Annotated in this window: 40 protein-coding genes; 21 read left to right on the top strand and 19 right to left on the bottom strand. The window is 57.6% G+C overall.

Translation table 11 applies throughout. The features are described from left to right. Positions 1-46: 46 nt before the first annotated feature. From EPN93_11660 to EPN93_11650, 3 genes are all read right to left on the bottom strand, one after another. Positions 47-523 (bottom strand): hypothetical protein, encoded by a 477-nt coding sequence (locus EPN93_11660; GenBank protein TAL34782.1) that lies wholly within the window; start codon positions 521-523, stop codon positions 47-49. A 157-nt stretch (positions 524-680) separates the two neighbouring features. Next, complete coding sequence (locus EPN93_11655; protein TAL34781.1) at positions 681-1,826, bottom strand: hypothetical protein; 1,146 nt, start codon at positions 1,824-1,826, stop codon at positions 681-683. Between the two features lie 417 nt (positions 1,827-2,243). Continuing rightward, positions 2,244-2,612 carry a hypothetical protein gene (locus tag EPN93_11650; protein ID TAL34780.1) on the bottom strand — a complete coding sequence of 123 codons (369 nt, stop codon included), beginning with the start codon at positions 2,610-2,612 and terminating at the stop codon, positions 2,244-2,246. Positions 2,613-3,044: 432 nt separating this feature from the next. Here EPN93_11650 and EPN93_11645 point away from each other — a divergent pair, with 432 nt between their 5' ends. Then, complete coding sequence (locus EPN93_11645) at positions 3,045-3,335, top strand: hypothetical protein (protein ID TAL34779.1); 291 nt, start codon at positions 3,045-3,047, stop codon at positions 3,333-3,335. On the opposite strand, the gene EPN93_11640 is transcribed toward EPN93_11645, so the two are convergent. Beyond that, the gene (locus tag EPN93_11640; protein TAL34778.1) at positions 3,316-3,780 is read right to left on the bottom strand and encodes a hypothetical protein; all 465 of its coding nucleotides are present in this window, start codon (positions 3,778-3,780) and stop codon (positions 3,316-3,318) included. The two genes, EPN93_11645 and EPN93_11640, sit on opposite strands and share 20 nt — an antisense overlap. Before the next feature lie 68 nt (positions 3,781-3,848). Then, complete coding sequence (locus EPN93_11635) at positions 3,849-4,100, bottom strand: hypothetical protein (protein TAL34777.1); 252 nt, start codon at positions 4,098-4,100, stop codon at positions 3,849-3,851. 1,139 nt (positions 4,101-5,239) lie between these two features. Between EPN93_11635 and EPN93_11630 the strand changes: the two genes are divergently transcribed. Then, positions 5,240-6,466, top strand: coding sequence for an MBL fold metallo-hydrolase (locus tag EPN93_11630; GenBank protein ID TAL34776.1), 1,227 nt, complete (start codon positions 5,240-5,242; stop codon positions 6,464-6,466). 47 nt (positions 6,467-6,513) lie between these two features. Here EPN93_11630 and EPN93_11625 read toward each other — a convergent pair whose 3' ends face one another. After that, positions 6,514-7,980, bottom strand: a complete 1,467-nt coding sequence (locus EPN93_11625; GenBank protein ID TAL34775.1) for a hypothetical protein — start codon at positions 7,978-7,980, stop codon at positions 6,514-6,516. A 232-nt stretch (positions 7,981-8,212) separates the two neighbouring features. On the opposite strand from EPN93_11625, the gene EPN93_11620 reads away from it, so the two are divergent. Further along, a complete protein-coding gene (locus EPN93_11620; GenBank protein ID TAL34774.1) occupies positions 8,213-10,189 on the top strand; it encodes a bifunctional metallophosphatase/5'-nucleotidase in 1,977 nt (658 codons plus the stop codon). A gap of 76 nt (positions 10,190-10,265) precedes the next feature. Here the strand turns inward: EPN93_11620 and EPN93_11615 are convergent, their stop codons facing one another. Continuing rightward, positions 10,266-10,514 (bottom strand): hypothetical protein, encoded by a 249-nt coding sequence (locus tag EPN93_11615; protein TAL34773.1) that lies wholly within the window; start codon positions 10,512-10,514, stop codon positions 10,266-10,268. Between the two features lie 161 nt (positions 10,515-10,675). Between EPN93_11615 and EPN93_11610 the strand changes: the two genes are divergently transcribed. The 6 genes from EPN93_11610 to EPN93_11585 all read left to right on the top strand — a co-directional run bounded on the left by EPN93_11610 (position 10,676) and on the right by EPN93_11585 (position 19,859). Beyond that, entirely contained in the window at positions 10,676-11,386 is a 711-nt protein-coding gene (locus EPN93_11610) for a hypothetical protein (GenBank protein ID TAL34772.1), read from the top strand. Positions 11,387-11,792: 406 nt separating this feature from the next. After that, a complete protein-coding gene (locus EPN93_11605) occupies positions 11,793-12,920 on the top strand; it encodes an exonuclease SbcCD subunit D (GenBank protein TAL34771.1) in 1,128 nt (375 codons plus the stop codon). A gap of 22 nt (positions 12,921-12,942) precedes the next feature. Beyond that, on the top strand, positions 12,943-15,354 hold the full coding sequence (locus tag EPN93_11600) for an SMC family ATPase (GenBank protein TAL34770.1): 2,412 nt from the start codon (positions 12,943-12,945) through the stop codon (positions 15,352-15,354). A 240-nt stretch (positions 15,355-15,594) separates the two neighbouring features. Next, positions 15,595-16,878: a TolC family protein gene (locus EPN93_11595; protein ID TAL34769.1), complete on the top strand. Its 1,284-nt coding sequence runs from the start codon at positions 15,595-15,597 to the stop codon at positions 16,876-16,878. After that, complete coding sequence (locus EPN93_11590; GenBank protein TAL34768.1) at positions 16,868-17,830, top strand: HlyD family efflux transporter periplasmic adaptor subunit; 963 nt, start codon at positions 16,868-16,870, stop codon at positions 17,828-17,830. The genes EPN93_11595 and EPN93_11590 overlap by 11 nt, the downstream gene beginning before the upstream one ends. Before the next feature lie 73 nt (positions 17,831-17,903). Continuing rightward, positions 17,904-19,859, top strand: coding sequence for an ATP-binding cassette domain-containing protein (locus EPN93_11585; protein TAL34767.1), 1,956 nt, complete (start codon positions 17,904-17,906; stop codon positions 19,857-19,859). 32 nt (positions 19,860-19,891) lie between these two features. Here the strand turns inward: EPN93_11585 and EPN93_11580 are convergent, their stop codons facing one another. Beyond that, positions 19,892-20,794: a hypothetical protein gene (locus EPN93_11580; protein TAL34766.1), complete on the bottom strand. Its 903-nt coding sequence runs from the start codon at positions 20,792-20,794 to the stop codon at positions 19,892-19,894. 724 nt (positions 20,795-21,518) lie between these two features. On the opposite strand from EPN93_11580, the gene EPN93_11575 reads away from it, so the two are divergent. The 3 genes from EPN93_11575 to EPN93_11565 all read left to right on the top strand — a co-directional run bounded on the left by EPN93_11575 (position 21,519) and on the right by EPN93_11565 (position 25,641). Continuing rightward, positions 21,519-22,736 carry an aromatic hydrocarbon degradation protein gene (locus EPN93_11575; GenBank protein TAL34765.1) on the top strand — a complete coding sequence of 406 codons (1,218 nt, stop codon included), beginning with the start codon at positions 21,519-21,521 and terminating at the stop codon, positions 22,734-22,736. 189 nt (positions 22,737-22,925) lie between these two features. Further along, positions 22,926-24,497, top strand: coding sequence for a sulfatase (locus EPN93_11570; GenBank protein TAL34764.1), 1,572 nt, complete (start codon positions 22,926-22,928; stop codon positions 24,495-24,497). A gap of 1 nt (position 24,498) precedes the next feature. Beyond that, entirely contained in the window at positions 24,499-25,641 is a 1,143-nt protein-coding gene (locus tag EPN93_11565; protein ID TAL34763.1) for an anaerobic sulfatase maturase, read from the top strand. Positions 25,642-25,685: 44 nt separating this feature from the next. Here the strand turns inward: EPN93_11565 and EPN93_11560 are convergent, their stop codons facing one another. From EPN93_11560 to EPN93_11545, 4 genes are all read right to left on the bottom strand, one after another. Beyond that, positions 25,686-26,849, bottom strand: coding sequence for a peptidase M19 (locus EPN93_11560; GenBank protein ID TAL34762.1), 1,164 nt, complete (start codon positions 26,847-26,849; stop codon positions 25,686-25,688). Between the two features lie 240 nt (positions 26,850-27,089). Continuing rightward, positions 27,090-27,983, bottom strand: a complete 894-nt coding sequence (locus EPN93_11555) for a carboxymuconolactone decarboxylase family protein (GenBank protein ID TAL34761.1) — start codon at positions 27,981-27,983, stop codon at positions 27,090-27,092. Positions 27,984-28,101: 118 nt separating this feature from the next. After that, on the bottom strand, positions 28,102-29,199 hold the full coding sequence (locus EPN93_11550) for a hypothetical protein (GenBank protein TAL34760.1): 1,098 nt from the start codon (positions 29,197-29,199) through the stop codon (positions 28,102-28,104). Positions 29,200-29,379: 180 nt separating this feature from the next. Next, entirely contained in the window at positions 29,380-30,654 is a 1,275-nt protein-coding gene (locus EPN93_11545) for a hypothetical protein (GenBank protein ID TAL34759.1), read from the bottom strand. A 191-nt stretch (positions 30,655-30,845) separates the two neighbouring features. Here EPN93_11545 and EPN93_11540 point away from each other — a divergent pair, with 191 nt between their 5' ends. The 3 genes from EPN93_11540 (at position 30,846) to EPN93_11530 (ending at position 36,355) form a co-directional block, all read left to right on the top strand. Then, the gene (locus EPN93_11540) at positions 30,846-34,793 is read left to right on the top strand and encodes a hypothetical protein (GenBank protein TAL34758.1); all 3,948 of its coding nucleotides are present in this window, start codon (positions 30,846-30,848) and stop codon (positions 34,791-34,793) included. A 92-nt stretch (positions 34,794-34,885) separates the two neighbouring features. Continuing rightward, the gene (locus tag EPN93_11535) at positions 34,886-35,701 is read left to right on the top strand and encodes a hypothetical protein (GenBank protein TAL34757.1); all 816 of its coding nucleotides are present in this window, start codon (positions 34,886-34,888) and stop codon (positions 35,699-35,701) included. Positions 35,702-35,896: 195 nt separating this feature from the next. Beyond that, positions 35,897-36,355 (top strand): cyclic nucleotide-binding domain-containing protein, encoded by a 459-nt coding sequence (locus tag EPN93_11530; protein TAL34756.1) that lies wholly within the window; start codon positions 35,897-35,899, stop codon positions 36,353-36,355. 132 nt (positions 36,356-36,487) lie between these two features. Here EPN93_11530 and EPN93_11525 read toward each other — a convergent pair whose 3' ends face one another. Further along, positions 36,488-36,937 (bottom strand): SRPBCC domain-containing protein, encoded by a 450-nt coding sequence (locus tag EPN93_11525; GenBank protein ID TAL34755.1) that lies wholly within the window; start codon positions 36,935-36,937, stop codon positions 36,488-36,490. 175 nt (positions 36,938-37,112) lie between these two features. Here EPN93_11525 and EPN93_11520 point away from each other — a divergent pair, with 175 nt between their 5' ends. Further along, on the top strand, positions 37,113-37,637 hold the full coding sequence (locus EPN93_11520; GenBank protein ID TAL34784.1) for a type 1 glutamine amidotransferase: 525 nt from the start codon (positions 37,113-37,115) through the stop codon (positions 37,635-37,637). A 139-nt stretch (positions 37,638-37,776) separates the two neighbouring features. Further along, positions 37,777-38,271, top strand: coding sequence for a DEAD/DEAH box helicase (locus tag EPN93_11515; protein ID TAL34754.1), 495 nt, complete (start codon positions 37,777-37,779; stop codon positions 38,269-38,271). 175 nt (positions 38,272-38,446) lie between these two features. On the opposite strand, the gene EPN93_11510 is transcribed toward EPN93_11515, so the two are convergent. The 3 genes from EPN93_11510 to EPN93_11500 are packed head-to-tail and all read right to left on the bottom strand — an operon-like array spanning position 38,447 to position 41,549. After that, positions 38,447-39,562: a DNA methylase gene (locus EPN93_11510; GenBank protein TAL34753.1), complete on the bottom strand. Its 1,116-nt coding sequence runs from the start codon at positions 39,560-39,562 to the stop codon at positions 38,447-38,449. After that, complete coding sequence (locus EPN93_11505; GenBank protein TAL34752.1) at positions 39,559-40,434, bottom strand: hypothetical protein; 876 nt, start codon at positions 40,432-40,434, stop codon at positions 39,559-39,561. The genes EPN93_11510 and EPN93_11505 overlap by 4 nt, the downstream gene beginning before the upstream one ends. A 2-nt stretch (positions 40,435-40,436) precedes the next feature. Continuing rightward, the gene (locus EPN93_11500) at positions 40,437-41,549 is read right to left on the bottom strand and encodes a hypothetical protein (GenBank protein TAL34751.1); all 1,113 of its coding nucleotides are present in this window, start codon (positions 41,547-41,549) and stop codon (positions 40,437-40,439) included. A 539-nt stretch (positions 41,550-42,088) separates the two neighbouring features. Here EPN93_11500 and EPN93_11495 point away from each other — a divergent pair. Beyond that, positions 42,089-42,637: a redoxin domain-containing protein gene (locus tag EPN93_11495; GenBank protein TAL34783.1), complete on the top strand. Its 549-nt coding sequence runs from the start codon at positions 42,089-42,091 to the stop codon at positions 42,635-42,637. Between the two features lie 4 nt (positions 42,638-42,641). Here the strand turns inward: EPN93_11495 and EPN93_11490 are convergent, their stop codons facing one another. Then, positions 42,642-43,817: a hypothetical protein gene (locus tag EPN93_11490; GenBank protein TAL34750.1), complete on the bottom strand. Its 1,176-nt coding sequence runs from the start codon at positions 43,815-43,817 to the stop codon at positions 42,642-42,644. 152 nt (positions 43,818-43,969) lie between these two features. On the opposite strand from EPN93_11490, the gene EPN93_11485 reads away from it, so the two are divergent. Together EPN93_11485 and EPN93_11480 are read left to right on the top strand one after the other, a co-directional pair. Next, a complete protein-coding gene (locus EPN93_11485; protein ID TAL34749.1) occupies positions 43,970-45,616 on the top strand; it encodes a radical SAM protein in 1,647 nt (548 codons plus the stop codon). Beyond that, on the top strand, positions 45,609-45,815 hold the full coding sequence (locus EPN93_11480; protein ID TAL34748.1) for a hypothetical protein: 207 nt from the start codon (positions 45,609-45,611) through the stop codon (positions 45,813-45,815). Before EPN93_11485 ends, EPN93_11480 begins: the two co-directional genes overlap by 8 nt. Here the strand turns inward: EPN93_11480 and EPN93_11475 are convergent. Both EPN93_11475 and rsmG read right to left on the bottom strand, forming a co-directional pair. Further along, entirely contained in the window at positions 45,812-48,202 is a 2,391-nt protein-coding gene (locus EPN93_11475) for a hypothetical protein (protein ID TAL34747.1), read from the bottom strand. The two genes, EPN93_11480 and EPN93_11475, sit on opposite strands and share 4 nt — an antisense overlap. A 93-nt stretch (positions 48,203-48,295) precedes the next feature. Then, the gene (rsmG, locus tag EPN93_11470) at positions 48,296-49,777 is read right to left on the bottom strand and encodes a 16S rRNA (guanine(527)-N(7))-methyltransferase RsmG (protein TAL34746.1); all 1,482 of its coding nucleotides are present in this window, start codon (positions 49,775-49,777) and stop codon (positions 48,296-48,298) included. Positions 49,778-49,991: 214 nt separating this feature from the next. On the opposite strand from rsmG, the gene EPN93_11465 reads away from it, so the two are divergent. Further along, positions 49,992-50,366, top strand: a 375-nt coding sequence (locus EPN93_11465) for a hypothetical protein (protein ID TAL34745.1), incomplete at its 3' end; no start/stop codon positions are given.

The raw sequence follows: 50,366 nt of genomic DNA, 5'->3' as shown, positions 1-50,366 counted from the left end.
CAGAAAATTAAAAGTAAAGCCTGTGGTTTTCGCAATAGAAATAGATTTAAAACCGCAATTCTGTTTCATTTAGGTGGATTAGACCTGTTTCCGGATTCCACACGATAGTCTGAAGCCCCATATTTAATAACATATATCCATTGTCAGATCGATTATACCAAATGATCGGATTATTATTATATTCAAATATTAGTGGCGTATTAAAATAAATATTACTCCCTATCATGGTAAAAATATCTCTACGTAACCATTCAAATTTACTTTTGATATTAGTATTATTGTTTATGGCCGATCTTTTAAATTCATGTAATTGATCAATTGTATAAATACCAGAATCAGCTTTATCATGATGATCACGACAAAGAGCAATCATACCAGATGGATCATGCTGTTGTTTGATATGCCATGGCGGATCAAAATGATGCCAAGTGAGATAAGGATTTCCACAATTTGGAATAGGACATCCAAAATTGACTTCATCACGTAATTGTCTTAATACTTCAGTCGGCGGTTTTCTATTCATATGATTTCCGTAAACCCACAAGGGCGCCAATTTCATATAACGTCAAAGCATACCCGACGCCGCGTTCCACGCTTCAATCGCGGTGTGCCGAAGGCCGAGGAGCGCAGCGAAGAAGCGGGTATGCTATGTCGTACGCAGTTTTCGCAGTTTTTATCAATCACTTTGTTTTACTGGCAGATATTTTCCTTGATCCATCAATTATATAAATCTGAGATAATGGATACTTTTTACTATTGTATTCATTTTTAATTCTTAATAATTCGTCCTCCTTTTTACCTGAGTTTCCTAAATCAATAATTAAATAGACAGCATGCGCTGTTTCTTCGGATTCTTTGTATAATTCTAATTGATTTATGTAGCCTGTCACTAAATTTGTATTGTTGGATAGTTTTATTTCAATCAAAACCTTTTTGTTTCCTTGCGAAACCTTAAAATCAACTGGACCACGACCAGAATCAGCTTCTGGTGATAAATCTAAATCATATGCTTTACAAAAGGAGTCCGCAACTGCAAAAAATAACCTTTGAGCACTTTTTTCCGGTCTATTTTTATCTCCTGCCCAAAACTCTTTCCACAATCCCTTCTTCTCTACAAGCAATTTAAATTGTAATAGGATTTCATCTACCAATGAGATAATATCTTCGATAGATAATTTTTTATTTGTCCATTTCTGAAAAGCTCCTGGACGGATGTCCATAATTTCGCGAATATATTTCTGCCATGTTATGAAACCCTCTGGGTCGTTTTCATAATCGTAAGGCGCTTTTCTGACTTCATGCATAGCTGCTAAAATTAAATTAAAAGCATTTTTATTAGATCGAATCTGATCACGAATAAAGCTTTTGACTTTTCTTGATTTAGTTGACCAAATATCACCTATTGCTTTATTTATTTTATCGCGAATATCCTGGTTTTGAGCGGCAGCACTTGATACTCCGTCCCAATCCGTTGCAATTGGTAAATCACGTAATATTTCTTTCGGAAGTAATATAATTGGTAATTTTGGATTTACAGGATTAGTGGGGAATTTTAGCAGTTTACCATTACAGCTAAATTCGTCAGTATTTATTTTTAAAAAAGAACATATTTTTTCACTAAATACTGATAAATCTTCAATTATTATATTGGCGGTCATATCACTAATTCTATCAGGACCAATTCCTTCTTCAAACAAGGCCAAGACCAAAAATAAATCTGGATCATTTACGCCTAAATCTATTATTTCTTTAGCATTATTGATCAAATTGTCGGACAAATAAGGTCCAAAACCACTTCCTTGTATTGAAGCAGCTCCATACCCCAAACAAATACCACTTACTTCTTTAAATCGTAATAATCGTTTTGCATTTCGCCAAGCAACATCATCATGTTTATGTGATTTAGATAATAACTTGATTATAGTTTCAAAAAATTTATTAAAAGTCTTCCGACGAAGATGAAATTTCAGGGTGTTTGCAAGTTTCTAGCAATAATGGATCTATAAATAATTTTGTATCAACATTCAGTGTCGGATTGAATATTCCAAGTTTGTCTAATCCGACTTTTGATATTTTAAACTGCTTCGAGAATGTGATCGGATCTTTTATAATTGCCATATAGTGATCCTTTGTATTTATTTTAAAGAATAAGACCGCGAAAATTGCGTACAACCCCTCTTTCCCGCAACCCTACACCTAAACCATTGAAAGAAATGTTTATCCGCAACGTTTCGCGTAAGCAATTATACCTTCACGTCATCATCAAACCCGTCGAACGGATTCATGCTATTCCCAAAAGAAACCGTACTCACATGCGTATACACCATTGTCGTCGACGGGCTTTTGTGTCCCAAAAACTCCTGGCTATACCGGCTAACGGTCCCCCGTTCCACCAGGTGTGTCGCGAACGAATGCACCTGGCTATCTTCTGGAATTGGCAAATAATTACCCCCACCATGCAGTGAAGCAAACAAGCAGCAATCTGATATCACACAATCCGCCAAAACGTATATCTCGATCAGCCGGGGAGGCGCGTGGTGCGCCGTACAGGGTGGGGCGGGCATGAAACGGGTTCCCGGGCCGGGATTTGTTTCCAAGTGCATGGTGGGCATCCTTGGAAGCGTGATACCGGGGGAAATGCAATAAGTCAACCGATATTATGCTTTTAGCGCCGGCCCCGCGCTTCTTTGCGAGCGTGTTGGGGCGCGGCTTCACTGGTGTGCCCGTCTTTGTCCGGGCGTCGTCCAGTCATCTGCCTGATAATCTCCGTTTCGGCTCCATATCGGGGTCGTTACTGGTTCGTCGGGGGCTTTGTACCAGTAAAAGGGAGAAGCGCCGGGGAGGGAGGGGCTGATATCGGTCCCCCGATTAATATCTACCCATTACCCACAAGTCAAAAACGCCCCCCATACCCCTGGTGGGGGGCAACGACATCTGTCATTATTAGAAAATGCACATTCTGCCGATTGTTGAAGTCCCCCTTCGGGGGATTTAGGGGGCATGTCTTCAACATGAGATCAACATGAGGCTAACATGAGGCCAGCATGTCTACACCATGCGTGGACCGATATTCCGGTCCCGCCGGGCCGGGTCCGATACACGAAACGCCCCCGCGCGGCCGCAGGGCCATTGGCTGCTTTCCGCTGTATCCCCCGCTCGAGCTCCTGCATTCGATGGGACTGCTGCCGGTGGTGCTCTGGGACTTTCAGGACGGGGCGCGTTCCGTCGACGCGAGCGACCGGCACCTGCATGCCGTACGCGTGCTCCGTAGCGCGCCCAGAATTTTTCCGTGTGCCCGCGCGTGCGAAGGACGAATCATGCCCTTAGGCTGTTGATGATTACCGCAATCATGAAATATGAAAACAATGCGGCAGCCGTTGATAATACGGTTAACCCGATCTTCTTTATTGTTGAATAGTTATTCCTGCATACGTGGATATTGATAAAAAATGACACCAAACCGAATAATGCGCCGACCGCTCCCCCGATCAATAAGATCATCGGTGCAAAACAAAGTACGAGTTCCCACCAGGCAAGTTTCCGATCGATTGTAACTTCTTTGCCATCGATAGTGATTTTAGGTTCATATAAAAAACTATAGATGTTTTTGATAAGAATGGATTTTTGTGAGCCGTCATTCAGGGTAACCTTCCACGGCTTCCCCTTTTCTTTCGTTCTTTCCTGTTTAATGCCGTTAACGAACAGGTTTGCGGCTCCCGATAACAAACCTGTTTTAAATACTAAATCAGGCCCGTTTTCAATCTTGTACCTTACTTCCATTGTTCCTCCGTGTCATGATATAGATAAGCGCGCTTCGCCGCGGATACGCCTGCCAATGGTCATCCAGGTCAACGATGCCGGCAACCCGCCCAGCAACATGGTCGGCGTTCTCCGGCAAGAAGTTCATTGCATAACCGCTCAATATGCTGTTTTCTCGTCTCAGGTTTCTTTACGGAAATAACCCAGCAAATCCATTCATTGCGCGCAAGCGGCGTAAGTTCATTCCAGAGTTTTACCACAGCGGGGGCCGCTTTAAGGGCCTTTCTTAAATCCAAAGGAACCTCATGAACGACCCCGGTTGCAATTTGATTTTGTGCCATAACGCATCACCCCATCTTTGAATTATTCACCATAATCATACTATTTCAAACAGTTTTAATAAATATTACCATATGACGCGTTTATTCGCGGTTAATTTATCGCGTGTTACGGAAAGAGCGTACATTCAGCGCCACGTCATCCCGGCTCATTCTTGTTTCTGTCCGGCCACCCTTCGACGGACTCAGGGGAGGGGGCGACGACTTGGCAGATTGCGCTGCACACATATACTCTTCTTTCAAAAATCAGTGTTCATCCACGGTTCCCCAAAAGCAAAGCCTTGTTAGCAACACGTCCCCGGAAGCGTGGAAGAGCCCCTGAAAGCAGTACTCGTGGCATCCGGAACGGGAACTAAGACCTAGATCGCCGCGCCAGCGGCAAACCACTTCAGCCCACTGCGATGGACAGGATGTCCAAGTGCCGGGCGCGCGACACGAGGTCGCGTCTGCGCCCGGCTGTGAGCCGAGTCCGGCGCCAGCCGGCGAGGCGAGTTCGGGCGTCAGCCGCTCCGGCGATTGAGGAGCGGGGAGAGTGGGAGCCACGAGGGAGAGAGGCCACGCAGGCCTTTCTCCCTCGTGAAGGCATTCCCCGCCTGGGGGGCACTCCCCGCAAGGGACAATCGCGTCCCGCGCGCGTCTCGCAGCCCCGCCCCTGCCAGGGGCACCCGCCCCAGGGCCCATTATTTTCTGCTTGAATACCCGCCCCCTTTTTATGAAATTGGAACAAGAGGAACCCATGCCCGATAACATAAAGCCCCCGCGGAAGGCACCCATGCGGGTGAAGCGCGCCAACGGCAGCGTCGTCGACCTGAAGGAATTCAAGAAGAGCAAGCCCGAGCTCTCGGCGGCGTACCGCGCGCTGCTGCGCGAGACGGGCGAAGAGCTCGAGGAGCTGGCCGTGACGCTCTTCGAGCGCGCCGTGCGTCTCGCCATGGCCGGGAAGTGGAAGCGCTGGTCCGATTCCATGCCCGAGGGGACCGAGGCCTATATCGACGAATCGATGCTGCGCGAGAGCGGGGACGCGGCGGTCACGCTGCTCCTGGACGCCCAGGCGAAAATGCTCGAGATCGCGGCGGCCTTCGTGAAGAAAAAGGGCGCTGGGAAGGAGCCGCGAGGACGCGCGAAGCGGTCGAAGCCGTCGGATGCGCGGACCGAATCGCCCGGCGACCATGTGGCGTACGACGACCCCCGGGGGGACAACCTGGACCTGGTCGCGTCCGGTATCAAGACCGTGCGCTCCGACCATACGTCGCGGCCCATGGCGCGCGCCCGGCGGGCGATCGATCTCAGGCTTTCCTTCACGCCCGCGGACTACAGCCGCATGTGCCACGGCTTCCAGCCCTCCGCCATGGAGGACCGCTGGTTCATCTACGAGGAGGGAGGCGTCTTTTACTTCCACCGGAGCTGGTCGGGCCGCTGCATCTTCACGGTGCGCTTCGAAAAGCGGGGTGTGCGCTACGTCTCCGCCGAGACGTGGGCGAGCGCCGAGGACGGGCCCCAGGACGACGACACGGCGAAGAAGACGATCCGGGAGGTCATCGACCGCGCCCTCCTGGGAAAGGAATCATGGACATAAACAGCTCCCGCGGCCCATGCGCGTAATACCCCTCCAGTCCGGGAGCGCCGGAAATTGCATCTACATCGAGTCCTCTGGCGTGAGCCTGCTCATCGACGCGGGTATAAGCGGGAAGCGCGCGAAAGAGCGCCTGGCGGCTTGCGGGCGCGACATCGCGCGCGTCGACGCGCTCATCGTCTCCCACGATCACGCCGATCACGTCTCGTGCGCCGGTATCTTCCATCGTAAATTCGGCATGCCCCTCTATATCTCGGAGAAGACGCTGCGCGCGGCGCGGGCGTCGCGCGACCAGGGTACGCTCCGCGAGGTGCGCCACTTCCGCCCGGGGGACGCGTTCCGGATCGGTGCGCTCACCGTGGAGACCATTCCCACGCCCCACGACGGCGCGGACGGGTCCGCGTTCGTGATCGACGACGGCGCGGTCCGCCTGGGCATATTCACCGACCTGGGACACGTGTTCGGTGCGCTCGAGCGCGCCCTCTCGTCTGTGGACGCCGCCCTGCTTGAAAGCAACTACGACCCGGCCATGCTCGAGGACGGATCGTACCCGGCCGCGCTTAAAAAGCGTATCCGCGGGAAGGGCGGGCACCTCTCAAACCTCGAGGCGGCGGAGCTCGCCGCCGCGCACGGGGGCCGCCTCGCGTGGCTGTGCCTGGCGCACCTCTCGGGGGAGAACAACACCCCGGCGCTCGCCCTGCGGGCGCACCGGGAGGTACTGGGCGCGGGCTTTTCCCTTCACGTGGCGGACCGTTACGCGGCAGGCCCCGTGCTGGAGCTTCCGGCCCCGTCATGAGCGCGGCGCGGCGGGGCGAAAGACCGGTGTATCGGACCCCCCGCCGTTTACTCGAAGTTGTGGAACCGCGCGAAAATCTCCATGTGGGAATGAACGCCCGTCTTGCGGTAGATGTTGTAGACGTGGTTGTTCACCGTGCGGTGGGATATCCCGAGCCGCGCGGCAAGATCGGGGCCGGAGAGGCCTTCCATCATGAGGCCGAGCAGTTCGCGCTCCCTGCCGGTGAGATTGAAGGCGTTCATGAAACGCTCCTTGCGCGCCATGAAATAAAGCCTTTCGTTCGCCTCCCTGAGCTCCTCCGAGCGCTCCCGCACCCTCTTTTCGAGGTCCACGTTGAGCGACCGGGCCTCCGCTCTTAATTTCGCATAACGGTTAACCAGCAGCACCACCATCGACAGGAAGATGAGGGCGGTGACGGAGTGTATGAGAAGCGGCCCCCCGACGACGCGCGCGTCCACCAGGATGTCCCACGCGGAGCTGGCGGCGAAAAGGGCCGTGCAGGCGAGGAGCACCATCGCGTCGCGGTCGCCGCCGCGCGACCTTCCAACCAGGATGTAAAGAAGGTAGGGGAAGCCGGCGAAGAGCGCGGGATACCAGAACTTGTACCGGTCGAAGATCGTGTACTCGAAGCCCTTGAAGACGTCAAGGCCGGCCAGCGCGAGGCAGTACGCGGCCAGCACGAGCGCGAAGGCGGTGTGCCGCCCGCGGAAGCGGTGCGTGACGAACAGCGCGAAGGCCGCGATCGTCGTCTTCAGGGTCACGTGGTCGATCCTCATGCGCAGGAGCACGCCGTCGCCGAACATGAACTCCTTGCACGGGAGATTGGTCGTCACGAAAAGGGCGTAGCTCACCGAGAAGAGCCCGAAATAGAGATTGTAAAGCTCCGCGGGGTTGCGCATCCACAGGAGCAGGAAGAGCAGTCCCACCGTGAGGATCACCGCCGCCAGGACGAGCCCCGGGTATTGTTCCTCCTGCGCGCGCGCGAGCGCCGCCGCAACGGTCGTGACGCGCGGGGTTTCGTAGAGCCCGTGCTCCACGCGGTCACCGCCACGCACCCGGAACACCATGTGGATAAAATTTTCTTCTTTGAGGTTCATGTCACGGCAGGGCAGGGGGCCGATAAACTCGCGTCCCATCGCGGGCCGGAACGGTTCCAGCGAGCCCACCGCGCCAAAGAGGCGGCCGTTGAAATAGAATTCCACCCGGTGGGCGGTAAGGATCCCGCTCTCGAACGCCAGCCCCTGCCCGGACGCGAGCGCGCGCGCCGATTCGCGGGAAAGGCGGGCGCGCAGCGTGAACGATGCGCCCTTGTCGGAAGGGCCGCCCGAGGGCAGGAATGTGCGCGGCACGGGCGTCGCCTCCCATCCCGCGCCGTCGCGGCCGGAAAGCCAGGATTCGTGGAATCCCTCCCGGTATTCCCACGTGCCATGGAGCCCCGTGTCCGGCGTGGCCGCAGGCGCGTCCGAGTACAGGAAACAGAATAGCAATAGTAGTCCGGTCGCGATCCTTTTCATAGGCACACAGGCCCCCCAGGGCCAAGCATCATCATGCGGCGCCGGATACCATTAACTCAAGTCAAATTGGAAAAAAATTCCGGAAATTGAGCATATCTGCTCAGGGAAATCCGCGAAAAACGGGCGCCGTGAGTAATCCTCTCTATTTACAGCACCCCGTCCCCCCGGGTCACACTCGTAGCCGACGATCGGCACGGGTCGATCGTGACAGATATATTCCAGGGGGTCTACCATGCGGTTTTGCAAGGCTTCGAGGTTATTACTTATAGTATCGGCGGCGCTCGCGCTTGCGGGGGCGTCCGTCATGGCGGGATGCGGGGGAGCGGGGGACTCGTCCTCCGGGGCCGGGGAATCGATCACGGTGCTCTCCACCAATGACCGTCATTCGCAGTACCTGGACACACCCTATAATCCCGCGAATCCCGCGGAGCTAAGCGCGGGCTCGCGCGGCGGACTCGCGCGGGTCGCGACGATATTCAGCGACGCGCGCGCGGCGAACGGCGACGTGCTTGTCGTGGACGCGGGCGATTTCAGCGACGGGACCGCGTTTATCGCGGCGGAGGACGGGGCCGCGGACCTGAATATTCTCACCGCGCTCGGCTACGACGCGGCCTGTATCGGCAACCACGAGATGTCGCTGGGACCCGCGGGGCTGGCGCAGATGATCAACAACGCGGAGAAGGACGCCCAGGGTAAAATGGTGCCGCTCCTGTGCGCGAACATCCATTTCAGCGCGACGGACGCGACCGACGACACGCTCGAGGCCCTTTACGGGAACGAGGGCGACCCCGGGAAATACGTGTTTCCCTGGATCGTGCGTACGCTTCCCTCCGGGAAGAAGGTGGGACTGTTCGGTCTCATGGGCGGGAATGTCTTCATGCCCGACGCGATGCCCTGCACCTTCCCGGTCGTCTACACGGACGTTCAGGCGATCGTCGATACGCTGCGTACGACGCAGGGCGTGGACGCGGTGATCTGCGTCGCCCACGCGGGTTTTAGCGCGCCCGGCGGGGTCGCGAGCGGCGAGCTCGCCACGCTCGCGAAGAACGTCTCGGGCATCGACCTGATCGCCGCGGGGCATTCTCACAGCCAGGCGACGGCAATGGTTGCCTGTGAGGTTTCGGGAGCGAACTGGAAGACCGCCATCATGGAGGCGGATGACGGCGCGAAGTACGTGGGCGAGGCGAAGCTTCGCCCGGAAAAGGACGGCACGGATTCATCCAGGGCAGACCTGGACATACTGGCGGTGGACGACACGGTCGCCGGGGACGCGGGAATCGCGGCGCGCATCGCCGGTCTTATCACGGACGTTGAAACGGATTACCTCACGGAGTTTTCCACACTCGCGAGCGGGGGGCTTTTTGACGTTCTCGCGCACGCTTCCTTCACCTACGGCCAGCTTAACGGAATGTACATGGTGAGCGACGCGATGCGATCAGTGTCGGGCGCGGGCGTCGCCCTGGTCACGCCGGGCGCGGATACCGCCTGGGCGAGGCCGGACGCGAACGGCGACATCACGGTGTACGGCGCCTACGCGTCCATGTCGCACAGTATGGGACGGGACGGGCTCCACGGAGGGGCGCTCTATAAGGTAAATTTCCTCGCCGCGGAGATTCAGGGAATACTTGAGCTGGGAACCTGCAACATGGGGCAGGCGAGCCCCGATCTCTTCGTCGTCCCCTCCGGGATCAGGATCGTCTGCGATACTACGGACCTCCGGGCGGGCACGGGTCCCGGGTATATCATAAAAATGTACATCGTATCCGCGGACGAGGGGACCGAGACGCTCGTCTTCGATCGGAGTGACCCGGCGGGCTTCCCCTACGGGGGATGGAAATCCGCACCCGGCACCACGGCGGTCGCGGGCGATCCCTACCAGATGCTTTCGGTGAGCACGACACTGATCACGCTCGTGGGCCTCAAGTACGTGTCCGATTCGGACGGTCCCGGCGGGGATATCAACCTGTGGCCGCGCACGGCAGCTGGCTCACCGGTGGAATGGACGGCTATTTCCCAGCTCGACACATTCAGGGTCACGAGCGGCGGGGACGAGGTGAAGGCCTGGTACGCGGTCGCGCAGTATATCAGCGGCCTTGGGGGGACGCTGCCGGCGCGTTACGACGACACCTATACGGATGGAAGCACGGGGAACCCGGTGGGTCCCGCCTGGCGACGGGTGTGGGACCTCGCGGAGCATGCGGCGCCGTAACGGACGTCTTCGCGCTCTCCTGAACGTGCGCGCGGAAGGGGTGAGGGTGTATCGGCGCCCCGCCCCCCGCGCGTCTTCACCACGCGTCCTTCATCATCTCCGCCTCGTTGCGCCGCCAGTAGATCGAGAGTATCGCGCGGTCCAGTCCCTCGCGGCGTATCTCCTCGTCCAGCACCTCGAGCGCCATTTCCCTGAGCTCCTCGTTGTCGCCCACGATGCGATCCAGGTCCGTGGATTCGTACACGAGTGCCGCGTAGTCCTCCTCCGCGCGGTATTCTGCAACCAGAAAATGACTTTTTTCATTACTCTGTTGATCACCGTCCAATGGCCCCGGGACGGGAAGCCCGCGGCGAATCGTGGAATATGCTTGCGCTCCGCGCGGGATCGTGTAGCATACGACAAAATATAAGGCGTCGCCGTTCGGTCATCGGTCAAATCCCCGGCGACATGCACTGCGCACAACGCGGTCCCCGCGACGTGACGCGAGTGAAGGAAGAACCTATGGCGATAGGATACTCGAACAAGGTCATATTCATAAGCGAACGGACCCGTATCGCGACGCCCATCAAGATCGCCCTGAACAAGCTCGGCTTCGAATTCGCGACGGACTACCCGGCGTTGAGCTCCATTCCCCTCATCCGCAAGGGCATCGCGCGGACGGGCAGGACCGCGTTTATCAGGACCGAGCTCCTGCGCTTCATCAAGGAGAAGGGATTTCCCCGCGGCATCATCATGGACAGCCGGATAGAGCTGGGCCTGGACCCCGCCCTTGACGCGGGCGGCATAAAGCTTTTAAAAACCATGATCATCACCTACATCATCCTGAGCAAGGGTGCCGACTGCCGGAGCCTCAGGGGAAACTTCATCCTGCTTACCAAGGGTGACTCGTTCGAAAAAGAATTCGGGCTGGGCGCCGACCCTCACGGCGTCGTGAAGCTCCTCTCGACCCAGAACCCGGAGATCAACTTCTTCATCGAGGAGCTCAAGGGCAATCGCGCCAGGTTCGACGAGATGTTTTCCATAAAGCTCCTGGACGCGGAGCTCTCGTCGGATGCGATAATAGAGTCGGTGGCCGGGATGCTTGCGTTCCCCCAGGAATCCGCCCCGGCGGCGTCTAAAGAGGAAGCCGGTCCCCCGAAGGCCGCCGGTGAGCCCGCGAAAGAGGAAGAAGGAGCACCCGGGGCAGGGGCCAATTGAGCGCGCTCCTGCTCAGGCGCTGGAATGGATCGCGATCCGGTTATCCTCCGTGTCGGTGAAAAGCCCCCTGTAGCCCACGTCCCGGGCGATGAGCGTTTTCTTCTTCAAGACCTTTCCCTCCGCGGCATCGACGCGCGCTAGCTCCACGGCGAGATCTCCCGAATGCGCGGTGAAGAGCGCCCATGCCAATTCTCCTTCCAGGTGAATTGGACCATCGCGATGCGATTATCCCTGCCGACGAATAGAGGGAAGCTTCCAATTATAGGCTGCTCCAGCGCGGATTTCTACCCGCGGGCGGGACGAAGAAAATATTTCGATTTCTCTCGCGGGCGCCCCATTTTATGTATGGATAATTTTTCCCGCATCCGGAATATGGATATGCGCCGCCCGCGCGAGGAGAACATCGGTGACCGTCACCCTGCTGCACCTGTCGGATACGCACCTGGGCTACAGCGAGCTCGATCGTGTGAACGCCGCGGGCGTGAACTGCCGCGAGGCCGATTTCTACGACGCGTTCAACCGCGTGATCGACGCCGCCCTCGACCTTCGCCCCGACGCCGTGATCCACACGGGAGACTTCTTCCACAGGCCATCGCCGGCCAATCGTCCCATGATCGAGGGCCTCGCGGGGCTCAGGAGGCTTTCGGACGCGGGCATACCCGCGGTGATAATCGCCGGGAACCACTCGACGCCCCGGACCGTCTACACGAGCCCCATACTCAAGGCGTTCCAGGCGATCCCCGGTGTGCACCCCATATTTGAACAGCGCTACGAGCGCGTCGAGCTGGACTGCGGCGTCTTCCACGGCGTACCGCACGTAAACGACGAGCTTGCCTACCGCGAGGAGCTCGAAAAGATTGAGCCGGATCCGGGGAAGACGAACGTGCTCATGCTGCATACCTCGGTGGGAAAGGGATACCTCATGGAGGAATATGGCGAGCGCGTGCTTGACGGCGACCAGATGGTGCGCCTGGACGCATTCGACTACACCGCACTGGGGCACTGGCACGGATTCCAGCGTGTAAAGGGACTTAAGCGCGCGTATTACTGCGGGTCCACCGAACGCCTGAGCGACCGGGAAGCGGGATCCGAAAAAGGTTTCGCGCTGGTGAAAACGGGCAGTGCCCTCTCGGTTGAATTCCGGCCCCTGCCTGTTCGCCCCTGGATTCGTTACGACATCGCGGGCTGTGGGGAAAAAAGCGTCGACCGGATCAGGAAAGAAATTTCCGAATGCGCGGGAGGGGCGCATGAGGGGGCCGTAGTGAGCCTCTACCTGCTCGACCTGAAGCCGGAACAGGGCGCGGGCATCCCCAACGCGTGGATCGCCGGGCGCTTTCCCGGTGCGCTCGCCGTGCAGGTTCGCAGGGCGTACCGGGGGCCGGACGCCCGCCAGGGCGGCGGGGACGCCGCCGTGGAGAGCCTGGAGGACATGTTCGCCGATTACCTTGCGCGCACCATGAAGGACGAGGCGGAGCGCGCGCGCTTCGCGCGTCTCGCCGCGAAATATTTCAGCATGGACGAACGCGGGGGCTAGGGCCCCCGCCAAGGAGAACCGGATGATACTGCGCGCGCTCGCGCTTCGCAACTTCAAACAGTACCGCGAACTGGACCTTGAGTTCCGGGAGGGGCTCATTGGCATAATAGGCCGCAACGGGGCGGGGAAATCCAGCATCTTCGAGGCGGTGCTGCTCGCGCTCTACGGCGAGATACCCTTCGTGAAGGGGCACCTGCGCACGAGCGGGGCGGGCGACAGGGAGCCGGTGAGCGTCGCGCTCGAGTTCGAGGTTTCCGGGAAGCGCCACGCGGTGAGGCGCGAATTCCGGGGCAAGGCGCTCGCGCCCGGCGCGGAGCTGCGCGGGCCGGGCGATGCGCTCGTCGCGACCGGGCAGAAGGAGGTGACCGCGGCGGTGGAGCGCCTGGTGGGGATGGGGTTCGAGGCCTTCACACGCTCCATCTTCTCCGGGCAGAAGGAGCTCGGGGCGATCTCCTCGGTGACGGGCGCGGAGCGGCGCATGCTGGTGCGCAGGATGGTGGGGATGGACCGCGTCGATGCGGTGCAGAAGCTCGTGCGGGACGAGCGCAACGATCTGAAGAAAAGGATAGAGGGGCAGGAGGCGCTCCTGATCGGGAAAGAGGAGCGCGCGCGGAAAGAGGAGGAGCTGAAAGGCCTGGGGGAAGAATCCAGGGCCGTAAAGGCCTCCCATGCGAAACTGGTAAAGGCGCTCGCCGCGGCGCAGGAAGCCTACGAGTCGGCGAAGGCGCGCTTCACGGAGCAGCAGGACCTGGAACGCGCCTACAACGAGGCGAGGACGGGGCTCGTGGAGAAAGAGGCCGGGCTCCAGGGAACGAACAAGTCCCTTGCGGAAGCGGCCGAGAGGCAGGCGGAGCTGGAGCAGTGCGCCCGGGAGCTGGAAGGCCTCTCCGAGCCGGAAGCCGCATGGGTGCGGGCGAAGGGGGAAAAGGAGAGACTGGATGCGCAGAGCGCGCGGCACGCCGAGCTCCTGGGACTGCGCGCGCAGATTGACGAGAACGGGAAGGACGCCGCGGGCCTTTCCGCCGAGCTCGTTATCGAGTCCCAATTTGTCGAGGCGCACCGTGGCCTGGACGCGCAGCGCGCGGAGGCGGAGCGTGCACTCAAGTCTGCCGATAAGGCGATCGATTCGTGCGGTGAGGAAGAGAAGGCGCTCAAGGCGGAAACCGGACGCATCGGCGGGCTCATCCGGGAGCGCACGGAGCGCATGGACCAGATACGAACGCTGGGACGGGATTCCGAATGTCCCACGTGCCTGCGCCCCCTGAAAGACGCGTACGAATCCACGCTCGCGAAATTCGAGGCGGAGATCGCGCATTATCAGAATGAAGAGCTTAACGTATGCACGGAAAACCTTGCGAAGATTAAGGCGAAAAGCCTACTGCTCGCGGAAGAGAGAAAGAAGGCCGGGGACGCGGTCAGGAAGCTCGACGCGCTCGCGGAGCAGAAAGGCGCGCGGGAGAAGAACGCCGCGAGGATCAGGAAGTCCCTCGCCGACAAGAACCGGGGAATGGAGGACCTGCGCGGGAGGATTGAAGCGCTCGGCGAGATCGCCTACGACGCGAAGGCGCATGAGGCGGCGAAGCGTGAATTCGCGTCGCTCGAGAAATCGCACGAACGCTACATCCGCCTTGCCGAGAAAGTAAAAGAGATTCCCACGCTGGTGAAAAAGATCGCGGTAATGGAGAAGGAGCGCGCAGGCATTCAAAACGAAGTGAGCGCCCGGCGGAAAAAAATGGAAGAGATCCCATACGCCGAAAAGGATTTCCGCGACGCCGAGCAGGCCCAGCGCGAGGCGGAGAAAGCCCGCGACGAGGCGCGCAGTGACGCCGACGTCTTGAAGGAGACCCTGCACGCGTTGGACAAAAAACTGTCCGTGCTGAAGGGGGAACTGGATGAAAACGCCGCGCGCATGCAGACCGTGGAGAAGTCGCGCGTCGAGCGGGAAATGCTCGATCGCCTGGATGCGCTCATGGACGGATTCAAGGCTGCGGTGCTGGACCGCGTGCGCCCCTTCATCGCCGGGCGCGCGAGCCGCCTTTTCGCGGAGCTCACCGCGGGAAGGTACGAGTCCATTACGGTGGACGACGATTTCGGCTTTCACATCATGGACGACGGCGCGTACTTTCCCATCGAGCGCTTTTCCGGCGGCGAGGTGGACCTCGCGAACCTGTGCCTGCGCATCGCCATCAGCCGCGCCGTGAGCGAGCTCGCGGGCGGGGCGTCCATGGGATTCCTGGGTTTCGACGAGATATTCGGCAGCCAGGACGGGGAGCGCCGCCGCGAGATACTCTCGGCCTTTCACCGGCTCAAGGAGAAGTACCGCCAGATTTTCGTCATCTCCCATATCGAAGAAATAAAGGAAGAGTTCCCCTGCATCATGGAGATCACGCGCGCGCCCGGGGGCGCGAACGTGAGATGGCTGGGGGACGGGTAACGGGGCGGCCGCGCGCATTCTTGAATTTTTTCGAACCGTTGTTGCAATTCCCGGGTCATATGCTAAAAGCTTGCACGTCGTGATAAATGCGGGCTTTAAGGAAAAGGAGATGAACCCGTCTCCCTATCCTTTGAAGTCCCGCGCCCGGATCCGGGGCTGGTGTTTCAGGACGCGGACGGAAAGAAGCAAGGGGGCCGATGCGCAACGCTCCCGTTCAATAGAAATTTTCGGTGAAATATAATGAAGAGTATCGGCACCCTGATCATCGTGCTCCTGTCGGCCGTCCTGCCTGTGGCGTCGGGCGCCGGCGAGGAAGCGCTCACGTGGAGAAAATGCGTCGAGATAGCGGCCGCGAACAACCCGGACGTGCGTGCCTCGCATGAAAAAATAATGCAGGGACGCGCCGGTGTGGGCACCGCCCGGAGCGTGCTCCTTCCCCGTGTGGAGGCCGATGCGAGCGTATCCACGGGGAAGACCGAGACGAGCACCCTCGGGGGGCAGGAGGGCAGGACCAATTCGTACAGCTACGGCGTCACCGCGAAGCAGCTCGTCTTTGACGGGATGAAATCCGTGTACGATCTCAAGGCGGCGGGAAAAAGCCTCGAGAGCGCCGAGTACGACTACCTCGTGACGTCGTCCAACGTGCGCCTGGATCTCCGGAGCGCCTTCGTCCAGCTCCTGCGCGCCCAGGAATCCATAGACCTTTACGCGCAGATACTCGCGCGCCGAAAGCAGAATCTCACGCTCGTGAAGATGCGCTACGAGGCGGGACGCGAGCACCGGGGCTCGCTGCTCACCGCGGAGGCGAGCCTTGCGCGGGCCCAGGCGGATTCGGCGCAGGCCGCCCGGGGGCTCGTCCTCGCCCGGCAGGGACTCGCAAAGGTGCTGGGACTCGCCGTATCGGGGCCGCTTGCGGTCACGGGCTCCCTTACCGCGGCACCGGCCGTATCGGACCAGCCGGATTTCGAGGCCCTGGTGCGGGACAACCCCGTGCTGCAAAAGATGATGGCGCAGAGAGAGCTCGCGGTGCTGAATGTTGAATCGGCGAAAGCGGAATACTTTCCCACCGTGTACGGATTCCTGAGCGCCGACCGTTCGGGGACCAGCAGGCCCTCGTCGGCCACCGAGTGGTCGGCGGGGGTGCAGATGGCGCTCCCGCTGTTCGAGGGGGGCGCGACCTACCACGGGGTACGCGGGAAGGAAGCGGCACTGCGCCAGGCGAGCGAGGACGCGCGGAGCACGCGCGGCGCGGTCCTTTTCACGATGCAGGAGAAATGGGTGAACTACCGCAACGCCATAGAGGACGCCGGGGTGCAACAGAAATTCCTGCGTGCGGCCGAGGAGCGCGCGAAGATCGCGGAGTCGCAGTATTCCATAGGGCTCATCCAGTTCGACAACTGGGTGATCATCGAGGACAATCTGGTGCAGCTTAAGAAGAGTTACCTGGACGCGGGGGCGCAGGCGCTCGTCGCGGAGGCCGAATGGGTCCAGTCCAGGGGGGAGACATTGAGCTATGAAGAATAGAAAGCGCGCGGGCGTGCTCGCGGCGGCGTGCGTCATAGGGGCGGCCGCGCTCGGCGCGTACCTGCTGTCGCGCCCGGCGGAGCCCGAGACCGTGAGCCGGGAGGCGAAGCCGTTCACCGGCGACATCTCGGTATCCATCGCGACCACGGGCACGGTGCAGCCGCGCAACCGGCTGGAGATCAAGCCCGCGATCAACGGGCGGATAGAAGAGGTGCTGGTTTCCGAGGGGCAGGCCGTGAGAACCGGCCAGGTCCTGGTCTGGATGAGCTCGACCGAGCGGGCAGCGCTCATCGATGCCGCTCGCGCCCAGGGGGGCGAGTCCACGAGGTACTGGGAGGAGGCCTATAAGCCGATACCCGTCGTCTCGCTCATAAACGGCACCGTGATCGTGCGCGGCGTCGAACCGGGCGCGACGGTGAGCACCACGACCGCGATACTCGTGATCTCCGACCGCCTCATCGTCAAGGCCGACGTGGACGAGACCGATATCGGCCGCGTGAAGACGGGACAGCGCGCCGTCATAGGCCTCGACGCGTATCCCGAGGTCAAGGTGGGCGCCCGGGTGGACCTCATCTCGTACGAATCGACAGTCGTGAACAACGTGACCATGTACAAGGTCGAAATCATCCCCGATTCCGTGCCGGAGGTGTTCCGCTCCGGCATGAGCGCGAACGTGAGCATCGTCGAGAAGTCCAGGAAGAAGGCTCTCCTTGTCCCCAGCGAGGCGATAATCTCGGACAGCGAGGAGCGCTTCGTGACGGTGAAGGGAAGGGGAAAAACGCCGGAGAAGCGTGCCGTGACGACCGGCATCGCGGACGACAAGAATACGGAAATCCTCACGGGCCTGACCGGGGACGAGACGCTCATCATCGTCACGAAAAAGTTCACCCCCGCCTCCGATGCCGCGCAGGGGAAAAATCCGTTCCAGCCCGAAAGACGGAAACCCCGTTAGGAGCTTTGAGGAAAAGATAAAGGAAAGGGGCATCTCCCTTTCTTTTCGCCGTTGATAACTCAAGGATGAGTACATGATCGAACTGAAAAACATTTCCAAGACCTACCACACCGGCAAGGTCGAGGTGCGCGCGTTGCGCGGCATCACGCTCGGGATCGCGCGGGGCGAGTTCGTCGCGATCATGGGCGCGTCCGGGTCGGGGAAGTCGACGCTGCTTTCCATCCTGGGCTTCCTGGACAAGCCCGACTCGGGCGGATACCGCTTCATGGGAAGGGACGTCACGGGCCTGTCCGACGACGAGCTCTCGGCGCTGCGAAACCGCGTCGCGGGCTTTGTCTTCCAGCAGTTCCACCTGCTCCCCCGCATGACGGCGCTCGGTAACGCAGAGCTTCCCCTGGTCTACGCCGGAAAGCGCCACCTGAAAGAGTCGGCCGAGCGCACAATCGCGGCCGTGGGCCTCGCGCACCGCGCGGACCATTACCCTTCCGAAATGTCCGGGGGCGAGCAGCAGCGTGTGGCGATCGCGCGCTCCATGGTGAACGACCCGCTCATTATCTTCGCGGACGAACCCACGGGCAACCTCGATTCCGCGAGCGAGGGCGAGATCATGGGCATCCTCGCGCGCCTGCACGAGGAGGGAAGGACCATCATCATGGTCACCCACAACGACGAGGTCGCGCGGTACGCCCAGCGCGTCATCCGGTTCCGCGACGGGGTGGTGATCTCGGATACGCGGCGCGCGGGGAAGGGAAAGGGCCGGCCTGCCCGGGGCAACGTGGACGAAGGCCCTGCGGCCGGCCACAAGCGCTTCGCGCGGGCCGAGTTCCTGGACTACCTGAAGCAGGCGCTGGATTCCATAATTACCCACAAGCTGCGTTCGCTTCTTTCCATGCTGGGAATCCTGATAGGCGTCGCGGCGGTCATTTCCATGCTTGCGCTGGGCGCCGGGGCAAGCGAGTCAATAACGAAAAGCCTTTCCGCGCTCGGTTCCAACCTGCTCACCGTCATGCCCGGCGCGTTCCGCCAGGGGGGCGTCGCGCTGGAGGCGGGCACCGTGACGCGCTTCACGCTCCAGGATGTGAAGTCCCTCGCCCAGCTTCCCGAGGCGAGGCGCGCCTCGCCCGCCGTGCAGGGGAGGGTACAGCTGGTCGCCGCCGGGAAAAACTGGAATTCCATGGTCCAGGGCGTGGGGGTGGAATATGAATCCATGAGGGCCGCGTCGCCGGTGGCGGGGAGGTTTTTCACGGAGGAAGAGCTGCGCAGCAGGAAGAAGGTGGCGCTCGTGGGCTCGACGGTCATAAAGAATCTTTTCGAGGGGGCGGACCCGATCGGCCAGGCGATGAAAATAAACCGGGTCAATTTTACGATCATCGGGATCCTTCCGCCGCGCGGCGCGTCGTTCTTCAGGGACCAGGATGACCTCGTGATCGTCCCCGTCACCACGGGCATGTACCGGCTCCTGGGCAAGGAGTACGTCGATTCGATCGACGTGGAGGTGCGCGACGGGGTCGATATGGACACGGCGACGGAGGCGCTCCGCGATCATATCATAAAGACGCGCCACCTCGCCGCGGAGAAGGAGGATTCGTTCCAGATCCGCGACATGACCCAGATCCGCGAGGCGCTCTCGAGCACCACGCGCACGATGAGCTTTCTCCTGGGCGCGGTCGCCGCGATCTCGCTCCTCGTGGGCGGGATCGGGATCATGAACATCATGCTCGTATCGGTCAAGGAGCGGACCAGGGAGATCGGTCTCAGGAAGGCGATCGGTGCGCGGGGGCGGGACGTGCTCGTGCAGTTCCTGATCGAATCGGCGCTCATGTCGCTCGCGGGCGGCGTCGCGGGAATCGTCACCGGGGTCGCGGTCTCCGTGCTCCTCTCGGGGATGGCGGGCTGGGCGGTAAAGGTGACGCCCTACTCGGTCGTCCTCTCGTCGGTCTTCTCGATGATGGTGGGCGTGTGCTTCGGACTGTGGCCCGCCGTGATCGCCTCGCGCCTGAATCCCATAGAGGCGCTCAGGTACGAATGACCAACGTCACGGGGGCCGATACTACTGTTCGGCTAAAAAACGTACAGCACGCTCACGAAGCCGCCCAGCAGGTAGTCGCTCATCCATGAATCCGGGGCGAACGTCTGCCCGCCCATTTCCGGCTTGTCGATAAACTTATTCATCATCCACTGAAAGCGGATGCCTACTGATGCGATCACATGCTCGCCTATCTTCGAGCCCACGGACGGTTCCACGTTGAGGCCAAGATGCTGCATCTTGTAGTGCTGGGTCGCATCCATAGGGACAGCAGTGGCAAAATCGACGGCGCCCACCTCATAGGTCTTCCAATGGCTGCTGAGCTCTATGGTGCTTCTCATATATAGTATGGAAACATTTGCAGCGAAGAAGAATCCCTCGGTGAGCGCGACCGAATAACCCATCCCGAGCGCTGGTCCGTATGCCGGTACCGTGAAGATCGCCTCACCTGTTATCACATAATCATTTGTTATTGAACCAACGGGATCATCCGCCATCATCGTCGCGGTATAGGTCATCTTCGTGCGCTGGTATTTGACGCCCCCGAACACCTTGAAGCTCCCGGAGAGCTGATAGCTCAGCACCGAATCGACATCGATCCGATTGACGCTCATGAAGTTGGAACCGGTCGAGTAAAACGTGCTCCCCCCGAAGGTCTTCCTGTCGCCATTATCGTCCCACTGGGTGCGCTGGCTGCCAAACAGCCCCGTCACCGAGAAGGCAAATGATTCTCCCAGCGTTGCACTGAACACCGGTCCGTAAAGGTTTCCCTCGCCGGATTTGATATACTCGAGCCCGCTGCCGTCCATCTCCTTGAAATAGGGCGACCAGTAGAAATTGCCCGCCTTCGCGCCAAGCATGACGGTTCCGGCAAAGGATGGTGCTGCGATACCAAGGGCTACTACACACACGGCAAGAATTGATGGAACCTTTTTCATGAATGCCTCCGGGAATGCTGTAATTGCGCCCACAACCGCCGGTTTCGCGCTGCAAGTGAGGGAGAGGATGACAGGCGTGCATTTAACCACGGCCGTTCATTTTGAATAAAAAGAGCATTTTTTGAAAAAATGGTCAATCAAATTTCAACATTCAACAATTGTGAAATTCAGGGCAGCTCGCATCCCCCGGGTGCGGGTTAGTATCGGAACTGATAAATCCTTGAGATTTTGTTTGGAAGGGGCGCGTTTCCCGGGATTGGAGATGGGGGCGCGAGCGGCGGTTGAAGCGCGCTCTGCGATGGCAAAATTATTAAACAGTTGAATCGCAGTTATTAATTAATTGGTTAAATTATAATTTTAAAAAATGTTAAAAAACATAGTTGACAAGTTTAAGGAGTTTAATACTTTCTTAAATTATAAGCAACGCTGATCTATGCAAAACGAGGTTCGGTTCATGGATTCAGTCGATTTCTCAGGCATTCCTTCCATTAAATTGCAGCAGGTTAATCAAGCAATGAGTAACGGTGCCCGGTGTGAACGTACACGGGGTACAATGAGCGCCATCAATCCTCTCTATTCAGCACCACAACCAAGAGTCCGCCGTTTCTCGTCATCATGCTTCACGTCACATTCCCTGACAATGAACATGGTTTACACATAAAACTGTACAGCTGCGCCCGGTATCAAATTTAAGTCCAAATAACAATATGTTTCAGGAGGGTTTATGAGAAATAAAGGTGCGTTGTTGCTCGCGGCGGCCGCCTTCGTTTTCTTCTCATCGGATGTGTTTGCCACCAATGGGATGAGAATGATAGGATTTGGCCCCGTGCAGCGATCGATGGGGGGCGCAAGCGTGGGCATAGGGCTCGACGCGGCGTCGATACTTACCAACCCGGCGGGTATGAGCGACCTGGGAGGAAGGATCGATTTCGGGGCTTCTTATTTCGCGCCGTCCGTGGAGTACAAGGCGGTTGGTGCGGGCCCTGGTATGGTAGCGAATGACGGAGAGACGTTCGAATCCGACAGGGGAGCGTCTCCCGTCCCCGCGTTCGGGCTTATCATTCCCGCCACCGACCAGGTTAACTTCGGGATCGGGGCATACGGAATCGCGGGCATGGGCGTGGATTATGCGATGAACCTGTATTCGAACGTAACCTACTCATCCTATTCGCAGATGCGATTCGCCCCCGGGGCCTCGTACAAGATCAACGATATGATTTCCGTCGGGGCCGTGTTGAACTTAATGTACGCGACCATGGAATATTATGCAGGTCCGCCGGAAGGTTCTCCCGGTGGCCAGCGGGCGCATATGGGCGCTTCGGCGTTCGGGTATGGAGCGACTGTCGGCGTGAAGGTCACGCCCGTGAAGATGCTCACCCTGGGTGTCGCCTACGAAAGCAAGAGCATGTTCCAGGATTTCGTATTCAACACCGGCGCGGGCGTCGACAAGCTCGAATTCAACCAGCCTTCCAGCGCGACGGTCGGCCTGGGGATCATGCCCATCGAAGGACTCGTGATAGGTTTCGACCTCCAGTGGATTCGCTGGTCCGAGACCAACGGCAAGAATCAGCCGAAGTACACGGAAAACAGCAGCGCGGCGTCGGCCTGGAATCTCAACTGGGACGACCAGCTCGTGTACAAGTTCGGAATCCAGTACGTAGTTATTCCCATGCTCACGGTCCGGGCCGGGTACAACTATGGCAAGATGCCGCTGGACAGCACGAGGGCGTTCGAGAACATAGCCTTTCCCGCGATCGCCGAGCAGCATTTCACGGCGGGGGTCGGTATCGGGGTCGGCGAGAAATTCACGCTGAATATCGGCGGGATGTATTCACCCGAGGCCAGCCTGAAGGGCGCGAACGCGGCCGGTCAGGGAATCACTTCGTATGAGACGAAGATGTCCCAGTATTCCCTGGATGTCGGGCTTGCGTATAAGTTTTAACTCATGAATTCAGGGGGTGTCTTGCCGTACAGGCAGGCCCCCCCTGAAAGTTTTTCCCGTCGACCTATCCACTTATAACAGTAATACGTTTTGCCACCCGCTCGTATTCACTCGCTTGAGACACTGAGACACGCCATTTATTGATTGATCGGAACATGCCCGCATGATAGCATACCGAACGAGCTGCACATGGAGATTATCATGCCCCGATCGTCCCTTTCCCGCAGAAAACTCATCCTCCTCGCGGGAGGCGCCGCGGCCGCGCTTGCTGTCGGTTACCTGGGGGCGAGAAAGCTCCTTGACGGTGCGGGGCGCTACGCGAGCGACCTGGCCGCGAGGACCAGGGGACTGGGCCAGATCAAAAAACTTCCCGGCTTTGTCGGCGAAAGACCAAACGTCGTCCTTATACTGTGCGACGACCTTGGGCAGGGGGACGCGGGCGCGTACGGGAACAGGACGCTCCGCACGCCCAACATCGATTCCCTCGCGCGCGAGGGGGTGCGCTTCACGGATTTCTACGCCTCGGCCTCGCTGTGCACGCCCTCCCGGGCGGGCCTCCTCACGGGCCGTTATGCGATACGAAGCGACCTCATATTCCCGGTGCAGTCCGGGCGCCAGCCCTTCATCGGGCGCGTGCTCCAGTCGGTCGCGCGCTGGCTGGGAAGGCGCGGCGCGTTCGACATGACCAGGGCGAGCTTCGTGGACGGCCTTCCCGACGGCGAGATCACCGTCGCCGATGCGCTCAGGACCGCGGGCTACCGCACCATGGCGATCGGCAAATGGCACCTGGGCGATTTCCACGTGGAGCCCCGGTACCATCCGCTCCGTCACGGCTTCGACGAGTTTTTCGGAACCCCCAACACGAACGACGAGCTGCCGAACCCCTTGTATCGGAACGAGACCATGCTCGAGGATGACATAGGCCTGGACCAGGCACGGCTTACCGGCATGTCGACGAAAGAGGCGGTCGGCTTCATCGAGCGCTCGGGCGCCGCGCAGCCTTTTTTCCTGTACCTTGCGTACCACGCGCCGCATCTCCCGCTCTACGCGTCCGCGCGCTTCAAGGATAAATCGAAGGCGGGCATCTACGGCGACGTGGTCGAGGAGCTCGACTGGGGCGTGGGGGAGGTTTTAAAATCCCTGAGGGACAAGGGCATCGAGCGCACCACGCTCGTCATCTTCACCAGCGACAACGGCCCCTGGTACAACGGGCGTCCCGCGGCGGAGCGCCGCGGCCGCAAGGGACAGAGCTTCGAGGGCGGCTTCAAGGCGCCGCTCATCGCACGCTGGCCGGGGCATATTCCTGCCGGGAGCGTGTGCGCGCACGCGGCGATGAATATCGACTTTTTCCCGACGCTCCTCTCGCTCGCGGGACTGGGGATTCCGGGGGACAGGATCGTCGACGGGAAGAATATCGCGGGCCTGCTCACCGGGAAGGAAGGGAAGACGCCGCACGATGCGTTCTTTTTTTACCATCACGAACAGTTGGAGGGCGTGCGCGCGGGCGACTGGAAATATCTGCACCGCGTGAACCATTATGAATGGCCCATCCCGCTCGACAAGCCCACGACATTCCTGGGCATGGCGGCGCAGGACCGGTTCCTCGGGAGCTGGCCCAACCTCTACAACATCGCGACCGACGAAGGCGAAAATTACGACCTCGCCTCGCGGCACCCCGAGGTGTGCGCAAGACTCGAAAAGATCATGACGGCATGGGAGTCCGATATCGCGGAGAACCCGGGCGGATGGACCGGGAAGTAAAATGACGCCGCGGCCCGTAACCGATGTGCTCGTCAAGCCCGCGGGCCCCGACTGCAACCTCGCGTGCGACTACTGCTTTTACAGCGGCAAGGAAGCGTTCTTCCCCGGCGCGAAGACGCGGATGAGCGGCGAGGTCCTCGAGGCGCTGATGCGCCAGCTCATGGGCCAGCCCGTTCCACAGATATCAATGGGCTGGCAGGGCGGCGAGCCCACGCTCATGGGCCTCCCGTTTTTCGAGAAGGCCGTCGGTTACATGAAGCGCTTCGGCGACGGGAAGGCCGTTTCGAACGGGCTGCAGACCAACGGCATGCTCATCGACAAATCCTGGGCGCGCTTCTTTAAAAAATATTCATTCCTCGTGGGCCTGTCCATCGACGGGCCGGAGCACGTGCACGACCATTACCGGAAAAACCACGGCGGGCTGGGATCGTGGCGAAAGGTGAGCGACGCGGCGCGGCTCATGCTTGACGCGGGCGTGGAGGTGAACGCGCTCACCGTCGTGAACGATTACTCCCAGCGCTTTCCGGAAGAGATATATTCCTTCCACAAATCGCTCGGTCTCCCGTTCATGCAGTTCATTCCCTGCGTGGAACCCGATGCGTGGGACCCCGGAAAGGCGGCGCCCTTCTCCGCCGGGGGCGAAGGCTATGGAAACTTCCTCTGCAAAATCTTCGACCTCTGGCTCGCCGATTTCTCGGACGGAAAACCGACAACGTCGATCCGTTTCTTCGAATCGCTCCTGTTCAGGTACGCGGGCTTTCCCGCGCCGGAGTGTACGCTCCAGGAGGAGTGCGGGGGCTATGTCGTGGTCGAGCACAACGGCGACGTCTACGCGTGCGATTTCTTCGTGGAACCAGCGTGGAGACTCGGCAACCTTCTCGATACGCCGCTCACCGATCTGCTGAATTCAGACAGGCAGCGGGAATTCGGGGCCATGAAGCGGGACCTGCACGCCGATTGTCTCCCGTGCGCGTGGAAGGAGCTCTGCCGCGGCGGGTGCACCAAGGACAGGCTTCGCGATTCCCCGGACGGCGGGCTCAACCATTTCTGCGCTGCGTTCAGGATATTTTTCCCGCACGCGGATCCGCACCTGCGCCGCTTGGCCGATGAATGGACCCAGGCGCATGGCGCCCCGAAACCGTAGAGACGTACGGGCCGCACGTCTCTACGGTTTCGGGGACCGTTGGATCAGGGAAGCCATTTCCTGTAAAACGCGATCTGGTTCCCGCCCATGATCTTCCCGATCTCCGTATCGGAAAACCCCTCTTTCATGAGCGCCTCCGTGAGGAGCGCCATGCCCGAAGACTCGAAGGGCATGGGCACGCTGCCGTCGGAATCGGAACCCAGTCCGACATGATCGATCCCCGCGACTTTCACGGCGTACCTGATCGCGCGTACCGTCGCGTCCAGGCTCGTGATCGGGCCGACCGCCTCCTCCCAGAAACCGATCCCGATAAGCCCTCCCTTCGCGGATATGCGCCGTAACTGGTCATCGGAAAGATTGCGGTTATTGTTGACCGTTCCTTTTACGCCGGTATGCGAGACTATGGGCGGACGCGTCGAAAGCGCGAGCACGTCATCGATCGTCTTTGAAGAGGAATGCGCAAGGTCTATGATCATTTTCTTTTGATCGGCGATCCGGAGCATTTCCTTTCCCTTTTCGGTGAGCCCGCCTTTGGTCATGCCGTGCATGGAGCCCGCCATCTCGTTGTCGAAGAAATGGGTAAGTCCCACGACCCGGTAGCCCGCGTCAAAGATGGCCGCGATGTTCCCCGGATCGCCTTCCAGTACCTGCGTTCCCTCGATTCCCAGCACCCCGGCGACGATGTCCGTTTCGCGTGCGCGGCGCTCCAGGAATTTTGCGAGCCCATCCGCGCTCGTAATCACGGAAAGCCTTCCCCCTGAATCCCGGGCGAGGTCGTTCAGCTTGCGTGCCTGGTAAAGGGCGCGTGCCTTAAGGCTGAACCACGCGGAGACCGGCCAGAGTTCGGCGACGGCCAAGATGGTGATATTGTCGGTGGAGCCGTCGTTGTGGTCGATGTTCATCCCCCGGGGGGTCTTCGTGACGGCCATGAAGTTCTGGAGCGCGATATTGCCTTCCTGCATACGCGGCACGTCGATATAACCGCGGGTGTTTCGCACCAGGAGGTTGCGGTTCCACATGAGGGAATCGTTGTGCATGTCGGCGACCAGTATCCGCTTGTGAAGCCCCGCGGCGGCCGGGGAGACCTTGTAGGGCCCCTTCGTGTAGCCATAGTTCCATTTACCGTCCAGATCGGCGGGAAGATAAATGAAGAACACGAGAATGAACAGCGCGATCACCACGCCCAGGCCGATAAGCACTTTTCGCATATTGTTTCCTCCAGGTTCAGATTTTTCAGGTGTGACAGGCCGCCCCAAACGCACCGATACCGCGCGGTCAATGCATGGTTGAATGAGTGCAACGGGGAAGACGGATGCCTCCAAGACTATATTCCGCGGCGGGATCGCTGTCAAACAATATAACGGTCACCGCATGCTTTCCGGTTGGCAGGCGAAAGCAGCGGGGCGCCGATGCGTGCGGTCCCGCCGGGGACTTTCCGCCACGCGTCGTTATTTCCCGGTTCCCCTCCGGGGGAACACCTCGCAGTACACGCCGATCGCGTCCATGCACGCGGGCCATCCGGCGTACCCGTGCATCTGGAAGATTACCTCCTCCATCTCGCCCCTCGTGGCGCCGATACGCTCGGCGGCCGGAAGCAATGCGCGGAGGATGCGCGCATTTCCCGTGACGGTACATGAGGCAACCAGGATGAGCGCGCGTGTCCGGTCGTCCAGGCGCGGGCGCGCGAATACGCGGCCGAAGATCGATGCTACCAGGAAGTCCGCGGAGGCCGGGTGGAAAATCCGCACGCCGTCCACAAGCCCCGTGAAGGCGTCGCCGAAAAGGGCGCGTCCCCGGTGCAGGCCGGTCTCCTCGACCTTTCCCTCGTGCGCGTGGTAGGGGTCGGTTTCGGGCGCGATCTTGAGCCCGGTCAGGGTTTCGTTGAAGGCCTTGAATGCGTTGATGGTCCGCGGAATTCCCGCGGTGAATATAGTGATCAGGAGCGCCTCGCGGATATCCTGTTGCGACCAACCCAGGTTGAGCGAACCCCTGAAATAGACCGTCATTTCGGGGGCCAGGCCCATGGACGCCAGCGCGCAGAGGGTGCACAACTGCCGCGTCTTCGTGTCGAGCGCGGATCGCGCGTAGGTCTCGCCGAAAAAAGAAACGATGTGCTCGGTCAGGCCCGGGTCGTAGGAATCGATAAGGCCCTTGAGCAGGCCTCCGTAGCCCTCTCCCCAGATGGATTCCGCGACCCGTTCGCCGGGGCGCAGTGCTTCCTGTTTTTCCGTCATGATGTCCCTCCCGCTCCGCTCAGGAATGGCTCTTCGTATGCAGGGGTCGGTATGCAAGGCAATGATGCGAGCCGTAGTTCGAAATAATGATACGGTCCGGAAGGCCATATGTCAAGTGCGCCGTGCTACCATCGGAATCCTACGGAATGGGAGATGTGGGGATTGAAGAGATGGAAGCATGATCTCGACAATCTGTAACGCATAACGCGTATCGGCGGAAGCGCGCTCAGGGCTGCCCGGCGATCTCGGCGATTCCGCCTATGTCCATGATGAGAAACCGCGCGGGGTCGAGCCCGCGCTTCACGATCTCACGGCGCAGGTCGAGCGCGGGGTAGCCCGGCGGCTCCTCTCCCAGGTGAAACGTTCCCCACTGGGTCGGGATAAAATATCGGGCCCCCAGATCCGTAAAGGCGTCCAGGGATTCGCGCACGTCCATGTGGGCGTAATGCATAAACCACCGCGGGTTGTACGCGGTCGTGGGCATGAGCGCGTAGTCGATCCCCGGGAACCTGCGGCCGATCTCGCGGAAGCCGATATAGTATCCGCTGTCGCCCGCGAAGTACACCGTCCTGTGTCCCGCGCGGATGAGGAAGCTCCCCCAGAGCGCCTTGTTGCGGCCTTCAAGGATTCGCCGCGACCAGTGCTGCGCGGGGATGCAGGTCACCGCGGCGCCGCCCGCGCTTTTCGTCTCCTCCCACCAGTCGAGCTCGGCCACCTCGCTCCACCCCGCGTCCCGGATTATCGCGCCGATCCCCCGCGGCACGAAAAAGCGCGTTCCCTGCGGAAGCGCCTTGATGCTCGGCATGTCGAGGTGGTCGTAGTGATTGTGCGAGATCACGACGTTGAGCGGGGCCCCCAGGTTCGCGAGGTCCGCAAGCGAAAGCGCCGGCGGCGTGACGCGCACGGGAAGGATGATGCGGTCTGAAAAAACGGGATCGGTGATCCAGTATTCACCGTTCAGGCGCATGAGGAAGGTGGCGTGCCCCACCCAGAGGATGAAGTCGCTGCCGTTAAGCGACGCGATCCGTTCCGGGGCGCCGGGTATTACCGCGGGAAGGTAGCCGCGCTCCTCGTCGGTGTACGGCGCTTTTTTCCCGAAGAGCCTCCACACGAGAAACTGGAAGAAGCCCCGGTCCTCCATTTCCATCCACGGGTTGAAATATTCGCCGTCCGCGAAATGAGGCGACGTGAGCGTCGCGGGGTCCTCGGCCTCGACGCGGGCGCGCCATTCCTTTTCCTCGAAGGACGCGCCGCCGGAGGCGCATCCGACAAAAACCAACACCGCGATCACGACCGCTGCACGGATGATCATGGGAACCTCCATGGAAGTGGAACAAATTCAATATATCAATTAACCGGAATTCTACACGCCCGGCAACCCGAAATCGAAAAATTGCGCCTGGCCGCTCTTGTCAAACGGAAGGGGAGAAGTGGAGATGGAAGAGATGGGGGGGATAAAAGAAGTTAAGCAGGGGGGCGCGCATGACACTGGCGCTGATTTCTCCTACCGCGGCCTTTTTTCCAGAACATCCTTTAATGGCCTGGTTTTGATCTCCTCTTCGACGATCAGGTCAAGAACATCTTCCCGCACCGGGTATGCATATTTTTTCCCATTAATATAAATCGATGGTGTCGAGCGTATTCCATAGTTAGCCGCTTCGGATACATGGAACGCCAGCAGCGTTTCAAGCGCGGGATCGCCCATGTCCCGGTCGAACGCGTTCAAGTCAAGCGAAGCCGCCGTGGCGATGTCGCGCGCCCCGGCGTATGCCCTGCCGGAAAATGCCGCATCGTAATATTCCCTGAATCTCCCCTGCCGCGACGCCGCGAACGAGCCCAGTGCTATCTCGCAGGCGCCTGGATGTATCCGGGTTTTTATCGACGGGTTGCATGCGCTGTCGAGGGGAAGGTTGAAGAAGGTGAGCCTCACCTTCCCCTGCCGGGAGCTCGCGTACTTCTCGAGCAGAAGGCCGGAACGCGCGCACGCGGGGCAGAGAAAGTCCGAGAACTCCACGATTTCGACGGGGGCGTCCGTATTCCCGGAAACGGGTAACGGTACGGCGCCGAATTTAACCGCGCGGCCGTGAAACACCGATGCCGCCGCCGAGACCGGGTTGCCGATCCCCCGCCCCGCGGAAGATCCCGGCCCGCCGATAAGGTATTCAAAGGACAGGGTCATTCCCAGAGAGACGATGACGACGGCGGCGATCACGATGATCCGATTCAGCCTGTTCGAGGAGAATACGCCTTTAATAATGTTAATTTCTTTCCATGCAAAATCAGCCGGATTGCCGCTCTCCTTTCCGAAAAGACGGTAATAAACGACCAGCGAGGACCATGAGCAAAAGTACGTCACCACGCAAAGCGTGCAGATCCCATGGATAACGCCAATACTCACTACGAGCAGGAACACTGCGGCAATGGATCCAATCGAGGTGAACGCGAAGAACAGTGCCCTTGGTCCGGGCCAGGCGGTCTCGTCCCGCACCGCTACGAAGAGCGCGAGGATCATAATCAAGGTAAAATAGAATATCCCCGCGCCCGCGAGAGGGAATCCCCCTATCGACGAATACCGCGATTCCGATACCCTTGCACAACTTATGTATCCCGTGTCGGGGCCGCATAGGCTTTCCGAAGCTATGCTGAGCGATTGGGCTAAAGGGCCGTGCCCGGTTCCGGTACGCGTATGATGGTGTGAAAGGAGCATGAGCGAAGAAACCAGGCCGATACACGCGATGCCGGTCAATGCGGAGGTCAGTGCTCTTCGTCTATCGATCATGCTATGTCCCCTTAGAATAAATTATCCCATTATGTTCATATTAATTTACACTGTTGTGAAGCAATTTCCGAACAAAATTCAAGTTTTATCTGAAAATATTATAAGTCGCAGTATGCTATAGGGGGCTAGGGAACCGGTGAGTGAATGTCAACGGATATTTGAATAGATGGGCGAATGACTGATCACATTCCATGATTCGATCCCATTGTTCAAGGAGAAAGGGAATGAGGTTAAGTTCAAAACAATTCATTTCTACGATAGGCGCGATTATCATCGCTTCTCTCGCGGTTAACACGGCATGCGGTGGCGGGGGCGGAGGGGGAGGCAAGGGCGGAAAGACCCTGCGCCGGATCGAAGTCACCCCTGTGAATACGTCACTCGCCAACGGCACCAACCAGCAGCTCGTCGTAAATGCGATTTATTCTGACAACACGATGCCGGAGATTACCGCCGAGGTCATGTGGGAGGTGGATAATCCCGATAACGCGTATGTAACGGCGACCGGCGAGTTCCGCTCCATCAGGAAAACCGATCCCCAGACCGTAACGGTAACGGCGACCTACCTTGCCAAGACGGCGGCCGCAACCATAACAATCACCGATAAGGAAGTCGTCAGCATTGAGATAAGCCCGCTTACGAAGACGATCCCGGCCGGTACCGATCTCCAGTTACGGGCAATAGCCATCTTCACCGATAAAACGACCCAGGATATTACGACATCCGCCGAATGGTCCGACGAGGCTTTGGCGAGCTTTGCGTCGGTCAATAATGACGCAAATAAAGGCAAAGTGCACGGAGATGCGGAAGGGGCCGAGCAGATTACCGCAGTGTATGGAGGCAAATCCGCCGGAGCGGCGATTACCGTCTCTACAGCAACGCTTTCCGCGCTCATTGTTTCACCCGTCAACAAGACAATCGCGCTTGGTACAAAGCTGAAATATACCGCTACAGCGTATTTCTCGGATAACACCAGGATGGATGTCACCAGCGTGGCGACATGGACGCTCCCGGTTGACGGTACCGGCGGCGCGACCGTTGTCGAAGGGAATTTTGCCACCACCATAGCCGATCCCGTCTGCATCGCGGGAACAGTATCCGTTAAGGCTGAATATACCGCCGGGGTTTTAAAAGCGGCGACCACCGGTCTTGAGGTTTCAAACGCGGCTCTTGAGTCAATCCAGATCACGCCTGACAATCCCATATCATACGGGACATCTCAGCAGTTCACCGCAACGGGGTATTATACCGGGGGAGCGACCCAGGACATTACATCAGCCGTGGAATGGTCTTCGGGGAACGCGGGCATCGCGACAATCAGCAATGCCGCGGGACAGAACGGCCTGGCGACATCAGTCGGGCCCGGTACCACGAATATTACCGCCGTGTTCGGCCTGGTGGAGGCGACGACCTCGCTCGAGGTCAAGCTGACCACCCTGCAGTCCATCGCCGTCGTCCCGGCGGGAACTTCCGAGAATATCGGCACCGTGAAACAGTTCAGGGCAAACGGGACTTATTCCGACGGCACGGTGCAGGAATTGACCACCCAGGTAATCTGGAGAAGCGGCGATAACACGATCGCCCAGGTAAGCAACGCCAAGGGTTCGAAGGGCGTCGTCACCGCGATCGCCAGTGGAACGGCCGCCATATCGGCATCCCGGGATTACGTGCAGGGCTCGACCGGCTTTGCCGTGAACATTCCGGAAACGGCAAAGCCCGGCGTCAATCCTGTGGCGGCATTGCTTTCGGGCAACAGGGTGCTCGTCCGGTTCTCGGAATCCATGGATATCGTCACCGCCACGGAGCCGGCCAATTACATCATCGCGGAAAACGTCACGGGCGGTTGCGGCGATGATACCAACTTCAATGCGGGCGACCAGACGGCTGATTTTGCGATAAGCTCGGTTTCGGCGCAATCCCTGACAGAGTTCATCATCCAGCTTAATGCCGGTACACAGGCTAAGACGTACAAAGTGGTCGTCAGCAAGGCGCTCAAGGACCTGGCGGGCAACACCCTGGACTGTGAAAACCTGGCGACCTTCCAGGGTCTCGATACCGTGCCGCCGTACCTGCTGGGAGCGATCAACAACACCCCGCAGACCCTCATCGTGCGTTTCTCGGAAGATATGACGCAGGGAGGAACGACCGACTCGGCCGATAACAAGGACAATTATACGCTGACGAAGACCTCGGGGAACACCGACGTTCCGTCCATTTCCTCCGTGGATAAAATTAATGATTATACGTTCCAGCTGAACCTGGATACGTCTACGTACCCGATCGAGTCGGTGCAGTACAGGATCGCTGTCGCGCCGACAGTCACCGACAAGGCGATCCCGACAGCGAACCAACTGGCCGAGCCCCTGACCCTCACGTTTCTGGGAAATGAACAGCTGAAGGTGGTGCTCGCGGAAGCGGAATCGAAAACATCGGTTGTACTGACCTTCAACAAGCCGGTCCACGCGCTGTCGGCGGCGTGCGCCACCAACAGCGACTGTGCTAAGCTTTACAAGATACTTCCCTCGCTCGGCGACATCACCCTGGCCACGGTTCACGAAAACAGGGTCACGGTGACGCACCAGGATGAGCAGGACGGCGGCAACTACAGCATCATTTGCGCGAACGGCTTGAGCGGGGACCAGTTCGATAACGCCGCGGGCGAAAGCATCAAGTTTAAAACATCCACGAATCCGGATCCGGAAACGTTCCAGAATCTCCAGGCGGCGCCCAGGGACCGCGCTTCATTCACCGGCATGGGCACGCCCATCACCACCCCGGGAGACGGCGCGCAATTCGAGGATCCGTTCGGAGACCTGACGGCCACCGGCTTCAGCTTCGTCTACAACGGGAAGGTATACGTCGGGCCGAACGCGGGCAACGCCGCACTCGTCCGGTTCGATCCCAACGGGAGGAACCTCATCCAGGTGAATTTCGACACGCGGTCCTGGAACGGTTCGACCCTTCAATGGGATTATTATACTCCCGATGCCAACCGCTATGACTTCGGTCATGAGACCGCCGATGTAAACGGGGGACCGGACCTGGTGGATGGTGTAGGATATTTCACCGCCGTCACTATCAACAGCCTCCAATACTTAGTCGCGGGCGTTCAGGAGATTTCAGGGGCAAACCCCAAGCTGAACCAGCTCTTCCTTTCGAAGCAATACGGTACGACGCTTGAATTTTTCAGGTGCGGTCTGACGGCGCCCGCCAACGTGAGCAGCACCTCGGCGGTGTACGGTTATGGCGGCAAGCTCTACGTCGGCATGGCCTCGTCCGCATCGGCCCAGAAGCCGGGGTTCAACGTGATCGCGGTTACCGATGAAAGCTACGGTGAAAGCTGTGGTACGGCGCTCGCGTTCGGGAAAGATTTGCCGGGTATCAAGGGATCGGGCACGGCAAGGACCGTAATCGGTATCGATGTAATCACATCGATACACGACGGGTCCAATGATTACCTGGTGGTCGCGAACAGCAATGCGTTCGACATCGCGTTGATCGACACCGTGAACGGTTACCCGGATGGTGCCGGTGATTTTACGAACGTCCAGACATCGTTATGGAACAGGTCGGGGACCACGAATACAAGGGTGTACAACAAAATTACCACGTTGCAGCCATGGGAACGGGGTATCCCGGCGGTGGTGCAATACGATGGCACCGTGTACGTGGCGAGGAATCGCTGCACCCTCGCGTCAGCCTCGGACACCGCCCTCTGCTCAACGGCGCTTACCCCGGAGCTCTGGAAGGGGACCTACAGCGGCGACCCGACAGTGTCCGCCAACTGGATATGGACCCAGGTGTTCGACGCGGCTTCGTTTAATGCGTCAATAGACGCGATAAGTCTCCTGATGGTGAGCGGGGGAAGGCTCTACATCGGGATGGATTCGGCTTCGCAGGGGGCGCACCTTGTCTATGCCGACCTTGCTGCCGGTTCGCCGGGCGCCGCGGGTGATTTCACGCAACTGGGACGGGCGGACAATCCGGCCTGCGGATTCGGCGACAGCAAGGCATTCGGAAAGGATTGCAGCGCCCATAGGTTTTTCTCGGGCGCACACGTGGAATACTCCGGGAGTCATTACCTGTACATGTCGGCCGGAAACGGAACTGGTTCCCTGAGGGTCTTCAAGCAGGTGGATTGATGCTTTTTTGTCAAAGCGCTCTTTAGAGCGAATACAGATATTTGTTGATCGAAACCTGGTCCAATGGTATTCTTCAGGGGACGGGGGTCGATATGCGTACACACCTTATGGTCGCGCTTTTTGCAGCCGCCGCGCTTTTCGCTTCGCCCGCCGCCGGAGCGGAGCCGGCACGCTATCTCTTCGCGCCCGACGGCGCGAACTTCCTGGTGTACGGCGCGGGCGGGGGAAAACAGTTCATCATCAACCAGCCGAAGCTCACGCAGTGGCGGCTTCAGAAAGATTTCGCGGGACTCTCGTCCGGCAAGAGGATCGTTACCGCGGGCGACGACCCGGCGGGGCTCGCCGTGGCCGAGAAAATGGATTCCCTCATCCGGGGGCTTAAGCAGGAATCGATGAACGCCGAGGACATGCGCAACTACGTGAATTTCCTGGAATCGGCGCTGGGCGCAGACCAGGAGCTGATCACGCGCATCCGGGAGCTCGCGCTGCGCGCCTCCTCGGGGATTCTGGGCCCCGACGACCGCGCACTCATCCAGGCCGAGGTGCGGGAGGTGCTGGCGCAGATAGACATGAATGCGGAATTCACGCAGTTCAATAAAAAGAACGTCATGAAGGAGATCACCGCCGCCTTCCTGGGAATCGCCGCGGCCGACGTCGCAAGGGACGCACCCGGCGCGATCGGCATGGCCGATACGGCCCTCAAGAAAATCCAGGTGATGCGCACGGGCGCCGGCGTGAAGGCGAACGTGCTCACCCTGCAGATCGAGGGAAAGAGTCTCTACATCCTGAACATGGGTGAGGCCGAGAGCAGGCTGCGCGACCTTGACATGGCCGAAGGGGTGTCCTCGCTCATGAAAAACTCCGTGCTGCTCAAGACGCAGTACGGGGTGCTCATGCTTCCGAAATAAATATGCATGCGTAAGAAAGGCGCCTGTGGATGAAGCGCAGTTTCGGATTTCCACGGAAAGGGAGAGTGGATATCCGGCTTCTTCCCTGATCGCGGCTCGATCGGAACACGGATAATTAATTGACTTTTTGCAGTAACGCTGTACCGTTCAGGAAACGGTATTTTCTGGAAATAAATAATGGAGCCATGACCAGCCATGAAAGAATACCTTAAACTCATCGGATTTTTCAGCGGCTTCAAAGACGACGAGCTGGACGAGGTAAGCAGCATCGCCGAGGTGATCTCGGCGCGGGACATGGAAATGATCATCAGGGAAAACGAGCATCCCAAGGGGCTCTACTTCATCGTGAACGGCGAATTCGACGTGGTGAAGAGCATGGGCGGCAATAAATACAAGCGCCTCCAGCGTCTCGACCGGGGAGATTTTTTCGGCGAGATGTCCATCCTGAACGACGAGACGCACTCGGCCTCGGTTGTGTGCCGCAAGAAGGGAACCCTGCTGTTCATCTCAAAGGAGGCCTTCGGCGAAATGAGCGAAAGCGATACGCGCTTCTCGTTAAAGATAATGAAGGAGCTCGCTTCAATCCTGGCACAGCGGCTCAGGCACATGAATTTAAAGTACGGAATGTCCGTGGCCCAGCTCGAATCGAAATAACGATTTGCCGGGCCGCCCCCGCCGTACCCCTCGCACGGATTTCGCGTGCACCGTGCCCTGGAGAGCTGTTCGATGGTTCGGCCCGGGCTCCGGTCCTGAATGGACACGCAGCCCCGGATGCCGGGTAAGGCTTCAGGATTCGGAAATCTCTTTTAATTTTTTCAACGCCTTCGGCCACATCTCGTTAAACATATCCTGGTAGCTGTCGTCGATATCAATATCGACAACGAAGCTTGTAGTGCCCCCGGATTCGCTCAACGTATAGTTTTCATATGCGGGCGCCCATTTCACGGCCTCATCGCTCGTGGTGTCCTCCACGCCGTTCTTTATGACGCCAAGATGGCGAATCGAAATAAACTCATGCAGCCTGCTTTCCGCGATCTCGCTGCTCATGCCGTCGAGCTGGCCTTCGCTGTTTTTCGCAAGGAATCGTATCTTGTCGCCCTTGTTCCAGCCTCCGTCAAAGTATGAACCGGGAAAAAATACGGAGGTCCATTCCCGGTACGGCTGGTCGTTTACGACGGCTTCCCAGACCTTTTTCCTGGGGGCGTTTATCGAAATTTCAAATCGCAGTTTTTTCATGTTTGGTTTTCCTCTTTAAAAGTTTCTCGCAATGGCGTGTGCGTATCGGAACCCTTGCCTGTAAGATAACGATGGGCTCCCGCATTTTCGAGGTGGTTTCAACGGAATTTATCTGTCCGCCCGCCGAATTCTTCTATACTATTGAGTCATGTCTAATGAACGCGGGGTGACGGCTATGCGGTTGAAGGATAAACGTGTCGCGATATTCCTGGAAGAAGGATTCGAAGACCTTGAGTTCTGGGTCACGGTCATGAGGCTTCGCGAGGAGGGAGCCCGGACGGTCATCGTGGGAGTTGAAGCGCACAAGACGGTGCGCGGGAAAAACGGCCTCACCGCCACGAGCGAAACCGCTGCATCCGCCTTGAGCGCCGATGACTTCGACGCGGTCGTGGTTCCGGGCGGCTGGGCCCCGGACAAGCTCCGCCGTTATCCCGCGGTCACCGGGCTCGTGCGCCGTGCCAACGAACAGGGAAAGATCATCGGCCTCATCTGCCACGCGGGGCTCGTGGGCATCTCGGCCGGCATCGTCAGGGGCGGGCGCGCGACGGGAAGCGCCGGGATAAGGGACGATCTCGTCAACGCCGGCGCAACCTGGGTCGACGAGCCCGCGTTTCGGGACGGGAACATCGTCTGGGGAAGGGTCGTGGAGGACATTCCGGCGTTCTGCCGCGAGCTCGTCCGGGCGATCGAAGGGGTTTGAAGACGATCGCGCAACGTCCCGGCAAAACCCCGGTTCCCCCCTCACCGAGGGGCAGGCCGTAGTGCACCTTTTTTTCATGTCCGATATTTCCTCTTACTAAAAGGTCCTCCCGCGCGTATAGAAATCGGAAGGAACGGGGATGCCGCTGCACGGCGCCCCGTTCCCCGTATACGCTAAATGGCGAGGGACCCTCATGTTCACACTCACCGAGGACACCATCAGGAACATCATTGCGCACTCGCCCATCGAGTTCGCGCGCGGGGAGGGGATGTACAGGCTGGGACAGTACAGGATTGCGCGCGCGGACCGGGTTGCGAATGAATATGCCTACGTGGTCGGAGGGGAGTTCTGCGATTACGACGTAATGCTGTCCCTGCGGGACGCGGGCGGGCTGGGCCTGAACCTGCAGGGCGCCGATTGCGTCATCAATATCGAACCGCCCTGGAACCCCGCGAAGCTTAACCAGCGGATCGGCAGGCTCGTGCGGATCGGGCAGAAAAGCGCATCGGTCACCGTGATTGACCTGATCGCGAGGGACTCCATCGAGGAGAGAATATGGGTGGGGAGCCGGCACTCCCGGAACGGAATCCCGCACCCGTCGAAGAAATTTCCGTATCGACGCCCCATTTCCTGAATCCGCGTGTCTTCTCGCGGGGCCGATAATTTACGTGGATACACCTTTACCCGAAATTCTAAAGAACGTTATTTTTGATCGAGAAGGGAATGGGGAGGTGAAGATTGAAGAGATCATGGTTTAATATCACATATGGTATAAATGGCGGGTTGTATTGATGATGTCCGGTGCCACTTTAACAGACAGACAACACATAATCAATCTCGTAGAGGCATCCTTTGCTTGAAGGTAAAAAACTCTGTGCCTGACGCCTAACGATTTCGGTATATTTGGGTTTTTGAATTAATCGGGCCTTTGGGAATACATTCTTGACGGACTTAATAAATTGAATTGTCATCTCCTCTTCATTGAGTCCAATTGCACCTAATCGAACAATGATTTTCGCATTTTCTTTGAGCAAAGGCACAAGTCCAGCCCAAGAGTCTTCTATGAATTTCCAATATTTATTCGCTACTTCATAACGATCATCTCTGGATATCTTCCCATAGGTTGGATAGGGCGGTCCTCCTAAAAACCAGAGTCGTAGCCATTGGTCTTCTTCATATCGAGTAACATTTAGATACGGCGGAGAGGTAATAACTAGTTCCACTTTTCCCCACTGACTTCGGAAAACAGAAGATACTTTGCGTGAATCTGCAAGCCGTACCATACCTTTAGAATTAGCTTGAATATCCATCAACCGATACTCGGCTTTTTGCTGAAGCATTGCAAAGACACGGCGTTTTTTCGGAAATAATTCATGTTTTCCCCAATATTGTAAAGAGTAATTAGGCTTAAGGCAAATTGTGCGTGGCATTTGGTTGCTGAAATAAGCGGTGGAACGACCCATTTCTCCATGAAGGGAGCCGATAACTAGAGCTGCTATGAATCTATCAATTTTATTATTCTTCCAATCTAAAGTATGTCGTAAAAATAGTAATTCTTTCAATGTGGTGTGATAGAATGCGCGTCGAAAAAATGGAGGCAACAATAGCCGATACTTCTCATTTTGAACTATAACAGAATTTTGGTAAATCTTTTCCACCTCCCTGAGGCGCGAAATTATACTATTAAGTTTTGGTCGCTCGGCTTTCGCTCGTGAAACACAATATGCGACTGGATTTATATCTGACCCGGCTGCATTTCTGCCCAAAAGCAGGGATTCTAAAATTGTAGTTCCGCGACCGCAAAAAGGATCAAAAACTAAATCGCCGGTATTGGTGTATGCTTCAACATATTCCCTGACAAAACTCTCGGGGAACATGGCAAAATAGGGACAAATGGCATGAAGCGGTAATCTGCGCGCATTCATGACCTTATCCTCTTTAACATTTTCTCGCACCACTTTAAATTATTCCCAATTGTGGTATGGTTAAACTCGTCTGCTGTAGCCCAATAAGCAATACGGCACCGATCGAAAAACAATTTTGCTGAAATGGCGCGATGCTCAAATATCTCGGGAGATACTCTGTGGGGAATAAAAAAAGATTTAACAATGGGACTTTTATCTCCATCAAGCCATTGGCTGCAAAAATCATTTGGCTGAAGCTCGTTTATTTTCTCATTCCAGTTCTCACCTGAAGCACAATGACCAAATAAAATAAGCTTTCCAATAAGTTGATCAGGAAAAGATTTCCATGCGATTACATCCAACCCGCCATCCTTCGTTCTAAGTGTATTGGTGCGGCGTGAGACAGTCCATTCGCCTACTTGTCCGCAAACATGTTTCAAAGCTTGAAGAAAACCGCTGGGCAAAGTATCTCGAGGAAAACCGAATCTCAGCGAATCACCACCGATGTAGTGTTTAGCGGCTATGCAAGATAATTGCTCAAACATTACCTCATGACGAAATCCTTTAACGCTCTTTTTTGAATTATCGCAATATGAAAGGAGAAGACAAAATATATAAGGCGAAAAACATTTCCAATTATTTCTGACTTTAAGTAATGTCCCCGAGAAAGAAAATGGGTAGCTATCTTTTGACGATGTCACACGTCTATTTAATTCACGCATGGTATCATTGCACAGAGTATCAAGATTTTCAACACCCAGGCGATTTAGCACTCTTTGTAGGTCACCATGGCTCGAATTACCATCAGCCGCCGTGAGTGCAATTAACTCAAGCCAATCTGCTAAAATAATTGGGTCTGTTATATCTGAGGGTAGGGGAATGCTTTTTGACATTATTACTCTTTAATAATTTTGTGCATCTCATCGGATATGCTGTTGGCAACATTAAGTATGCCTTCCATGAGCTGCAACATTTCTTTATCACCCTTGTATCCAGTGGTGATGGTTGCCTTGGCTTCTTGAAGCGCGTCTTTCGCTTTTACCAAAGCTTCCTGAAAACGTCGAGCATCTCCTAGACTTATCTCATAGGCACGTTGAAGACTGATGCCGGAACGCAGGGCATAGAGCGCCTGTTTATTGCTGATTGCATGACGGAGATATCCAAGATGAGGATTTTGTTTTTCGACGACCGGTGATTTACCTTCACTTCTACTTCCAAATAACCAGACCATAAGTTCTTGGAGCTGTTTTAGATGAACCTTGGGCACGGGATTATCTTTTAGTGAGCGTTCAGCGTCTATGCCCAAGAAATGCTGAAATTCCTTTTGATCAGCTGCAGTATAAAGATGTGAAAAGTAAAAACGGTTTGCAATTCGGTCATTGCGATCAAACTCGGTCATTCCTTCGGCTTGTTCTAGAAGAACATAACCTCGATAAATACGGCTTACTGTACTGTGCTGATCACCTATTTTACGGGCAATTTCATTCAGTGGGACATTCCATTCTCGGCGAACTTTTACAATATAGGCGGCTTTACTGAATGAATCCCACTCTTTAGGACCATTGACATGCCGAAAACCGAAATATTCCCAAAGTGATTTTTTATCAGTATAAACAGATACAGGCAATTGTTCGAGTGCCTTTCGCTGCTGTATATTTATTTTTGGAAGGTCAGTGGCTTTTGTTAGACGACGTAGATCGGCATTTATCAATAGTTTAACAGCTGCTAACCGTCGATTTCCCTCAACGACGACGTATTTTTGCTTGATTTGGGATTTTTCGATTGGCAGCAGCGGAACAACAAAAAGTGGCTCCTCCTCGAAGTACCCGTTTGCAGCAATAGATAATGCAACCTCGTCCACAGCCATTTCATCCCAAAGGACACGAAGTAGATCATCTTGCGTCTTTTTTACTCCAATTGCACTTAATCGAGGATTTTCATCATCAAACAGGAGGCGATCAACGTGAATTGAATTTATTATTAATGCTTTAGGTTCTTGCATAGCCATTATATTGTATTATCCTAATTATAAATACAACCACATTATTCCTAACTTACAGGAATCAGGATTCTGTATATATTTACTTTTGTCAATATATTTGCTAATTAAGGAAAACAATACATTGTTAGCCACATAATATGGGATGCAATTATATATTACATAAAAGAAAAAGTTAATAGTTAAAATTGAAAAAATGAGGTATGAAAAAGTTAGGTTTTTGATTGACGAATGGGAATCGAATTCTATCCCCTGAACCCCCGATTGCTGGGCGCCAATTCGACCTTCTCTATTTACAGTTTATTAGTATAATGAGCAGGTCTTGCCGAAAACAGCTTGTCATTCGACATGGCGCGGATATAATTAGGAACAAGATCAACCGTTGAGAAATGCTCACAGTAACCGGTTATCGTTTCCCTTGTTTCGAGTTGAGGAGAACCACAATGAAACATTTACCAATCATGACAACCCTCATCGCCGCGGCAGCACTCTTAGCCTGTTCCAGGCCGCCGGTCGAACCCGCGAAAGCAACGGACGGCGCGCAATCGATGCCGAAGCAGCTTATAGGCAGCGCGTTCCCCGGACTGGAACTGGACGCCTTCCACAAGGGCGCGCTCAAAAAAGTAAAGCTCGCCGATTTCCGGGGGAAATGGCTCGTCGTCATATTTTATCCCGCCGATTTCTCGTTCGTGTGTCCCACCGAGCTCAGGGAGATGGCCGATTCCTATGACCAGTTCCGCAAGGCGGGCGCGGAGGTCGTCAGCGTGAGTACCGACTCCGTCTACGCGCACCGCGCCTGGGCCGAACAGAACGAAGACATTAAAAAGATCGCCTATCCCATGCTCTCGGACCAGGCGGGAAGACTGTCGCGCGCGCTGGGTGTATACGCGGAGGACCGGGGTATCGCGATGCGCGCCTCGTTCGTGGTATCGCCCGAGGGCACTATCGTGGCCTGCGAGATGCATGATGAGGCCATCGGAAGGAGCGCGGCCGAGCTCCTGCGCAAGCTCGAGGCCGCTGTCGCGGTAAGGGAGAGCGACGGCGGGTTTTGCCCTGCGAGCTGGCGCCCGGGGCAGAAAATGGTAAAACCGAAATAGAACTTTAAAACGCTTCGCCCAGCGTAACGTACACCCCGGTAAACCCGGGGCTGCGTCCCACGTCCACACGGATGTTCATCCTTTCCATCTGGTTTATGCTCGCGCGCAGTCCCCCGCCGTAGGCGTACCTGATCCCGTCCACGGTGAACCGGTTGAGCGTGGGCGAAACCTCGCCCGCCCCCGCGAACCCGACGAGGCCCAGCCTCCAGAACAGGGGCATGCGGTATTCCGCCTGGGCGGTGAGCAGGTCCTCGTCGCGGTAGCGCCCCTCGTAATAACCGCGCATGATTCGCTTGCCGCCCAGGAGCGCCATCATCTCGAAGGGCGGCTTGCCGGATATGATCACCCCGTAACCCTGGAGGGCGAGCACGTGATTCCACCACAGGGGAAAGAACTGCCTTATGTCGAGCGTCCATTTGACGAAGTTATAGTCGCTGTTGAATACCGGGTTGAAGGCGGTACAGGTGAGCTGGTAGAGGCCGCCCCTCGTGGTGTAGCGGTCGTGGTCGCGCACGTCGAAATTGACCGAAAAGCCCAATCCCTGCGCCGCGGCCTCCCTGGTCCCGCGGACGCCGCCTTGGTCTATGATGCCGCCCTCTTCAAACTCGCTTATGCGGTTGTGTTCGTAATGGTAGATAAGACCCAGGTAGAGTTTGTGGGCGACTTCGCGCTGGAGATCGCTGCGCACGCGCAGGGTATTTTCGGTATACTTTTCCATCTGGCCGGCGCGCGTATCGTTGCCCACTCCCCAGAACTGGTTGGGGTATTTCTGGTATTCTATGGATCCTAAAAGGTGGTATCGTTCATAGTCCAGGTAGAACTCGGGGAAAAGCTCCCAGATAATCTGCCTTTTTTCCGTGTAGGTAAGGGTCGTCGCGACCGACGAGGGGCGAAGGTGCAGGGGCAGGTTGTTTTCCTCGTCGACCTTGTCGTCGTCGGTGCGGAAATAGGTGATGAATGCGCCCCCACCCGCGAAACTGGTTTCGGGCTTGTAGTAGGCGACGGGAATAACCAGGAATCCGTTCCGGTCGATGACGGCGAGCTTCTTTTTCGCCTCCTCATCCTTGAGCGCCTCGCCCGGGGCCTTCTCCTGGGCGGCGGCGAAAGGGCATGGAGACACGACAAATGCGATCGCGCACAGGAGGGGCGCAAGAAAAAACGGCTTGAATTGCATCCTCATTATTTTGTATCGGTCCGGGATAAGCGCGTGTAGTGTGCGCCCGGCTGCAAAAAATAAGCAAGCAGGAAGTTAATAACTTGAAAAAAAAGTAAACGGGACGCAGGCTTCGGGGGGACGCGGCAGAATTATTTCCCGCATCCCCCGAACGATGAATGAAAACGGTAATCGCGTATCTCTGCCACCATGCCGACCGGCATGATTACTTTCTGTCCATGCTCCCCGTGGGCGCGGTGTCCCTCGCCGCGCAGCTCCACGGGTCGGGCTTCGACGTGCACCTCGCGAATTTTTCAAAGGAGGGCGTGCGCGGGGCGCTTCAGAAGATCGAGGAGCTTTCCCCGGACGTGGTGGCGGTTTCACTTTTCACGCACAACAGAATCGATACGCTAAGGCTCCTGAAAGAGGCGAAGAAGCGCGCGCCGCGCCTTGTGACCATTGCGGGGGGAGCGCATGCGACCGCCCTGGCCGATACGCTCATTGCGCGCGCACCGGGCCTCGACTACATCATTTCGGGGGAGGCGGAGAACGCCCTCCCCGCGCTGTTGAAACAGATCGAGGCGGGCAAGGCGCCGCCTCCGGGCGTCTTCCATGGCGAGCGCATCCGCGACCTGGACAAGCTTCCTTCGCCGGGGAGTTATGCCGGGCCCATGTCCGGTGTCGACGTGAACGAGCAGTTCAAGACCGTCATCACCTCCCGCGGCTGTCCCTACGCGTGCACCTTCTGCTGTTCTCCGGGGATGTGGGAGCGCACCGTTCAGTTCCGCGGCGCGGCCCACATACTCCGCGAGATCGAATACCTGTACCGTGAGCGCGGCATCATTTTCTTTTCCATACGGGACGACAACTTCACCCTCCGGAGGGACAGGGTCATCGAATTCTGCCGCGGGCTCCGGGAAAGCGGCATGTACGTCATGTGGAACTGCCAGTCCCGGGTGGATACCGTGGACGAGGAGATGCTCGTCGAGATGAAACTCGCCGGGTGCGAGCAGATCCAGTTCGGCGTGGAGAGCGGCTCCGCGCAGGTGCTGGAGCGTTACCGCAAGGGCATCACCGTGCAGCAGGTCCAGGAGGCGGCGCGCATCGCGCGCCGGGTGGGCCTGTATGTCTTCTACTATCTCATGGCGGGGATGGAGGGCGAGAAGCTCGCCGACGTGCGCAAAACGATCGGCCTCATCCGGCAGACCCTTCCCGGGGACGGCATCGTTTCGCCCGTCGCGCTCTACCCCGGCACATCCATTTACGAGGACCGGAAGCGGGCGGGGGCGATCGACGACGGCATATGGTCCGCGCGCGGGGAATCGGGAATTTTTTTACGCGATGATGCCGACGTCGCGAAATGGATCTCGATGCTCCTCGCCGAGCTGGGCGTGGTACGCGAGCATTCGTGGTACCGCGAGAAGGACTTCAGGCTTCACCGGCGCGTCGCGGGCCCCGAGTGCTGGGTGACCGACATCCTGGAGGGCGACTATTACCGCGACAACGAACGCTTCCAGGAGGCCGAGGCCAGCTACCTGCGCGTGGCGGGCCGATACACGGACAATCCCTGGGGATTCCTCCGCCTTGGAAAAATCTTCTTTTACATGGGGAAATTCGAGGAAGCCGCGGAATACTATACGCGGGTGACGAGCATCGTCCCCCGCTATTACGGCGGCTGGCTCAAGCGCGCGGAAAGCCTGCTCGCGCTCGGGAAGCGCGACGAGGCGAAGCTCTGCGCGGGAGAGGCATTCTCGCGAAACCCCCACGATTTCCGCGTGCGCAACATCATGGATATCCTAAAAAAATTGGGGGGCCGATATGCCTGAAGCCCGCCGGGAAGGCTTCAACCTTGACGAACCCTGCCTCGTGTCCGCGCTCGACGAGATGTCTCTCTGGTCGGCGCCGTTCGGGATGGCGCTCCTTGACGAGATTCCGTACCGTGCGGGCATGAGCGTGCTCGACCTGGGAAGCGGGACCGGCTTCCCCCTCATCGAGATCGCCGAGCGGCTGGGCGCATCGTTTTAAATATAACCGCTTGAATTTCGAATGTTGCGCGCGAAATCGATTTCAAGGAAAGACCTTTTTCCCTGATTGACTATCGTCACTTTATCCTGGAGGGGAAACCCGCAGGGTGTGTCCGGTGAAATATAAGTATTGTCGTACCGCGGTGAAGAATGCGAATCGACGATTTCGTCGCCCCGTTGGTTTGTTACCTGCAGATTACCGCGTTTCAAATCGAAGACCAACCGTCCCTGTGACGGCGAGTCGTACTGCACCGCGGAACCGGTGACCGTTATTGCGCTTCCTGCAACCCCGTTCATGAAATCCCCGAATTCACCGGCGTCACCGCTTCCCATCTCGCATATCCAGACGTTGTTTTTCCCCGGCGCGATGATTTCCTTGTCGGCATAGATGCCGATCTTCTGCCAGAAAAAATCGTTGCGCGAATAAAGGGCGATGAATCCGGTCCCGCTCCTCGCAAAGGTCCAACGCCCGCGCGTTTCATATTCGTCGAATGAATTCCCGGGGAAATATGCGTGGGTGGAGCTCTCATGCAGCAGGTAGTATTTTATCAGGGTGCGCGCCGTCTGAAAGAAGCCCTTGATTGAACGCGCCGGGCTCGAACCGTTCCGGAAATATGCCTTGGCGACGTCACGCAGCGTTACGGTGCTATTATCCTCCGGCTTTTTCGATTCCACAGGGCGTGAATCTTCCCCCATTCCGGCGACGACCGAGTCGGGCAGTATCGATACGTTTTTTTCCGCCCGGACGAGGCGTGAGATCGTATCAGCAAAATTTTTAATGCTGATTCTATGAGAAGGATTTAATATTTCTGTCACGAGCTTCAGGATGTCCCGAATTTTGTCCGGATAATCAATCGACGTCGCATACTGCGCCATGAGTACGTTTTCAACCTGGACGACAGAAGGCAGTATCCCGAAGCCGCCGAAATACTCGTCCCCCTCTTTGGGCTTTTTAAACGGATTGTTGACCATCTTGTGTATGACGAAGCATGTCGGGTTTTTATACCCCGGGCCTTCGTCGTGTGCAGGCATGGATCCCGAGGGCGTCAGTCCCGCCTGCCAGATGCTTTGCTGGGCCCCCAGGCTCCCGTTCCTGTAATCCTGGGCCGAACTCAGCATATAGGCCGGTGTTTTGAAGGTGCAGATATCGACCTCCTGCAGCGTTGTCGGCGTCACCAGGTCAAGATTCTCCTCTATAAAACGTTTCACATAGGGAAGGCGGTTATTCAATATCCACCGTGCAATCGTGATCATCTTCGCGGTGGTTTTGCTGTTGTTCGGATTGAAAAAGCCGCTATCCCAGATATTCCACGTATTGAACAGGTTGACCATGGCCTCAATTACAGAGGGATGCAGGTACGCGCCGTATTCGAGAAGTCTGAATACATCATTCAGGTTTTCCAGGTCGAAGCCCCATCGTGCATATTCATCTATTTTTATTCCCGTTTTCTGCCGGTTGATCATCCTGCATTCCGTGTCCGCGGCGATGTCATTGAGTACCGCGGGCACCTTGTAGCGCACGGCAAGGGCCAGCGCCGCGGAGCTCTTGTTGTCGGTCATGTGGCAAAGACCCATCCCAAAGAGCAGCCTTTGCGCATCGATCGTCGATTCGCGGTAAAAATACATCTTGTGCGGCGCATGCGTTCTCCCGTGCGTCGAACAGAAAACCCCGCGAAGGCTGTTGAGCGCAATATCAAAAAGAAGCAGATCCATGACGATGGCCGCTTTTGCGGCGATCTCCCCGTCCTCGGAAAAATCCACAAGGTTGAGAAGCGCCGGCATGTCTTCGTTATAATAAAGATTCGACAACCACTCGCAGAATCCGGTTCTGTAGCGCATCGTGAGCCATGTGATGATCCTCTCCCGCGCCTCGGCCATCAACTCGGCGCCTTTTTTCCCGGGTGAGGAAAAGCAGGTTTCCTTGTATTTCTGGCCTATCAGGAACTGATTGCTGGAAAACATGATGCTGTGATTCTCGCTCCAGTAACACATGCCGTCCTTCCCCGTCTCGTTCGGCCAGTATTTGAAACTGTAAAGCGTATCCTGGATTGCGGTGAGTTTGTCCGGGGGGATCTGTCCGGGGAACTGGTAGAGCATGCGTACGAACGCGAGCAGCATGAAATCGGAGGTGTCTTCTCTGCGTGCAATTCTGTCCAGGTTCGTCTCGATGGTGGCCCAATTGATCTCGACCGGCGGTTTTTCCCCTGAATTATTGAACATCCGTACGAGCTGGTAATGCAGTTTCTTATCCGGAATTTGACTTCCGCCGGGATCATGCTGCGGGTTCGAATTGTTAATCGCAAAATCAATGAATTTCTTTTTCCGGGCGGAAAAAGTCGCCTCGTCATCCTGGACCGCCGGCGTGTAGACGTTCAAGGCTGATCCCATGTGAACCTCCACCGGGCCTGTTAACCCGAATACTGGATTGATAAATCCGTCCCCTCATCTCCCTTGAAAGGCGCCTGAGCAGTAAGCGCAGTATCAGAATCGTCGCGTGTGCGCCGCCTTCCACGCGTAGAGCGCGATCGATGCCGCGACGGCCGCGTTGAGCGATTCGACCGCACCGCTCATGGGAATCGCAACGCGCCGCGCCGGGAGGTCGCGCGGAATCCCGGGGCCCTCGACGCCGGGCAGGAGGATGAATCTTTCCGGGAAGGCGGCCGCGCCGATAGGCTCTCCCCGCATATCGAGCGCGTAGAAGGAGTCGCGATGCCGCGCGCAGAGCGCCGGCAGCTCACCCAGGGACGGCCCCCGGTAGAGCGGCGCCGCGAGGACCGCCCCCCCCGACGCCCGAATGCTCCGGGGATGGAACGGATGCGCCGCCTCCCTGAGCATCACGATCCCCCCCGCGCCGAACGCCGCCGCGGAGCGGATCACCGCCCCCACGTTGGCCGGGTCCTGGAACGGGACCAGGAGCGTGCATCCATCGAAAAGCGCCCCGTCCCATTCCGGCGGCTCGGTCACGCGCAGGGCGAGCAGGGGAGCGTTCGTATCGAACGAGTCCAGTTCGTTGAACAGGGCCTTTTTTAGAATTACCAGCGCATCGTTCCCGGCGAAGGCCGCGACGAGAGCGTTCATCCCGGCGTCGGTCTCGGCGTAGCCGTCGTAGGTCACCAGCGTTTCCGCCCGCTCCGGGAAGCGCGTCGCGGTTTCGAGCACCAGCTTTTTCCCGGAGACCAGCACCGCCCCGGTTTTCTTCACGGGCCCGCCCCCCGCCATTTTTTTGAGCTCCTTGAACCGCCGGTTGTCGGCCGAGGTGATCACGGTCGCCGTGTTTTCCTGGCGCGTGAAGATGCGGTATGTCAGCTTCCGGTAGGACGAGGTCTTCTCGAATACGAGGAGCCTTCTCCGGTACGTGGTCGAGGGTATCGTGTATTCGCGGTCGTCCACGAGCGCGAAGTGCGCGGCGCTCTGGGGACCCAGCTCCCCCAGGTCCTCGTCGGCCGAGGGCCCCTTCATGAGGATTACGCGTCCCCCCGCCGGGAGGATGTGGTTCACCCGGGCAAGCGTTTCGTCCGCCCCCTCGAGGGCGCGCGTGATCACGCCGCGCGCCTCCAGGGGAGAATGGGCCGATACGAGATGAGGGTATATCTGAACCCCCTCGAACGAAAGCTCCTTCACGGCGAGCTCCAGGAATTCGACGCGGGCATGCCGGGGTTCGGCGAGCACGAGTTCCAGGTCGGGGAGCATGATCTTGAGCGGGATTCCCGGGAACCCCGCGCCGGTGCCTATGTCGAGCAGTGGACGGGGAAGCGTGCACAGCGCGGGCACGAGCGCGGAATCGGCGAAGTGTTTCACCACGATGTCGTCGAACCGGGTGAGGCGCGAGAGGTCGAGCGCGCGCGTGTGCCGCGCGAGCAGCTCGTAGAATCGCCAGAAGAGGGCGAGCCTTTCCGCCGAAAGCTCTATGCCGCACGAGGCGAGGATCCGCCTCATCGATTCGCGGGAGGGTTTCTCATGCATGACTGAAGTCTACCGGGTGTTCCGCGGCGCTCAACCATATTTCAGGTTTGACGCGATAAAATGTTGCGTCCGCGGCCGCCGGGGCAGCGCTCCGCGCGGTTGGTGTGAATCAAATTCCGGACGTTTTGCATTGAAAATCCGAGAAAATGTTCCTATTTTACGTCCCTCATTCGTATTCATTTCATACTCTCCACATTATCCCGGGGGATACGGAATGCTGCGAACAAGTATCAACATGAAAAACGACATCTTCTTTAAGATAGGCATCGCCGCCGTCCGGCTTGGAATATCCCGGCGCGCGGTCGTGATTATGCTGCTTAACCGCATACGGGGCGATTTCGATCGCTATCAGGGAGGTTTTACCCTGGTGAAGTATCAGCCGCGCGACCCCCGGAAACTTTGGCATTGTTTTCCGATTTCTTTTAGGGAGGCGGAGAATGAGCTTGTTTCGGATTTCAGGAAGCTTGGTAGGTTTTCCGTCTCCTACCTGGTGGCGATCGCCACGGACCGATATCTGGACGAAATATTGCAAGGCAAGAAAAACAGGCATAACTATGCAAAGTTTTCTCACTATGCCATCGGCCGGAGG

The organism is Spirochaetota bacterium (genome assembly GCA_004297825.1).
Classification (GTDB): domain Bacteria; phylum Spirochaetota; class UBA4802; order UBA4802; family UBA5368; genus FW300-bin19.
The sequence above is the reverse complement of the archived record's forward strand: the minus strand, read 5'-3'. Positions and strand labels throughout refer to the sequence as shown.

Coding starts and splice junctions, on each gene's coding strand:
- EPN93_11510 (TAL34753.1), bottom strand. CDS start 39,562: ATGAATGCGCGCAGATTACCGCTTCATGCCATTTGTCCCTATTTTGCC.
- EPN93_11585 (TAL34767.1), top strand. CDS start 17,904: ATGATCGAACTGAAAAACATTTCCAAGACCTACCACACCGGCAAGGTC.
- EPN93_11535 (TAL34757.1), top strand. CDS start 34,886: ATGCGTACACACCTTATGGTCGCGCTTTTTGCAGCCGCCGCGCTTTTC.
- EPN93_11520 (TAL34784.1), top strand. CDS start 37,113: ATGCGGTTGAAGGATAAACGTGTCGCGATATTCCTGGAAGAAGGATTC.
- rsmG (TAL34746.1), bottom strand. CDS start 49,777: ATGCATGAGAAACCCTCCCGCGAATCGATGAGGCGGATCCTCGCCTCG.
- EPN93_11555 (TAL34761.1), bottom strand. CDS start 27,983: ATGGCCTTCCGGACCGTATCATTATTTCGAACTACGGCTCGCATCATT.
- EPN93_11500 (TAL34751.1), bottom strand. CDS start 41,549: ATGGCTATGCAAGAACCTAAAGCATTAATAATAAATTCAATTCACGTT.
- EPN93_11490 (TAL34750.1), bottom strand. CDS start 43,817: ATGAGGATGCAATTCAAGCCGTTTTTTCTTGCGCCCCTCCTGTGCGCG.
- EPN93_11560 (TAL34762.1), bottom strand. CDS start 26,849: ATGCGAAAAGTGCTTATCGGCCTGGGCGTGGTGATCGCGCTGTTCATT.
- EPN93_11550 (TAL34760.1), bottom strand. CDS start 29,199: ATGGAGGTTCCCATGATCATCCGTGCAGCGGTCGTGATCGCGGTGTTG.
- EPN93_11600 (TAL34770.1), top strand. CDS start 12,943: ATGATACTGCGCGCGCTCGCGCTTCGCAACTTCAAACAGTACCGCGAA.
- EPN93_11645 (TAL34779.1), top strand. CDS start 3,045: ATGTCTACACCATGCGTGGACCGATATTCCGGTCCCGCCGGGCCGGGT.
- EPN93_11580 (TAL34766.1), bottom strand. CDS start 20,794: ATGAAAAAGGTTCCATCAATTCTTGCCGTGTGTGTAGTAGCCCTTGGT.
- EPN93_11525 (TAL34755.1), bottom strand. CDS start 36,937: ATGAAAAAACTGCGATTTGAAATTTCGATAAACGCCCCCAGGAAAAAG.
- EPN93_11650 (TAL34780.1), bottom strand. CDS start 2,612: ATGCCCACCATGCACTTGGAAACAAATCCCGGCCCGGGAACCCGTTTC.
- EPN93_11540 (TAL34758.1), top strand. CDS start 30,846: ATGATTCGATCCCATTGTTCAAGGAGAAAGGGAATGAGGTTAAGTTCA.
- EPN93_11630 (TAL34776.1), top strand. CDS start 5,240: ATGCGCGGACCGAATCGCCCGGCGACCATGTGGCGTACGACGACCCCC.
- EPN93_11485 (TAL34749.1), top strand. CDS start 43,970: ATGAAAACGGTAATCGCGTATCTCTGCCACCATGCCGACCGGCATGAT.
- EPN93_11515 (TAL34754.1), top strand. CDS start 37,777: ATGCCGCTGCACGGCGCCCCGTTCCCCGTATACGCTAAATGGCGAGGG.
- EPN93_11545 (TAL34759.1), bottom strand. CDS start 30,654: ATGATCGATAGACGAAGAGCACTGACCTCCGCATTGACCGGCATCGCG.
- EPN93_11480 (TAL34748.1), top strand. CDS start 45,609: ATGCCTGAAGCCCGCCGGGAAGGCTTCAACCTTGACGAACCCTGCCTC.
- EPN93_11505 (TAL34752.1), bottom strand. CDS start 40,434: ATGTCAAAAAGCATTCCCCTACCCTCAGATATAACAGACCCAATTATT.
- EPN93_11575 (TAL34765.1), top strand. CDS start 21,519: ATGAGAAATAAAGGTGCGTTGTTGCTCGCGGCGGCCGCCTTCGTTTTC.
- EPN93_11660 (TAL34782.1), bottom strand. CDS start 523: ATGAATAGAAAACCGCCGACTGAAGTATTAAGACAATTACGTGATGAA.
- EPN93_11475 (TAL34747.1), bottom strand. CDS start 48,202: ATGGGATCAGCCTTGAACGTCTACACGCCGGCGGTCCAGGATGACGAG.
- EPN93_11595 (TAL34769.1), top strand. CDS start 15,595: ATGAAGAGTATCGGCACCCTGATCATCGTGCTCCTGTCGGCCGTCCTG.
- EPN93_11570 (TAL34764.1), top strand. CDS start 22,926: ATGGAGATTATCATGCCCCGATCGTCCCTTTCCCGCAGAAAACTCATC.
- EPN93_11620 (TAL34774.1), top strand. CDS start 8,213: ATGCGGTTTTGCAAGGCTTCGAGGTTATTACTTATAGTATCGGCGGCG.
- EPN93_11565 (TAL34763.1), top strand. CDS start 24,499: ATGACGCCGCGGCCCGTAACCGATGTGCTCGTCAAGCCCGCGGGCCCC.
- EPN93_11495 (TAL34783.1), top strand. CDS start 42,089: ATGCCGAAGCAGCTTATAGGCAGCGCGTTCCCCGGACTGGAACTGGAC.
- EPN93_11625 (TAL34775.1), bottom strand. CDS start 7,980: ATGAAAAGGATCGCGACCGGACTACTATTGCTATTCTGTTTCCTGTAC.
- EPN93_11635 (TAL34777.1), bottom strand. CDS start 4,100: ATGGCACAAAATCAAATTGCAACCGGGGTCGTTCATGAGGTTCCTTTG.
- EPN93_11640 (TAL34778.1), bottom strand. CDS start 3,780: ATGGAAGTAAGGTACAAGATTGAAAACGGGCCTGATTTAGTATTTAAA.
- EPN93_11530 (TAL34756.1), top strand. CDS start 35,897: ATGAAAGAATACCTTAAACTCATCGGATTTTTCAGCGGCTTCAAAGAC.
- EPN93_11590 (TAL34768.1), top strand. CDS start 16,868: ATGAAGAATAGAAAGCGCGCGGGCGTGCTCGCGGCGGCGTGCGTCATA.